Genomic DNA, 57671 nt, shown 5'->3' with positions numbered 1-57671 from the left:
GCCGCGAGGCCCAGATCGTCGCCTGCATCGGCGTCAACGAGCGCGATTGCGGCACAATCTACAACGCGCAGTTGCTGTTTGACGCCGACGGAACTTTGATCCAGCACCGGCGAAAAATCACGCCCGTTAGGGGCCAATCGTCCAAGCGCGCAGGCACTTCGCATGCATTGCCAGACATCAGGATGGACACTGAGCGCTCATGAAACACCGGATACGCAGAAAGCCGAGACGCGGCCTGCGGTACAGCAGATCAATGGTCAGGCAGTATGTGACCGCCAACGGCAGAACCTTAAACAGATGCGGGCCAAACGTGATGAGTCTGCTGTACGCGCTCACCTTCGTGCCCTTGTCGAAGGCACTCGCAATGACCAGACCAACTTACTGGCACTTTGCATTGACGCCATGAGCGCCCGGGCTACCGTAGGTGAATGCATGGCTGCTCTTGCACAGACTTGGCCCCGGCAACAGCACACACCGAAGTTTGTAACCGAAGTCTACGACTCGCTTCGCACTCCTTGCCCCGACTGGCAGGCTTTGTGTGCAAGAGTTGAAACGTTCAGACATTTTCTTGGACGCAGGCCCCACGTGCTGCTGAGCAAGCTGGGACAGGATGGTCATGACCGTGGCATTCGTCTCATTGGATTTATTAGGGTTTCCGAATTCTCACACTCCAAAATGGCCAGTGGTATTAGGAGGAATCATTCCCGAAACGGATATTCCTCGGCTAATGGACTTGGGAGTAGATGCCGTATTTGGGCCAGGAAGCGATGTGCTCGACATGACGGCCAAGCTTCTGCAACTGATAGAACGGCGGCATGCTGCCATTGAGCCCGACTCCCCAAACAAAGAGCCGAGGCCGCAGATAAGCCTGTTGGTATCACCCCCTGATTGAGGTGACATGGTCGGGCGACAAACTCGCCATGGAGGCACAGCCCATGTTCGCAAGTGTGCGATCCATCTCGTCCTTGATAATGCTCAGCACCTGACTAGCCCCGTCCTCGCCAGCTGCAGCCAGACCGTAGAGCAGTGGCCTGCCTAGCAGAACGCCACCGGCACCGAGCGCCATAGCTTTAACAACGTCAGAACCACGTCTGAAACCGCTATCAACAAGCACCTTGCCCGGATGAGCATTGGCAATTTGCTTAAGAACGGACATAGGCGAGCAGCTCGAATCAAGTTGCCGCCCGCCATGGTTTGAGAGGATTACGCCGTCAGCTCCGAGCGCTATACAACGCGCAGCGTCTTCAGGGTGAAGGACTCCTTTGACTAACAGCCGGTGTGGCCAGAGCTCTCGCAATCTTTTAAGTGAATCCCAGTTGAAACTGGCATCCATTTTCCTCGACAGTAGCGCAGCTTGAAGCTCTACGTTGTTGGCGTCCTGGTTGGCGAAATTTGCCATCTGCGGCATCCCACCTGTAAGCAAGCTTATAGACCAGCGCGGATGGAGCATTCCATCGAGCATTACCTTCGGCGTGTACTTGAAAGGCAGGCCAAAACCACTACGTAAATCACGCTCACGCTTGCCGTTCACCGCAACATCAGTGGTCAGCATTAGCGTTCGGTAACCTGCCGCCAGTGCACGAGCTACGAGTTGATCAGCAAGTGATGGGTGCACTACATAGAGCTGGAACCACAATTCCCCTCCCGCTTTTTCCGCGACCTCCTCAATGGACGCATTGGCCGCCGTGGACAATATAAAGGGGATACCGGCTTTCCTAGCCGCCCTTGCCAGAGCGATATCGCCCTTCGGCCAGATTGCCCCATTAAGCCCCGTTGGAGCTACCATGAGCGGCAGTGGCTGAGTAGCACCGAAGACATTGACGCTCAGATCACGCTGGGCGACATCAACCAAGCGCCTTGGGATGAGCTCCCAATGGTCGAACGCGTCCCGATTACGCTGCAGGCATTTTTCATCATCGGCGCCGCCTTCAAGATAGTCGAAGACCATTCTGGGAAGGCGCCGTTGCGCCAGTGAACGAAAACCTTCAACGCTAAAAGCTAAGCTCATGGTGTCCTCACGGCAGTACGAGAATACAACGTAAAGACCCCACTCTATTGAGCGGGGGCTGATTGATCAAATCGATACTATCCAGGCCTTGTATAGATCACGCTTATTCAGAAGTAACCGGGAGTGGTGAGGACGTGACTCGATTGGTAGCAGCACCTGGTGCGGTTTCGATCAGGAACAAACCAGTGACAGCCGCTGCAAGCGATACCGCTCCCACTACCATCATGGGTAGCGCCAAGCCGTATAAATCGGCCAAACCACCTGCAATCACAGGCATCAATACTCCGCCAATTAATTCGCTTACACCCGTTGGCACACCAACTGCTGCTCCGGTCATATTGGAAGGGACGGACTCGCTAGGAATCACGGCCAAGAACAATGGTCCGATGCCAAATCCGAAGATGCCGGCGACAAACAGGATCGAAAACATCACCCAAGGGCCGGCGTGGCTTAGAGCAAATGCGAGCATCAGCAGACCGTAAATAGTGGCGCAAGTCACCAGCACAGGTTTACGCCCCCATCGATCCGACAAGGCGGGTACAGCGATCATTCCTATGAAGCCACCGAACCCCCAGCCCGAGACGATCAATCCCGTCGTGCTCAACGACAGCCCCACCACTTGAGTGAGGTAAAGCGCGACGAAGGTCGAGAATACGAACAAACCCGTCTGAAACAGAGAGCCGATGACTGTGGTCACCCAGATATTACGGAATTTGAGCACGCTGGTGAGAGGAGCGCTTTTGTGTGCATCGCGCTCGACAGACACCTTCCTGGGTTCGCGCATGAGCTTCGCGAGCAACACCGTCAAAATCAACCCAGGAATCCCGAGCAGAAAGAACACCCACTCCCATGGCATATACAAACTTAATTGAGTCGCAATGATCGGGCCCAAACCGATGCCCAACAGCGGAAAGAATGCTTGGTGAATGCCCATATTGAGCCCTCGCCGTTTGGGCGTCGATATCTCTGCGAGCGTCGCGACACTTGCACTGAAAACCCCTCCTTCACCTACGCCAAGAAGGCCTCGAACGACCAGCATTCCAGTGAAGCTTTTTACAGCTCCCGTCATCCATGTCATGAGTGAGAAGAAAATGCCGGAGTAGATCAACACCTTCTTCCGACCGTGGCGATCACTCACGCCACCAAGAACATAAGTAGACAGCGCCCATGTCAGCGCCAATACGGAAGCGATTGCACCGGCTTGGGTATTACTCAACCCCAACTCTGGTATCAAGATTGGAAACAAGTACACCACCACTAACCGATCCAGGCCTACGATGCCAAACAGCACCGCTAGCAGCCACACCATTTTCCACTCGTAAGCTGAATCACCAAGCGATTTATGCTGCATGTTATGCACCCATCAAAAAGGGATATCGATTAATTGGCTTCAAGGTCTTCAACAAGAGCGAGCTTGTCATCCGAACCGATTGATGCGTCCTCTGTAACGGGCCTGCGTGGCTCGCTGTTAAACAGCAGTCTTGTTACATCGCTTCGGGAGTAGTGGCCCACCGGATCTGCTGCAACTTTGGCCATCGTGACGGCGTCAAGGTTGATGTCCCCGTACAGCAGTCCTTCCTGGTCTGGCGGTAATGGAGTGGCCAAATCGGCGCCGTCGGGCCCATAGATGCGCGCGAAGCCTCCCCCGACCTTTAGCAAATTACGTGCTTCATCCGTTTGGCATAGCAACTCAACAACGTCCTCGGAAACCATCCCGCACGGGGCGAGAACGAAACACTGGCCTTCTACGGCATATGTGCGGCTTACGGCGTTGTTAACCTCTCCACCAATTGCCGGGGTGACGTCCGTATAGAGGGAAAAACCTGGCCATGCGGCGACGTGCACTTGCTCATGCTTGCTGTACATCGCGAATTTGGTCAGTGGCTGAATATGCTCCCAGCAGCAAAGTCCCCCGAGACGACCAATGTTGGTTTCATGAACTTGGATATCACTACCGTCGCCCTCCCCAAAGACCATGCGCTCTGCCACGGTTGGTTTGAGCTTGCGTCGGGTTGACAGGGTACGGCCCTGGTCGTCAATGAAAGCCTGCGCCATGTACAAGCTGCCATTGGATCGCTCGGTGAATCCGAGGCACACGAAGATTTCATGATCGGCTGCCGCTTGCTCCAACCGACGATAGTCAGGGCTATCAATCACCAAGGCCTGCGCGTGATATTGCAGCATGTACTGCATTGCCCAAGCTGGTGACCCCAGCCAGAAAAACCATGGGTAACCAGGAATGAAGTTTTCCGGAAACGCGATTGCCCGAGCACCGTTGCCAGCTGCCTCGGCAATCAACTGAATGCACTTATCAACCGTCGCGCTACGATCCATGAAGACGGGTGCTGCCTGTACCACTGCGACTCGATACGAAGTTGAAAAAGACATAGAAACCTCAAAAAAAGATGGCACGCAGCCGTTGCCTGCATCTTTGATGAAAATGCCCGATTGGAATGTGCTGAAAGTCTTGTCAGATTTGCTCTAGCTTCTCCATGCCATGGGTGGAGGGCACCCAGGCATGAAGAAAAATGGCTTAGCGGCTCACGACGGGATCTGCGAAATCCTGCTTGGGCAGATCTACATGCTGCTGGGCAACGAATTCTGTAGCGCTATGGCCTAGGCCCAATGCATACGCTCCTGCCGTTACAGACCAGCGCTGTGCCTTAACGTCAAAGTCGGCGAGGTAGGTGAGTCGGGGCAAGCGCGTCACAGAGCCAACGCCCCACACTTCTTGCGAGAGATTTGGAAGTGAACCCGTGCGAGGGTCGTTCACGCGAGTGTTTGTAAGTAACTCATGGTTGTTTCGATTAGTTACGACGAGGCTGAATTCTCCATCCACACCGAGTTTTTTACTCAAATCGTAGTTAAACAGTGCCGTGGTCTGATCACTTGTTTCCAAAGCTGTCTTTTGGTCATGCCCACCTCGCACGTTCGTAGCCAGTTCATTTACGTGGAACAGCCCAAGGGAAAACCCTTGCTCACTAAGCTCATTGCGTTTCCCCGCCCAATTACCCTTCAGCCATGGCGAGTCTGATGCTAAAGGCTCAGCAGCAAGGGCGGGGATTCTGATTGACTCTACGAGGGCTAAACCGCCAGCTGCTATACGTTTTTCAATGCGAGTGCTCCATTTGTCGAGCACGTTGAGAACTATCGCAGGGCTTTGGAGTAAACCGCCGCCCTCCACTTCCTGAGGAAGTTGCCTCTATTTCTTAAGGTGGAGTGCGTCATCAGACGGGTGCGAAAATCGACGCCACGCTCTGAAATGAGGCGAGTGGCGGTGGCGAGAAAGCGAAATGAAGGCCTTCCTGTACTCCGCTTCCAACATTACTGAACTGTGAATCTCAATTCGATAAACCTCGGTGGGAGAGGCACCTTATTTGCTTGCTTTTTAGGCAAGCAGCCAGCGCAGGACACTCACCATGCACACCACACTCTCAACAAGGGCAATACCCGAAGGTGACCGCCTACCTTTTTGGAGGGAAACAATTGGGAAAATGTTTATGCCTCTGGAGTGCGTTGCCGGCGCGGGGACGTCCTTTAGCGCGGATCTGCAACATGCGTCCGTGGGGCCAGTAGACTTAATGGCCATGACGGCCAGTCCGCATCAGGTGACCCGAAGCGCTCGTTTAGTCCGCAGCTCTGACGCTGACTATTTTATGGTCAGCTATCAAGTTTCCGGACAGGGGTTTCTAAGACAGTGTGATAAAGAATCCCAACAGAGAGCTGGAGATTTCGTTCTCTACGACAGCACTCGGCCATTTGAAATGAGATATTGCGAAAACTTCAGCAAGTATATCCTTAGAATTCCTCGCAGCCTTCTTAGCGCTCACGTGAGCAGCCCTGATCGCCTATGCGGTTTGACAATAGGCGCCCAATCAAGCCCTAGTATCTTGCTGGGCGGCATGCTGCGCTCTCTTGCAGAAAGCAAGGCTGAGATGGCAACAACCGTGCTGGATCCGATAGCCAACGCTTTGATTGAGTTGGTAGTTGGAGGCTTGCAGTCCTTACCTCAGGCTCAACAAGGCGAAGTATCTAAACTTCAGACCTTTCATCTGTCCAGGGTAAAGAGTTACATACTTCAGAACCTGGGAGATCCGAGCCTGAATATCGAGAGGATTGCTTTAGATCTCAAGATGTCGGTGAGTTCTCTATATCGAATTTTTGAGAAAGAAGATCAGCCACTTTCTCAGTGGATCTGGACTCAACGGCTTCAGTTTTGTCAACGCGATCTGAAGAGTCCTGTTTTGAAAGAAAAGAATATTGGTGATATCGCATTTGATTGGGGGTTCAGCAATTGCACGCACTTCAGCCGTGCATTCAAACGCGAAACCGGAATGACTCCCAAGGAGTTCCGTAAGCAGCACCTGATTGGATAGATGATCCAGGGGGCCGCGTAACTCCATCATGCTTCGACAAGGACAAAGCACTTTGCCGCTTTTTCTCGACAGATCTTTCATCCTTATCTGAGCACGGAGGCACTCCGATATGCATGTCTGCCTCTTAGAATTGATAGGTGTAGGTAGTGATCAGGCGATTCTCGTCATAGTCCGCGCCAGATAGTCCTCCACTACCGAATCGAGTCTTGACATCGATGTGACGCCATTCAAACCCGACATTTTTAAATAGGCCACTTTGGATGACATAGCTCAACAACAGGTTGCTTTCGCTCTCGACATTCTTATCCAGTGCATTGCTGCCCCGGTCGATTCCGGTACCGCGCATATACCGGGTCATCACCTTCAGCCCTGGAATTCCCATGGCAGCGAAATCGTAGTCGTACCTGATCTGCCAAGAGCTTTCATTGGGTTTGAAAAATCCAAGCGTTGACCAGTTCACCAAATAAGGCTGTGGAGCATATCCATTAAACAGTGGGAACGCTGACTCGCCGAGCATGCGCTGATAGCCGATCCCAAACGCATGACCAGACTTTTTCAAGGTCGTCATGCCGCCATAGGTTTTATTATCGATTGGTCCATAGAGTGCACTACCGTCTTCATTATTGTGATAATAACGAAGATCGGCCTTCAACGAGTAACCTCCTCCCAGCTCAACAACATCCGTAAGCCCGAGGTAATGCTGTTTGTAGATATCTTCAAGTTGCCCATAAAAATAGGTACCAGAAAGCCCGGGTGTGAATTGATAGGTCGCACCTGCGAAATTCAACCCATCGCTACGGCGTTTGATATCAGGGCCATTCATCAAGTAGATTTTTTCGTGGTTGGAGGAGTTACGGGCTGCAATTTCAGTGATACGCCCTCCGGTAAGCGTCAGACCCTCCCATTCTTTCGACTCCAGTAGTGCGCCCTGATAAGTTGTAATCAGCTGGCGAGAATCGTCGAAATACGCAACGGGCAGCGTCGGGCGTAACTCACCGATTTTAAGCTCTGTTTTGGAGACGCGAATTTTTCCCGTGACACTCGAGCGCCCATATTCTCTGACCTGCTCCCCACGGGTTGCATCGTAAGGGATGATGCTGTCAGGGCCTCGACCACCTCCCCCGTCCAGCCGGTACGCCCATTGGGCGTTACTATCAAAACCGAACTGGATTGGGCCATCGGTATAGCCAGAGATGAAACGCAAATCGAAACCCTGAGTCCAACTGCCAACCCTAGATTTGGGTGCATCGTTTTGTTTAAAGTCACGATCTATGTAAGCGTTACGCAGCCCCAACGTAACTTTACTATCGTCAACCCAGTCCGCCTTAGCTGATAATGGCGGGATCAAGGTCACGCAACTTATTGCGAGTGCACCGCACTTTGACTTTATGAAAGCTTGCATAAGTTTACCATTTTTATTTTTTTGGATGGCGATAGCAAACCGCCCTTTAGAGAACCAAAGGGCAGATATTGCTAAAATTACGTAGACGGGGTCTAACTTTAAGAGCGAATATAAATTACTTAGAATGGATAAGTGCGAGGCGTCATTTGGACACTAATCCAATGGTCGGTAGTAAATTCTTCGATAGCCCATTCACCATTGAATCTTCCGAGCCCGGAGTTCTTCTCTCCGCCAAACGGGGCGTGCGCCTCATCATTAACGGGGATATCGTTGACGTGCGTCATGCCCGCCTTAATCTGCCGAGCGAAGCGTGCTCCGCGCTCCAGATCTTTGGTGAACACAGCACTGGAAAGGCCATACTCGCTGTCGTTAGCCAGCGTCAATGCGTGGGCTTCATCGCGAGCGCGCTGGATGCCTACGAGGGGGCCAAAGATTTCTTCCCGTGCAATCTCCATATCCGCAGTGACATCGGCAAAAACGTGTGGTGGAAGTAGATTCCCTTCGGCCTCTCCTTCGACGACGGCTCTAGCACCTTCTTCCTTGGCTCGAGAAACCTTGATTAACAGCCCTTCAAGCTGTTTGCGATTGATGATAGGGCCGATCACGGTGTCAGCATCCTTGGGATTACCAACCTTCAGCGTCCTGACTTTCGCCGCATAGAGCTCTACGAAACGATCATAGAGGGCGTCTTCGACGATGATCCGGTTAATGGCCATACAAATCTGGCCTTGATGCAGGAATTTTCCCATTACCGCCGCAGCAACGGCCTGATCAAGGTCTGCATCAGCCAGCACTACAAATGGGCTGTTGCCACCGAGTTCCAGCGCCACATGTTTAAGATGCTTGCCACCGCTCGCAATGCGCCCAATGTTCAGCCCTACCGGTGTAGAGCCTGTAAACGAGATAAATTTCGGAATGTGATGCTCTACGAAAGCGTCGCCGATCTGAGCACCGGAACCAACCAAGACGCTGATTACACCTTTGGGTACGCCGGCTTCTTCGAAAATTCTCGCGGTGAGCAATCCACCGGTGACTGGAGTATCACTCGCCGGTTTGATGACAACAGCGTTGCCCAGCGCAAGTGCTGGAGCCACAGATCGTTGGGTCAGGTGCAATGGGAAGTTCCAAGGGCTAATCACTCCGACCACGCCGAGTGGTTCACGATAAACGCGATTTTCCTTACCAGGCACATTGGAGGGCAGGATTCTACCGTGAACACGAGCAGGAAATGAGGCCGACTCTTGGGTGATGGCACGAGCCGCTCCCCATTCGATTTGAGCCTTGATCCGCGTGCTGCCGGACTCGCGAATGATCCAGTCGACGATTTCCTCACGGCGTTCATCAAAGATTTGAACTGCTCTTAGCAATATCGCGGAACGTTGTCCTGGGCCCATGCAGGCCCAGGCTGCCTGAGCCTGTTCAGCAGCGATATAGGCTTGATCAAGATCATCGCGATCAGCCTGAACGATCTCTAACAAGGTCTCGCCAGTGAACGGATCAGTAACTTTAAGCAGGTTGCCGCTGCTGCCCTTACGCCACTCTCCTGCAATCGGCAGCAGTTGCATTTCTTGGTAAGGCATACGGTTGGCTTGGCTCACGTGATGTCTCCTTAGGCTGTGATGCTTAGAATTCAGGAATGCGCATCGATCGGCTTGGACGCCATTTCATTTGAATGCGCGGCTCGCCGCTTAACCATCGCGATAGCAAAAATTGCGATCAATCCTGGTATCGCACAGCAGATGAAATTCAGTTGAAGCGGCAGGTTCAGGCTCAGCATTAGCCCGCCCAAAGCTGGGCCAGCGACGCCCCCAAATCGACCTATGGCCGAACACCAACTGACGGCAGTCGAGCGCATTTCGCTTGGGTATTGCTGAGCAGCAAAGGCATGGATGACCGCAAGAGTGCCGATGGTAGTGGCACCGGCAATCAATAGCATGACGTTAAGTAGTATGGGCCCTGGCTTGATCCCCAGGGTGCACAGCGAAACGACAGCCAATGCGAAGAACAAGATTAACGTAGGCTTACAGCCCCAACGATCTGCCAACCAGCCACCACCCAGGGCACCTATCGTGGCGCCAAGATTCAATGTCACCAGAAACATGAGGCTGGAGCCAAGAGGATATCCCCCAGCAACCATGATCTTCGGCAGCCAGGTATTGAGACCGTAAACCATCAACATGCACATGCCGAAACCGAGCCAAAGAAATACGGTACCAACCCCTCGTCCCTCTTTGAAAAGTCGGGAAAGAGGTGTCGATGATGAGGTCCGTACAGCCGGCTCAAAACGAACAGACGAGATATCGATGCCTGGAACGATGCGCGTCAGGAGGACAATGGCAGCACTCTTGTCCTTCGACAGCAGAAAGGGCAGAGACTCGGGGAGGTAACGATACATCCAGGGAAGGCAAAGCAATGGCAGCCCACCAATGAGGAAGGTCGCCTCCCATCCAAACTTCGGTATAACGAGCATGGAAACCAGTGCCGAGATCATCGCACCAATGGAATAGAAGCTGAGCATGATGGTAGTCAGCGTACTACGTCGCGTCGTGGGCGACAGATCGCTCATCAGCGCTACGATGTTCGGAATAGCGCCACCGAGCCCGACTCCAGTAAGGAATCGTAACGCTGCGAAGCTTTGCACATCCCATGCGAACGCGTTTGCAAATGCGCTCACGCTTGCAAGGGCGATGGCCCCGAGGATGATCTTGCGGCGACCAAAACGGTCTGCGAATGGTCCAATAGCGATTGCACCAAACATCATGCCAAATAAAGCGGCACTTCCCATCCAACCCGCTTGTACTGGAGGGATCGACCATTGCTCCATCAAGCGGGGAACCACAGATCCATAGATGACCAGGTCGTATCCATCAAACAACATGATGAAAGAACACCAGAATAAAAGACCGCAGTGAAACTTGCTCAGCGGTGCTTCGCCCGCTATCTCTATTGCATTTTTTTGAATCATGATTAGGTCTCTTGTTTTTGTTATACGGGGACTTCCAAGAGGCCCATTCGGGCCCCCGCCTTTCATCAATGAGGCTGAATCGTCACAGTTGGAACCTCGATCACGGTAGGTTCAGTTGAGTCCAGAGCAGCTCTGAGTGCGGCTTCGAAGCTCTCACGCGTGTCGGTGTGCATAGCCTTTACCCCGTACCCCTTGGCGATCGCGCAGAAGTCGAGTCCAGGCACATCCAGACCGGGAGCGTTCGCAACGTCCAGCACACCTGCGAACCAGCGCAGAGCACCATAAGTTCCGTTTTTCAGGATGATGAACACCACCGGGATGTGATACTGCGCAGCCGTCCAGAGCGCTGTGATCCCATAGTTGGCAGAGCCATCTCCAATCAACGCGACGACTCTCCGGTCAGGCTGAGCCAACTGCACACCAACAGCTGCTGGCAGACCAAAGCCTAATCCGCCGGCAGCAGGAAAGTAGTAGCTGCCGGGGTGGCGCAAATTCATTCGTTGCCAAAACGCGGTGGTCGTGGAGGTCGATTCCTTAACGTAAATCGCATCTGAGGGTGCGACTGCATCAAGAACATCGAACAGCGTTTCCGGGCGCAGGTGATGAGGTTCGTCCTGCATGCTTGGTAGCAAAGGGAGGGCCGCAGGATAGGGCTTAGCCTTCTCCTGAACGCCCTCTGCCAGTAAGCGTAGAGTCACTGCAATATCGCCGATCAGGGCGTCCCCCATAGGAGCGCGAGCTGCTTCCTGAGGATCGGACGTGATGTGCAAGAGCCGGGCTCCTGCTGGAAGATACTCGCCTGGTGCGAACTGGTGATAGCGGAAAACCGGTGCGCCGATGACGATGATCAGGTCGTGGCCAGCAAGCGTCTTGCTGATCCCTGCGATGGCGGCAGGCAATACTCCACGGAAGCCAGGATGGCGAGTCGGGAACGGGCAACGTGATGCCGATGGAGCAACCCAGACAGGCAGTTTCAGTTTATCGGCCAAGGCGACGGCGTAATCGTTGGAACGGGTAGCATCCACATCAGGGCCGAGAACGAGAACAGGGTTGTTGGCCTCATTCAATTGCTTGGTCAAGGCTGCCAGCTGCCGCGCGTCGGGAGCACCCGCAGTCTGGACTTCTCTCTCAAGAAGATGCTCCACACCGAGCGGAGATGGCTCCTCCCAGTCATCGTATGGGATAGACAGATACACCGGCGCTTTGGGAGAAGTATTAGCAATGTGGATCGCCTGGCTCAGAGCCCGAGGAACATCCTGAGCCGTTGCGGGTTCATAGCTCCACTTGACCAATGGCTTGGGGAGTTGTGGTGCATCCACATTGGCCAGCATTGCTTCGACGCCAATCATCGAACGCACCTGTTGACCTGCCGTGATCACCAACGGGCTGTGTGAATACCAAGAATTGGTGAGAGCCCCCATGCCATTGCCCGTACCCGCTGCTGCATGGAGGTTTACGAAAGCAGGCTTACCGCTGGCGAGAGCATAGCCGTCCGCCATCCCCACCACAGCGCCTTCATGAAGACCGAGGACATACTGGAAGTCCTCCGGGAAGTCCTTCAGAAAAGGAAGCTCGTTGGATCCGGGGTTACCAAAGATGGTGGTCATGCCATGGCGACGCAAAAGCGCATATGCGGCAGAGTGAATTGTTTTCATTGGGTCATCTTCCAGGGTGTGTCCGATTGCTCCTACTGTAAAAATTCGATTAAAATCGATCAAATCAATATTTTATGACTACCACATAGACACCACTTATTTTTATAAAGGTCTACGGATGGCTCATTTCGATCTAAATTTGATCACCACCTTCGTCACGCTTTACGAAACGCAGAGCCTGACGATTACCGCCGAACGGCTGTTTGTCACCCAGCCGTCAATCAGCTACAGCCTGGGGAAACTACGTGAGCAATTCGACGACCCATTGTTCATACGCAATAGCCAGGGAATGCAGCCAACGAGGCTTGCTGCTCAGCTATACGTAGGCTTCAAGCAGGCTGCACGTTGTATTGAGGAGTCAGTGGCTGAGGCAAGAAGGTTTGAGCCTGGCCACTCAAGCAGGCAATTTCGGCTAGCGCTTTCTGACTTGGGGGAGATGGCGTTGCTGCCCAAGCTCATGGGTCAGCTGAATATCCTGGCACCTAATATCGAGCTTGAGATCATTCCGCTAGAGATCGACCAGGTGGGGACATGGTTGAACGACGGGCACATCGACGCGGCCATCTGCAGCCGGGTCATCAGCGGATCTGGGCTTGCATTCAAGAAGCTCCTGAGCGAGCGATACGTTTGCTTGATGGACGCGGATCATCCTCGGATTGGTTCAGAGCTGACGATGGAAAAGTTTCTCGCAGAGCCACATGTCTTGGTCACAAGGACATCGGGGCATGGCATGGCTGAAGACGTGCTTCAGAAACTCAGGGTCAATCGAAGGATCAAGCTCAGGATTCCTCACTTTTCTGTCCTTCCAAAGGTAATACCGGGCACCGAATTGCTGGTGATTCTGCCGTCCCAGATCGCGGACAGCTTTTGTGAAATGCCACTGGCCAAGCCGCTTAAAATGCTTGAACTGCCCTTCGATGTACCGTCCTTTGAAGTGACACTCCACTGGCACTCCCGGAGCACTCAATCAACGGGGCTTAAGTGGTTCTTCGAACAGATTCAGGCCACCCTAGGCGAGCCCGGCGTGGCCTGACGGATCAAGCTGGTGTCTGATATTCCACCCTGAGCGGCTGAGATCTAATTATCGCCCAAGCCAAGGATTTAAAGGCCGAGTTGAGCGCCCAGGTTATAAACTATCTGCAATCCGACGACGGCCCCATCGTTGCTAACCTCGGCCTGTGGATTGTAGAAGTTACTGGGGTTGAACACGTACTGCACGCTTGGCTGAAGTGCTAGATAAGGTGTCGCCTGCCACACCATATTGAGCTCCACTCGCGACTCCCCTTTTGACATTCCTTGGTCAACACCGGTGGCCAGCAACCGCTGGTCATGCTGATATTGAACTTGCTTGTCTCCCAAACGTAGGTAGCTCGCTTTCAAGCTGACTGAATCCTGAGGGCGCCCGAATGGGCCAACGCGAGTTATACCTGCTTCCAAGAAGTGTTCGAAAGGCTGCAGATCATCAGCACTCCAAGTCCACGCGCCGAATACTTGCCACGCTTTGTCTGGATTTCCGGCAGAGGAACCGCCTTCGCGAGATAGCGTTTGCATAAAGCGGTAGATTAAGCCGCTGCTACCACGACGGTTCGAGCCATCCAATACGTCGGTCTGTTCGGAGGTATTGTAAAAACCATTAAGTTCGTAGTGATAGGCCAAAGGAGTCTGCGCGAAGCTTTTTTGAGCGCCAACGCCTGCCAACCAAGTGATACCACTCGCGTCACCAGGATCCCAGTCCCAACCCTTGGTGCGTTTGATGTAATGGGCAGGATTGGACTCGAAAGCGCCAGCATGTATGTACTGACCATTGTCGAATGAGTAACGCGAGTAACCGCCCCAGCTTCCGTATGGGTAAGGTAATATTCCGGTGGTGTTTTCAATGATGGGGTCGTTGCAAGTAACCCAGTTCTCGCAGTTCATCATGTAGAAATGCTGCTTGGCATTGCTACGGCCAACGTCGAGCTCAAGACGGTTGTCCAACAGCATTTGCCGATATTCAAACTTCGACAGATATCCCTTGTCGATGTCGTTATGCATAGGTGCGCCACCTAGTGCGCTACCTGTAGCGCCTTGCCAAGCGCCTGCAGTTGGCTGACCTTCATTGCGCATCCACGGGAAGAATGTGTATTCAAACTGGAACGTGCCGCCTGGCAACCCCATGAGCTTGGACATGTCAAAATCGGCGCCGGCGAAAATGGCGCCAGCGTTGGCGAATGTATGGGGACGAGGGCCAGTGTTGAGGTTCTCCAGCATCAGATCGGTAACGATCAGGTGCGCCTTGACTGGACTACTGTCTGTAGGCACCGAATCGGCCCATGCCGAGCTCGCCATACTACCCAAAGCCACAACAGCGGTTACACAAAATCGGCGCGCAGAAGTACCTGCGACGAGTGGGATCGCGTTCATTCGGTTAATCCGAGAAAGGTTTTTATTCGCGCAGCCAGGGCAGCTGCGCTTAAGGTAAGAACAGCCGATCAGCGTGCGAGGGGCGGAAGTGGGCCCGGCCCCCAAATCGACTCAAGCGTGCGACCGATTGCCAGAAGTTGGTCGTCCGTTCCAGGCAATCCGTCAATCTCCATACCTACAGGAAGTCCGGACTCTTTCCCAACACCGACGGGAATACTGAGACCCGGCATCCTCACGTTGCTGCTCGGATCGGTATTTCGAATAATCCGACCAAATTTTTGAGGCGTTCCGGCGTCAGGGCGGTCTTGATTGCCACCTCTGGAACCGTGGGGAACAGAAGAGCATCGAGCTTGTTGTCCGCGAATGTCTTCTGATACAGAGCTAGCAAGGCTGGGACACCCGTCTTGATCGCTTGCTCATAAGCTGGGCCGCCAGGAATCATCTTTCCATCAGGCCCAGGGACATGACCAGGCACGACCATGGCCGAGAAAATACCTCGGACGTCAGGACTCGAAATTTTGGCGGCCAGGGTTTCGAATGACACTCCGGTGGATTGTGATTTCAGGTAATCCGTCAGGGCCTTGCGCGCTTCCATGATCGCGATTGGCGTTGCCACAGCTGATGCCAATTGACCGATACCCGGCATGCTGACTGAGACGACTTCAACGCCTGAACTGCGTAGCTTCTCGACTGCGGCGCTGGCCTGTGTCAAGACTTCCGGTTCCAAATCTGCCCAGAAGAAATCTGGAATGCCCAGTCGAATTTGGTGGGCCAGTATTGGCTTCAGAGGCGAGACACCGCTAAGAATCGAATCCAGCAGCACGACATCTCCAACAGTATTGGCCATTGGGCCTGCCGTATCGCGACTGGTCGAAATAGGTGTGATGCCTACACCGCTATATCGACCAACCGTTGGGCGGAAACCAACACAGCCATTTAGCGCGCAAGGCTCACGGCTAGAGCCACCTGTATCTGTCCCCATAGCGATTGGAATCAAGCGAGCGCCCAGAGCAGCGGCACTCCCTGATGACGAACCACCGGCAATGCGAGTGTTGTCAAAGGCATTGCGCACACCGACCAACTGTGGAAGATGAAAAGCGGTGTTGTAGCCGGTAGCGCCAAACGCAAGCTCGTGCATATTGGTCTTGCCGACCACAATGGCGCCTGCGGCCTGGAGCCTATCGATAATCGGGGCATTGGCTTTCGGAAAGAAATTACCGAGCGCTGGCGTGCCTGCTGTGTTCGTGAAACCAACGACCTGAATGTTGTCCTTGATCGCTATAGGGACGCCGCCCAATGGAAGGCACTGCTCACCCTCTGCGAGGCGCGCGTCTGCAGCACGAGCTTCGCCCAAGGCTCTCTTTGGGTCTAAAGAAATGAAGGCATTAAGCTCAGGATGCGCTTCAATACGGGCCAGCCAGTAGCCGACAACCGATTCGCTGGAAACCTTCTTTTCGCAGATGGCTTGTGCCGTCTGCTCAGCACTCATCAGGTAGAAGTCTTTCGGTACGTTCGACGCCGATGCGCCAGCGCTTGCTGCCAAAAGGCCAATCGCTAAACAGGAGAGTCTGGTCTTCACGGATATTCCTTGAGAATCAGTCGATCCCCACTGCAGGTCTCGATGATTCATTTACGCACATGGAAATATCCGGCAAACATCCTCATTAATGAGGAGGTTTAGTGTATTCCCACCCGCATGGCGAGCTCGGTTCGATTGCTCGAATTGGTCTTGGCCATGGCGTTTTTCAGATGGGTACGTACCGTTGTGAAGCCAATGGACATGAGGCGTGCGATCTCCTTGTCACTGCGCCCAGCCGCTACGTGCTCGACAACAGCACGCTCTCGCGGACTCAGGGCACCGTTTAGAGGCAGCTCAACCGATAGCGCTTGCTGGAAGTAAGGCGTGAGGGCGTTCAGCAGAGTGAGCTCTCTGGGGCCAAACGCAGGTTGGTCAGCACTGCGCCATATGCGTAGATCCCCCACATCCCGTCCCTGGTTGAAGAAGAAAACGTTCACTCCATGGTGCATCCCACACGGTCGGAGGAAGTCGGCGTAATGCTCACTGCGCTCCAAGGTAGGCCGACTGATAACATCATCCACACAAGCAGCTTGCCGCTGGGCTCTTAACACCGGTGTTACGGTATCGTGCATGTGAATCTGGTCATCGTATTGCCGCAGCATACGTGTATCAATATTGACTGCAGCGCAGCGCGTGGATCGCCCCCTTGAGCTATCCCAAAGGTAAGAGGCTCCGAAGTCAGATCGAAGCAGCTGGGTAACATCACCGAGCACCTGCTGACGAACTTCATCCCCCGCACCACCCGTGCGGAGTCGCCAGACGATCTGAGCAAAAAGGCCAAGCTCAGAATTCGTCATGTCCATTTGATTGATATGCATGGGCCTGCTCCCAGTTTTTCACACGAGTCTCCTAGCAATTTCCGAACCTGAATTAGGTGGCTTGTTCTGTTAAACGCTTCAAAAATACTGGCATCTATCGCTAACAGTCGTGTAGAGGCAGGTGCTAGAGCACTTGAGACAGTGAAACTGTTCCTGGAAAATAGTCCGTCCAAGGTACTCTCTGCCAGGTACCAGATTGGTTGGTAGCTCTGCTAGATAGGTCGAATATTCACGGTGAGTATCGTAAAGACATTAGGAGCCTGACTGAATCTGTAGCCGGGGCATCAGCGGCCCAGGACTAGCCTCCAAGAGACTTGTGAGCGAACGCTATGTTTGCCTGCTAGACGCAGGTCACCCTCGGATTCACGATGATTTGTCGATGGTGCATTTCCTTGCGCAACCGCATGTCCTGGTCACAAGAACATCGGGACATGGAATGGCCGAGGACGTACTCAAAAAACTCGATGACAAGCGTCGAATCAAGCTCAGGCTTACACACTTTTCCGTCCTACCAAAGGTAATCCCTGGTGCTGAGTTGTTGGTCACACTGCGCTCGCAGATCGCGGAGGTTTCTGTGAGATGCCCCTGACCAAGCCGCTTATAACTCTTGAGCTCCCACTCAATGTACCAGCGTTTGAGGGCACCCTTCACTGGCACTCCAGAAGCATTCAATCACCTGGCCTCAGCTGGTTCTTCGAACAAATTCAAGCCACTCCAGGTGAGACCGGAGTGGCCTGATTTGATATGGCGATATTTACAGCGCCACGGCGGGCCAGTGCTTTACCTTCCGATCTTCTCGAGGCAATGATTACCACTGTTCAGAGATACGCGCCCTCAATGAGCTTGACCAAGCTGTGCAGCGATGAAAGCACAGGGGTGTCGATCCCATGCTCGTTGGCTCGCTCAACAACGGCGCCATTGATGAAGTCGATTTCAGTTTTTCGCTTTGCCTCGACATCCTGCAACATCGACGGCTTGTGCTGGTGATGATTGGCAAAGGCGTGATTAACGGCATCCTCTACCCGACTGGCTTTAGCATCCACTCCGAGAGCATTAGCGACCTCTACCGTTTCTCGGATAACACCTGCAGTCAAACTCCTACCATGCTCAGAATCCCCAACGCCTCCCACGGTTTGGCGTGTAATCGCGCAGACCGAGTTCAAAGCAGCGTTGAAAGCTACCTTCTCCCAGATGGCAATTTGAACCTCTGGATCGGCCCGACACGGTAACCCGGCTTGCTGGAAGGTCTCTGCGATATCCCGCGCTACCGATTTATCCTCACCATTCCATGGCCAAAGATTTACATGGCCATCACCATGGCTGTGGACGACACCTGGTTCAACCAGATCAGCGGGCAGATTGGTCATACCCACAATAATGCGCTCTGCAGGGACGACTTTGGAGATCAGCTCGGCGTTGCCCAAGCCATTTTGCACAGATAGCGCCCAGGTCGTAGGCCCGACAAGATGTCGCACCGACTCAATAGCAATGTCCGTGTGAAAGCCCTTAGTAAAAATAACTACCAAATCGAAGGTTCCCGCGAATTCCTTCGCCCGCCCAATAGGAACCATCACGCGCTCCGTTGCCGAAGGCGTCACGAGCTGCAGGCCTTTGCGCTGAATGGCCGCGATGGTGGCTTCAGAGGCTTCAACAAAGGAGACCTCTTGCCCACCCAGCGCTAGGCGCGCACCAAAAAGCCCTCCCATTGCACCTGCGCCGACAATTGCGATTTTCATGACTATATCCCCGCCTAATATCTGGTAACTGTAGAAAAAGGGCCAGCAGTCACACAAATAGATACCAAGCCTACTTAAGATAAATACCTTCTATTTTGGTATCGGCCCCTCCCGCGAACGCAACTCACAATCGTTCAGTGATGATGCACAATCCGCGTTCGACTTCCCGGCGAAACCAATTGAAGCGATTACTCTGGTAATCCCAGTGGGTCTGCCCTCCTCGTTGCATGAGCGCCGCCCTGACATTGCCGCGGCGGGGCGAGTAATGGCAGCCGCCAACTCCCGGATCGGGGTAGCCAAGTCGGCCTACTTCCCCTCACTGACTCTGATGGGTACGGCAGGATTGGGCAGGCAAACTGCACGGCGAAATCATCCCTGTTCCGACCTCGCAACCCAGGGGTGTTGGCAGGTACGAACGACCTTTACTGCGCGCAGGCGGAAATCTTAGGGCCGGTGGCGATTCCGTTCAAAGACGAAGCCGATGCGATCGGCATTGCCAACGATAGTCGCTTCGGCTTGGCCGGGGGTGTCTGGACTCGCGACGTCGGTCGTGCATACCGAGTGGCCAGACAAGTTCGCGCTGTTATAGGCATACAGGACACTACGCATCAATACGTAGGAAAACGTCGTGAATGCACATCGTTTTCTGACAGCACTTTCACGCGATACGAGGTAGATCCCAATACTTCATATGGAGGTCGAGCGCTGTTTCCTTACCATATCAAGGAATGGACGCAGGATGGGCGACGGATTGGGCTCCAAGTAGGCTAAGGCGATACCCATCGACAGCTTTCTGAACTCGGCTTTCAACGTCCGGAAGACGACACCTTGGCGCTTGACGTTTTTTAACGACATCGGGATAAGTGCAAAGCCGTTCCCCTCTGCAACCAGCCCTAAGAGAATGTGATGATCCGGCGGTTCGGGGGTGATATTGGGTTTGAAATTATTTTGTTCAAAAAACGCCTGGCAATGGTCGTAGAACCCTGGATTAAGTCGGCGCTCGAACCAGAACATCGTCTCGTTACATAGATCGTCAAACCCAAGCTGGCGCTTTTTGACCAGCCGATGATCAGCGGGCAAGACAACAACCAGAGACTCTTCATGGACGATTTCCACCGTCAGTCCTTGAGTTTCAGTGTGCAATTCGATGAACGCCGCATCTACTACGCCATTCTTGATGTCTCGAACGAGGCTTATCGAGTGTTTTCCCTTGGTAACTAGCCGCCAGTTTGGGAAGCGTTGACGAAAACCTTCAGACACATCGGGGATCGAACTGCGGTCGAAGACGGTCGTATAGCCAACGACAAACTGTCCACCATCGGCGCTTCTTGTCGCCCTCGCCACGGCAACTGCTTTCTCCGCCTGAGCCAGTGTACGTCTCACTTCCGGTAAAAAAGCTGCTCCGGCTTCCGTCAGGGTTACCCCTGCGTTGTTTCGGTGGAACAACTCTACACCCAGTTGATTCTCTAACTGCCGGATTTGCCTGCTCAGGGGTGGCTGCGAGATGTACAAGCGCGCCGCAGCGCGCCCGAAATTCAGCTCTTCGCTGACGGCCAGGAAATAGCGAAGCTGCCGCAGGTCTATAGGGGTAGTCATACCGAAAAGGTATCACGAAAATGGTATTGGATGCGTTGTCGTGTGGGACATAGGGTTGACCCACCCCATACATCAACACTCCAAAAGGTAATCGGGCATGGACAACGAACGTTATTTGCGCGGCTGGGCGAAGCTCAAGGAAATCGACGGAGAAGCTGGCGAGCAGGTCATCGCGAATTTGAGCGATATTGCGCCTGACTTTGCAACGCTGCTCATTGAGTTTCCCTTCGGCGATATCTATTCAAGGCCTGACCTAGATCTTAAAACGAGAGAACTCGCAGTAGTGGCGGCGCTCACCGCATTGGGCAACGCTGCGCCCCAGCTGAAAGTGCACATCCATGGCGCACTGAACGTAGGGGCCTTAAGGGAAGAAATCGTCGAAGTCATTATGCAAATGGCTGTTTATGCAGGTTTCCCTGCGGCACTCAATGGCTTGTTCGCAGCAAAGGAAGTTTTCGCCAACCGAGTTGAATCGTGTGGCGACTAAAAAGAGGAGAACGCGTTATGAAAACTATTCTTCGCGTGCTTCTTACTGGAAGCATCTTTGCCCTTGGCACGACGCCATTAACCTCTGTAGCGACGTCGCCTGCAACTGTGACCGAACTCGCAGCTACACCTGCAAGACTGTAATCCAAGGCTTTGGCCGTAGCCGAGCCTTCGGGCACAAAATCGCGTTGGGCCAGCATCCGTTCACTTGTTGGGATAGCGGGACAACAACAAATCTAGAAATCATCTTCAGTCGCTCTCCTATATTGTATTGCAGCTTGGTGGTCACCACGGTGATCGGAAGGCATTCCAACATCGATTTGACGTGGAGCAGCAACGCTTGGAATTAAGACAACTGCGTTATTTCGTAAAAATCCTCGAACACGGCAGCCTGGGACGCGCAGCGCTTGAACTGGACGTGGGCGTATCAGCCCTTAGCCAACAGATCGCGAAACTTGAAAGTGAACTGTCAACCCGCCTCCTTAATCGCACCACCACTGGCGTCACACCGACCAGCTCCGGTATGGCGTTCCTGCACCATGCCCAGCTGTGTTTGCGGCAGGCCGACAATGCGATCATGGCGGCTCACCGTGGGCGAATGAGTGGGTATGTCACCGTCGGAATGGCGCCCACGACTGCCACTGTTCTCGCCCTGCCATTGATCAACGCGATGCGAGAGCGCTACCCGGATATTCAATTGCACCTGGTCGAGATGCTGTCCGGGCATTTGGCCACGCAACTCAATGCTCGCCAGATCGACCTGGCCATTCTGTTTCAACTCGAAGGGGGTAAGCGCTGGAGCGTGACGCCGCTGCTCGACGAGAAACTATTTGTCATCAGCTCACCTCACCTGCTCCACGCCCCCCAAGGAACCAGCGTGCAACTGGCGGATCTGGGTCAACTTCCACTGGTGATGCCGAGTGTGCAACACGGTTTGCGTTCTACGCTGATGGTTGCGTTTGAACGTTCGGGATTGGCGCCCAACATCATCATGGAAGTGGATGGTCTTGCCGTATTGATGAACGCCGTACGCGCAGGTCATGCCGCCACCATCCAGCCCGGAGCGGCGGCGGCGCTTAAAGGCGAGTCGGGACTTTCCGTGGTGGAAATTTCCGATGCTCACGTGGGTCGACGAAACCTGTTGGCGACACTGCCTGATGATGAACTGGCTCCCGCAGCCCTGGCGGCGCGGCTGGTCATCACTGATGTCGCGCGACAGTTGGTGATTGATCATCAGTGGCCGGGCGCTTCGTGGATCGAAGACGTCGCGCCATGATCTCTATGCCCCCTACCCCGGCTTTACGGTGAGCGCCAACCGGCAAAGCCTTTACGAAAACTAAACACCCCAACTCATTTCGCGCCTTTCGACAATAAGCTGACAGCTCTACCTTCTCCCCACTCGCGAGGAGCACTTCGTTCATGCCTCCTTGCGATTGAGGAGTGATGATGATCGACGTATTAGTAATTGGCGGTGGCAATGCTGCCTTGTGTGCAGCGTTGATAGCTCGAGAGGCCGGCGCTAGCGTCATGTTGCTGGAAGGTGCACCAAAAATCTGGCGCGGCGGCAACTCGCAACACACCCGAAACCTGCGCTGCATGCACGACGCGCCGCAAGATGTACTGGTCGATGCCTATCCCGAAGAAGAGTATTGGCAGGATCTGCTGAAAGTCACCGGTGGGATTACCAACGAAAAGCTTGCTCGTATTGTCATCCGCGCCTCGTCGAACTGCCGTGACTGGATGCGCTCCCATGGTGTGCATTTTCAGCCGTCGTTGTCTGGAGCCCTACATGTTGCGCGCACCAATGCGTTTTTCATGGGCGGCGGCAAAGCGTTGGTTAATGCCTACTTCCGCAGCGCCGAGCAGCTGGGCGTCAAGATCCGCTACAACGCACAAGTCACTGACATTGAGTTGAAGGGTGGAGAGTTCGTCGCGGCGTACATCGGTGAACGTGAGGTCGATGGTCAGCGTTTTCCCGCCGAGCGTATCCAGGCCAAGGCCTGCGTTCTGGCCGCTGGCGGATTCGAATCCAACCGCGAATGGCTCCGCGAAGCCTGGGGTCAAAACGAGCGCGGAGAATGGCCTTCAGACAACTTTCTGATTCGCGGGACGCGTTTCAATACCGGCGTACTGCTTCGGCGCATGCAGGCCCTGGGCGCCGATTTCATTGGCGACCCGACCCAAGCGCACATGGTGGCCATCGACGCCCGTGCGCCCCTGTATGACGGTGGTATCTGTACCCGTATCGATTGCGTATCGCTGGGCGTGGTGGTTAATCGCGACGGTGAACGCTTCTATGACGAGGGCGAAGACTTCTGGCCCAAGCGGTATGCGATCTGGGGGCGCCTGGTCGCGGGTCAACCCGGTCAACAGGCTTACTCGATCATCGACCAACAAGCCCTCGGCCGGTTCATGCCGCCTGTGTTCCCGGGCACTAAAGCCAACTCGCTGGAAGATCTGGCCCGCCAGTTGAAGCTTCCCGTTACTCAATTCGTCAAAACCATCGAGCAATACAACGCGGCCTGCCGCGTCGGCACGTTCGACCACACCGCCCTGGACGATTGCCACACCGAGGGTTTGACGCCCGCTAAAACCCATTGGGCCCGCCCGCTGGTGAAGCCACCGTTCTGCGCCTACCCACTCAAGCCCGGCGTGACATTCACCTATTTAGGTCTCGCTACCGACGAAACCGCCGCCGTTCACTTCAACGACAAGCCTAGCCCCAACCTGTTTGTTGCAGGAGAAATGATGGCGGGCAACGTATTGGGCAAGGGCTATACCGCCGGCATCGGCATGGCCATCGGTACCGCATTCGGTCGCATCGCCGGTGTGCAAGCCGCGGCTGCGGCCGGCTTCCTTACCCCTTCATTCACGGAGCCCCAACATGCAGCTGTTTGATCCCCAGGCACCGGGTCAATTGATACCGGTACTCAACCTTGAAGAAAGTGAAGTCCAGCGACAAATGACCGTTTGCAATGCCTGTCGTTATTGCGAGGGCTTCTGCGCTGTATTCCCGGCCATGACAAGGCGTCTGGAGTTTTCTCAGGCAGATATCCATTACCTGGCGAACCTTTGCCATAACTGCGGTGCGTGCCTGCATGCCTGTCAGTACGCTGCCCCTCACGAGTTCGAAATCAATGTGCCCAAGGCCATGGCCAAGGTCCGCCTCGACACTTACGCCGAGTACGCCTGGCCACAGGTGATGGGCAAGTTGTACCGGCGCAACGGACTGACTTTGGCGCTGGCATCCGGTGCAGGGCTCGCGCTGTTTCTCTGCCTCACGTTGTTGGCGATGGGCAATCTGTTTACCGCAATGCCCGGGGGAAATTTCTACGGGATCTTCCCGCATAACACCCTGGCACTGATGTTCGGTGCGGTCTTCGGTTTCGCGGTACTTGCTTTGACGATTGGCGTGCGGCGCTTCTGGCGCAACGTTTCACCGGCGGATGCGCCCCGCCAGGAAAAGACAGCCGCTGCGCTGGAGGCCACGGCCAACGTCGCCCAACTCAAATACCTGGACGGGGGTCATGGCGAGGGCTGCAATAACGCCGATGATCAATTCACCCAGTGGCGGCGGCGCTTCCACCACTTCACCTTCTACGGCTTCATGCTGTGCTTCGCCGCCACCGGTGTCGCCACGCTCTACCATTTCCTGTTGGACTGGTCGGCGCCCTACCCCGTCCTGAGCTTGCCGGTAATGCTGGGTATCACCGGTGGACTCGGCCTGCTGATCGGCCCCGCAGGCCTGTTGTGGCTGAACCTGCGTCGCCACCCCGAGCACGGCGACGAGAATCAGAAACCCATGGATCGCGGCTTTATCGCGCTGCTGTTTCTAGTTAGCGCCAGCGGCCTCGCACTTCTCGCGTTTCGCGACACCACTGCCCTGGGCCTGCTGCTGGCGATCCATCTCGGCCTGGTCATGGCGTTTTTCCTGACCATGCCCTACAGCAAATTCGCCCATGGCATTTTCCGCAGCGCCGCGCTGCTCAAATACTCCATCGAAAAACGCCAACCGAACCCGATCAACGCTGGAAGCGACTGATCGTTGAGCCATCCATTCCAAAAACAATATTGATCACCACGGTAGCCATGATGAAAACAACAACTCAAGACACCCGATCCAAGGGGTCGAAACTGGGCGCCATCCTGCGTGTCACCAGCGGCAATTTTCTCGAACAGTTCGACTTCTTTCTGTTCGGGTTCTACGCGACCTACATCTCGCAGACTTTCTTCCCTGCCACCAGCGAGTTTGCTTCGCTGATGATGACCTTCGCCGTATTCGGCTCGGGGTTCCTGATGCGTCCGTTGGGCGCTATCGTGCTGGGGGCGTACATCGACAAGGTGGGACGGCGCAAGGGACTGATCGTGACGCTGTCGATCATGGCTGCCGGAACAGTATTGATCGCCTTGGTGCCCGGCTACGCCAGCATAGGCATCGCAGCGCCGATATTGGTGTTGCTCGGGCGACTGTTGCAGGGATTCTCCGCGGGTGCGGAAATGGGGGGTGTTTCCGTGTACCTGGCTGAAATCGCCACGCCCGGACGCCGGGGTTTCTTTACCAGTTGGCAGTCGGCCAGCCAACAAGTGGCAATCATTCTTGCGGCTTCGTTGGGTTATGCGATTAACGCGTCCATGGACGCTGCGGACGTTGCAGCCTGGGGCTGGCGTATCCCATTCTTCATTGGTTGCCTGATTATCCCGTTCATCTTCATCATTCGCCGCTCGCTTCAGGAAACCGATGCTTTCAAAGCGCGCAGCCATCACCCAAGTGCCAGTGAAGTCTTTCGCTCGATGCGCGACAACTGGCGCACGGTACTGGCTGGTGGTCTGTTAGCGTCGATGACCACCACCACGTTCTATCTCATTACCGTCTACACCCCGACTTTTGGCCGGTCTGTACTGAACCTGAGCACCAGCGACAGTCTGGTGGTCACGCTCTTCGTCGGCCTGAGCAACTTCATCTGGCTGCCCATCGGCGGTACGATTTCTGATCGCATTGGTCGCCGCCCCTTGTTGCTGGCGGTCAGCTTGCTGTGCATCTTCACCGCCTATCCCGCCATGCATTGGCTGGCCGCGGCGGCAAGCTTCGAACGACTGCTCGCCGTGCTGCTGTACTTCTCTTTTTTCTTTGGCATTTACAACGGCGCGATGGTTGCGGCATTGACCGAGGTAATGCCGCAGAACGTACGAGTCGTAGGATTTTCACTGGCATTCAGTTTGGCAACGGCTGTGTTTGGCGGTTTTACACCCGCCATCTCAACAATCCTGGTACAGGCAACAGGAGACAAGGCGTCGCCCGCCTACTGGCTGATGTTTGCTGCGGTGTGTGGGTTCACAGCGACGACGATCCTGTATCGCAGGCAAAAAGCAGTGCCAGTCAACGCTTGATCAAAGATAGGTTTCGGCGGAATTCAGGGCTTTGCGCTGAATAGATATCGCGCCCTGGCCTGCATTGAGTCCTCTTCGTCTCAATGCAGGCCAACAACCTACCTATCCTTTCCAGAGCCCTGCTCCACGGTGCCCAAACCTAAAACCAGAGCAAACAACATCACGGGTGCGCGAGGCCGCGATCAGGGGATCACCAAAGAACGATGTCGTAGGTAAAGTAGACCCGGTTGCTGTCTCGGCCACGGGAATAATCCGAACGGTAAACGTAGTTACGCAACCGCACACCCAGACCTTTGAAGGTGCCTTGCTGTACGACGTAAGCCAGTTCGGCATCACGCTCCCACTCTTTTACCGTGGTGTTGGATTTACCGTCGTTGCCGCTCAAATAGCGGGTGGAGAACGTCAGGCCCGGCACACCAACGGCAGCAAAGTTATAGCCGTAATTGAGCATCCAGGTTTTTTCATCTTCCTCGACGAACTTGCCTATCCCGGCGTTGCTGAACGAGTAAACCGTAGCGCCACTGATAAAGGGCAAACCAGCATCACCACTCAGGGTCTGGTATCCGCCACCGAAGGTATGGCCGGAGATGGCGTAGGACAGTTGCCCGCTCAGCATGTTGTTGTCGATCTTGCCGCTGTAGGCAGAACCAGTATCAACACTGTTGAAGTAGCGCAAATCACTGGTCAGCACGCCGCCGCCCAACGGAAGATCGTGCTGGATACCCGCAAAATTCTGACGGTAAAAATTTTCCAACTCGCCGTAGAAGTAACTCAAGCGAATGGTTTTCCCCAGCTTGTATTCGGCCCCTGCGTAGCTGAAGTCGCCTGATTTATCACCGCCATAACCGTCGGGCACAATCGGCATGCTGTCAGTGGAATCACGCTGTTTGAATCGATCCAGGTAGCCCCCGGTGAGGGTGAGGTTGTCGATGTCGACGCTACTGATCTGTGTGCCCTGGAACGTTTGCGGCAATAGTCGCGCATCGTTGTAGATCAGCACCGGAGTCTTGGGTAACAAGGTGCCGTATTTGACCGTGGTCTTGGCCAGTTGGGCCTTGGCGGTCATGCCCAGGCTTGAAAACTCGTCAGCCGCACGTCCGTCATCATGGACGGGCAACAAGCCAGTGCCGCTGCGGCCCCGGCCGGAGTCAAGCTTGACCCCGAGCAGGCCAAGGGCATCCACACCAAGCCCGATGGTGCCGGGGGTAAACCCTGACTGGTAATCCAACAGGAATCCCTGGGCCCACTCGGTTCGCTCGCTCTTCGCCGTCCTTGCCGATTTGGCACTCAAACCATGCTCGTCGCGGAAATTTTCATTGAAATAGACATTGCGCAGTTGCAGCTTGAGCTTGCTGTCATCGATAAATCCTTGCGCACTGGCACTGGCCAGCGGCATCAAACAAAGAAGTGGAAATAGCGCCCGTTGGGTGTGCAAAGTGGTCATGACAAGCTACTCATTGTTGTTTTTTTGGAGTGCAGGACAGCGCGCGCCTCACTGGCGAGGCGCGTCAGGAAAAAGCAAGTGGTATTGGGGGAATCAGGTGAAGAGACTGATCGCCCCGGTCAACAGCGCTAGCGCGGTAATCACCAGGGAAGTGAGCACCGCCCATTTGACGGTGGCTTTCTGGAAGTCGCCGATATCGCGATCAACCATTCCCACCAGCAACAGGGTTGAAGCTACCAACGGACTCATCAGGTGTACTGGCTGGCCGAGAATCGATGCGCGGGCGATCTCCACCGGATCAATGCCATACGCCGCAGCGGCATTCGCCAGGATGGGCACCACACCGAAGTAGTAAGCATCGTTGGACAGGACGAAGGTCAGCGGCATGCTGGTAATCGCCACTACCAGTGGGAACAGATGCCCCCAAGACGGTGGAATCCAGTCAACCAGGGTTTGCGCCAGCGAGTCGACCATCTTGGTGCCGGAAAAAATCCCGGCAAAGATACCGGCGGCAAACACCAGGAGTACGACTGTCATCGCGTTGCCCGAATGGGCAAGGATGCGTTCCTTCTGAATATCCAGTTGCGGATAGTTGATCATCAGCGCCAGTACGAATCCGATCAGGAACAGGATCGCGGAATGCATTATCCCCATCACCAGCGCTACCATCACCACGATCACCAACAGCAGGTTGACGTAGGCCAGTTTCGGGCGCTTGTGCGGAGTATCTTCAAGAATCGCCTTGATGTAGCAATCACCGCCGCCGCTTTCCAGTTGGATATTACCGATACGCTTGCGCTCGGCACGGCCCAGCAGGAAGGCGGTGAAGACCACCCACATTGCACCGCCGATCATGGTCGGCAGCAACGGCACGAAGTAGGCACCGGCATCCAGGCCCAGCGCCGCGATCGCTCGGGTCGCGGGCCCTCCCCAAGGGGTCATGCCACTCATGATGCTCAGAGAAAGCATGGCAATGGTCGCCAGGATCATTGGATTCATCCCGATACGTTTGTACAGGGGAAGCATTGCCGCACAGGTAATCATGTAGGTGGTGGTGCCATCACCGTCCAGGGCTACCAGCAGCGAAAGCAACGCTGTGCCGACCGCGATTTTCATCGGATCGCCGTTGACGCGCTTGAGGATCTTGCGAATCAGTGGGTCAAACAGGCCGGCGTCGATCATCAAGCCAAAAAACAAGATCGCGAACAGCAGGAGCGCGGCCGAAGGCGCGACCATTTTCAAGCCGTCGAGCATCATCTTGCCGGTAGTGCCTCCAAAACCGCCAATGACGGCAAACACAATCGGCACCACTGTCAGGGCGACAATCGGCGACAACCGTTTGGTCATTATCAGCACGGTGAAGACCACCACCATGGCCAAGCCAAGCAATGCGAGCATAGGTAAGTTCTCTTGTTCTTATGAGTAGCGTGGCCGACGCACAGACGCACGACCCCGTGCCCGCCAGATGGCACGATCAACGGTACCTGGCGGGGGGTGTTAATTGAAGTATTGAAGGGGGCTCAATTCAGCCGTGACCGGTTAGACGTGTTCCGTGACCTTCAGGCCGTCCCAGTCCGGCGTCTGGACTTGGGTAGAGGCCACCGCGGGCAAAGGTGTGCCGTCCAGGGTGCGCATCAAGGTCTCGCGGTCGCAGGCGTTCTCCGAGATGGACATCACCACGGTAGCCACCGCGTTGCTCGCCAGACTGGTCAATGCCCGGGCTTCCGACATGAAGCGGTCGATACCGATCAGCAGGGCGAGGCCGGCCAGGGGAATATCATGGATCACGGTGAGTGTCGAAGCCAGCGCGACAAAACCGGCGCCGGTGACACCTGCGGCCCCCTTGGAGGACAAGAGCATGATCGCCAGCATGGTCACGGTCTGGGTCATGCTCAGTTCGATGTTGCAGGCTTGGGCAATGAACACTGCTGCCAGCGAGAGGTAGATCGCCGTACCGTCGAGGTTGAACGAGTAACCCGTTGGCAGCACCAACCCCACCACACCTTTCTTGCAACCCAGGGCTTGCAGCTTTTCCAGCATCCGCGGCATCACAGGCTCAGTGGAAGAAGTCCCCAACACCACCAGGAATTCTTCACGGAAGTAGCGCAGCAGCTTCCAGAGGCTGAAACCATTGGCCCGGCAAATGCTCCCCAGCACCACAAAGACGAAGAACGCGCAGGCGATGTACAACGTCATGATCAACTTGGCTAACGAGCCCAGCGATGTAATACCGTACTGGCCTACGGTGAACGCCAGGGCTCCGAAGGCACCGATCGGAGCGAAGCGCATCAGGTAGGAGAAGATCTTGAACACCATGTGCGAGGCGGATTCCAGTACATCCAGCACCGGCTTGCCACGCTCGCCGATCGCCGAGAGTGCAAAACCGCAAAGCACTGCGATGAACAACACCGGCAGTACTTCACCTTTATTGAAAGCACCGATGAACGTGTCCGGGATGATGTGCATGAAAAACTCGACCACTCCCAGCTTCGCGGCAGAATCGGTGTACTGCGACAGGCCCTTGGTGCTCAACTGGGTGGGGTCAATGTTCATGCCCACACCGGGCTTGAACAGGTAGACCGACACCAGGCCGATGATCAAACTGATCACGGTCAGCGCCAGGAACAGCAGCATGGTCTTGCTCAACAGGCGGCCGAGGGAGCGTTTGTCGCTCATGCCGGCGATGCCGGTGACGATGGTGCAGAAAACCACCGGAGCGATCATCATCTTGATCAGCTTGATGAAGGCATCACCCAGCGGTTTCAAGGCAATGGCCTGTTGCGACCAAAAATGTCCGACCAGCACGCCCAACAGCACGGCGAGGAGGATCTGGAAGTAGAGCGATTTTACAACTTTCATGGCATCACCCATTTTTAGAATTGTGCTGATGCAACAACGGCAATGACTGGGGGAAATTATCCGGCGAGTCGTTGGGAAGCCGCGGCGTAGACAAAACCGGAGAACAGTCGACGCGATGTACGTACCACCGAGGCGCGAATGGTCTCACCCTGATCGCCGGTGTAAGACAATACGACATCTATTCCACCACTTGGATGTTCAATGCGTACTTGCTTCAAGCGCGGCTCGCTAACCCCGCCAAGCAATTGCGCGACCACACTGCCTGGCGTGACGCAAGCGGTGGCCAGGCCGATGGAACCGGTGATCGCCAAGGCCCGGTGGCAGTTGTGGGGCATGAAGTAGCGCACCTGGATTGTGCCGCCGGCCTTGGCCGGAGATACCAGTACGGGCTTGGGAATCACTTTATCGCTGACATCACCCAGGCCCATTGCCAGGCCCGCTTGCAGTCGCAAGGACTCCAGGCGACGCAGGAACTCTTTATCGGCATCCAGTTCAGCAGGGCTTTCATCACCCTGTTTACCCAGTTGGCCGGCTTCGACGATCATCATCGGCATTGCCATGTCGATGCAGGTCACGGGGATACCGTCGATTAAATCCTGCGTTTGCCCCGTCGGGAAAAGTTTGCCGGTCTTGCTGCCCGCAGCATCCAGGAACGTCAGTTGCACAGGAGCGGCGGTACCCGGCACTCCATCGATGGCGGTGTCGCCTTCATAGCTGACCGTGCCACCGGGGGTCTGTACCTCGGCGTTCACAAAAGTCCCGGTATTGAGGTTGCGAATACGCACACGGGTCAGGTCTTTGCAGGCTTTGACCAGCCCCTGCTCGATGGCGAACGGGCCAACGGCGCAGAGCATGTTTCCGCAATTGGGCGCGGTATCGACTCGACGCTGGGAGACCATGACCTGAACGAACAGATAGTCGACATCCGCATCAGGATGCAGCGACGGGCTGACGATCGCCACCTTGCTGGTTTGTGGGCTACCGCCACCGATACCGTCAATTTCCAGCTCATGCCCAGAACCCATAAGGTTGAGCAACAGTTCATCACGCTCTGCGATCGCAACAGGTAAATCCCAGGCGAGGAATACCGGGCCCTTGGAAGTACCACCGCGCATTAGCACACAGGGAATTCGTTGCATGAATACTGACTCTTGTTGATCAATGGGGGTTATTGATGTCTTGTGAGCAAGAGTCGCAGGCTTTCAAAATTGTTTCCAATGCAAATATCAGCCTGATTATTGCGTTTGACGAATGATAAACCTAGGATGACTGGGCTGACCAACGCTCCTCTGAGGGGATAAAAAAAGTGAATTATGAGCTCAATGACATTCGATCTTTCGTGAAGATCGCAGAACTTGGCAGTTTCCACGAAGCTGCCGATGCATTGCATCTCTCTCAACCTGCGTTGAGTCGCAGAATGAAAAAGCTTGAAGAGGGATTGGGAACAGCGCTCCTCGATCGCACGACAAGAAGGGTAAGCCTCACCAGTGTCGGGCGAGACTTCCTGCCCAAGGCACGACGCTTACTGGATGACTTCGACGACTCGATACTCAACATCCGGGAGCTGGCAGAGCGCCAAAGCGGCCGGGTAACCCTGGCCTGCATCCCCACCGCAGCCTTCTATTTTTTGCCATCGGTCATCCGTCTCTACAACGAGCGCTATCCACAAATTCGCATTCGCTTGCTTGACCTGAGTGCGAACGAAGGGCTGGAGGCTGTCCTGCGTGGCGAAGCCGACTTTGGCATCAACATGATGAGCGGCCAGCACCCGGACATAGAGTTCGTGCCGTTGGTCAACGAGCCTTTTGTACTGGCGTGTCGACGCGATCATGAGTTGGCCAAACGAAGCGCCGTCACCTGGTCTGAACTCAGCAATTACCGCCTGATCGGGGTCGGTCGCCTGAGCGGCAACCGAATGTTGCTTGACCACGCTTTGTCGGGCTTGAGCTGGCGCCCGCAGTGGTTTTATGAGGTGCAACACCTGTCTACATCGCTGGGTCTGGTAGAAGCTGGATTAGGCGTTTCGGCAATGCCGAGCCTGGCAATGCCTGCAGTGGATCATCCAACGTTGGTGAGCATCCCTTTGATCGAGCCTGTTGTGAACCGATCGTTGGGACTGGTTTACCGACGAGGCGCCTCCCTCTCCCCTGCAGCGGAAAAATTCGTCTCCATCCTACTGGAACAGTGGGAGCAATGACCCTTGAGTTCCCGCTAGCCTAAGTTGAGAGAAAGGCCGATCGGCTTGGGCGGCTTATCCAGCAAAACGCGCCGGTGCATCAAATCAATGATCACATTTTGGCGCGTGTCAGCCGTAATCGGGTCGCCTCCTACCTGTGACACTCAGCCGCTTACGAATAACACTCGCAGAAATCTAAGCGACTGGATCGTCCGGCACTGTTTTTATCGTACACCCCTTCGATCCTTGGTCTTTACTGCCAAGCGGACAGGAGCGCTCGATTTCGACCTGTCCTTAGGACTTAGTCAACGCCATCTAGGGAATGATCGATGAAGTGCATCCAGTTGAAAGAAAATCATCCGGGAAAAATGCCTAAAAAACGCGTTGCATTTCAATGGACAGCCATTGGGATGTTGGTATTCAGCTTTCCGCTCAGCGGCCTCAGCGCTGCAAAGGCGGCTACTCAAGTCGCAGACACCGTCTATTTCGGCGGCTCTATCTTGACCATGGAAGGTGATAATCCAACCTATGCTGAGGCGATTTCCGTGAAGGACGGAAAGATTCTGTCTGTCGGAAACAAGACTGATGTCCTGAAGGGTCAGGGAGATCACAGTCGCCTTGTGGATTTGAAAGGTAAGGTACTTCTTCCGGGATTCATTGATGCGCATGGCCATGCCTGGACAACGGGCTTTCAGAAACTGTCCGCTAACCTGCTGCCACCTCCGGATGGCGGGGGCAAATCCATTCCAGCGGTGGTAGCTGCGTTGAAAAGCTGGCAGCAAAAAAACGCTGTCGCTATCGATAAGGTTGGCTGGATTGTCGGATTTGGCTATGACGACTCTCAATTGGTGGAGCAGCGCCATCCCAACGCAGATGATCTTGACCAGGTTTCTACCGAGCTGCCTGTTGTCATTATCCATCAGTCAGCCCACCTGGCAGTGATGAATCATAAAGCACTGGAAATGTCCGGCATTTCGGCGCAGAGCACCGACCCTTCCGGCGGCGTGATTCGTCGTACAAGCGACGGTAAAACCCCTGACGGCGTGCTGGAGGAAATGGCGTTTTTCGCCCCGATCTTCAAACTGCTGGCCACTTTTGACCCTTCGGTGAATGAAAAAATTGCCTTGGCCGGTGCCGATTACTACGCACAATACGGATTTACCACGGCCCAGGAAGGCCGAGCCAGCAAAGCGCAGGTAGAGACCTGGCAAAAACTGGCCAGCCAGAAAAAGATGAAGATTGATGTGGCAGCCTATCCAGACCTTCAGGCTGAGCAGGCTTTCATGAAAACGGTTTCTCCGAGTGTCGAGTACGACAACCACTTCCGGATCGCCGGGGTAAAGCTCAGTTTGGATGGCTCTCCCCAAGGACGCACTGCTTGGCTGACAGAACCGTACAAGGTTCCGCCGCCAGGCCAGGCAGCCGACTACAAAGGCTACCCTGCAGTTCCCAAAGCTGAAGATAGAGAAGCGCTTGTCAATCAGGCATTTGAGAGTAACTGGCAGGTGCTTGCCCATTGCAATGGTGATGCTGCATCCGACGCATTCATTGATGCGGTGACAAAAGCCGAAAAAAGGTACGGCAAAGGTGATCGTCGGACGGTGATGATTCATGCTCAGGCTGTTCGTGAAGATCAGTTGGACAAGATGAAATCGCTGGGCATCATCCCGTCTTTCTTCGGCATGCAGACCTTCTATTGGGGGGACTGGCACCGCGATGTGACCATGGGCAAAGAGCGTGCATTTCGTTGGGATCCTGCCGCCTCTGCCATCAAACGCGGAATGCTTTTCACTGAGCATCACGACGCGCCAGTCGCCACACCTAGCGCAATGATGATCGTCTTTGCCTCAGTCAACCGCACCAGTCGCTCGGGAGAGGTGATTGGACCTGACCAGCGCATCAGCCCATACGTGGCTTTGAAGTCCATTACGGCCTCTGCGGCTTATCAATATTTTGAAGAACGGAGCAAAGGAACCTTGCAGCCAGGCAAACTCGCCGACTTCGTTATCTTGAACAAGGATCCTACCAAGGTTGCCCCTGAAACAATCAAGGACATCCAAGTTCTCGAAACGATCAAAGAGGGCGACACTGTCTATCAGGCAGTAGAAGGATAACTATTTCTAGAAGTCGCGGCTTATCGCGGTGTTGGAAGCCGGTAGGTGTGTTTGGCAAACGCTTACGCATGATGCGCGGACAAGGTGAGGCTGCCGAGAACATACGCGGGGCCCTGGCTCCCAAACAGGTGAAGGGCGATCCAACCGCATGGCCGGATTATCACGCCCTGGAATCCACCATTACGCTGATGCCTCACTCAATGCAGCGCGTTCGGCCACATGCCGTAAAGAGTCGAAATTGATATTGGCACCGGAGTCGATGGCAATCAGTGTCTGATCCCGCACACCCGTTCGTGCAACGTATTTCTTGATGCCAGCAACGGCCAGAGCGCCAGAAGGCTCTGTGATAGAGCGTGTATCGTCGTAGATATTCTTCATCGCGATGCAAAGCTCATCGTTACTGACAGTCAGTACCTCATCGACGCAAAACCTGCACACCTCAAAGCCGTGGGCGCCGATCTGCGCGACCGCCACACCATCGGCAAAGGTGCCCACACTTGGCAGCACCACTCGATCATCGGCCTGGAGGGCTGCATTCAAACAGGCTGAATGTTCCGACTCGACGCCAATGATGCGCACCTCTGGCCGCAAGTATTTAACGTAAGCCGCGATGCCGGCGATCAAACCGCCACCGCCCACCGGAACAAAGATGGCATCCAGCCCCCCTTGATGCTGACGCAGTATTTCCATGGCGACCGTGCCCTGCCCGGCAATGACATCTGGATCATCGAAAGGCGAAACAAAAGTTTTGCCGGTTTGGCTTGCCAGTTCTAGTGCATGAGACAAGGCAAACGGAAAGCTTTCGCCGTGCAGCAGTGCCTGGGCGCCACGACTACGGACTCCTGACACCTTCAACTCTGGCGTCGTGGTGGGCATGACAATCATGGCGTCGATGCCAAGTTGCCGTGCTGCCAATGCCACACCCTGGGCATGATTACCCGCTGAAGCGGTGATCACTCCGCGCTTCTTTTGCGCCGCGCTCAAGTTGACCAGTTTGTTGTAGGCGCCTCGGATCTTGAAGGAAAAGGTCGGTTGAAGATCTTCGCGCTTGAGCAGGATCTGGTTACCCAATGCCAACGATAATGCAGGTGCCGGCTGCAGGGGCGTATGCACGGCCAGTTCGTAAACCGGCGCGGCGAGGATCTTTTTGACGTACTGCTCAAGTAGGGTGTGTTGGGCGAGCGTACTGGGCATGATCGTCTCCTGACATTGATCAGAGCCCCGAGACAGAAAATGAAAACCCGCCTCCAGGGCGGGTTGGGTGCTGCAGTCGTGAGCTAGCCCGCCAAATGAGGAATGGCGGTAATAATGCTTGGCTGGCAGCGCAATACGATGAAAGTCATGCTCGGAAATTAGCCGGGCGCCGACGGCAAGTCAACGGCCAATTTCCAAATTCTTCGGTAGCTGATTGGCAACGCCTCATTTACGTTTGCTTGGCGGCAAAAGCATCGGACTTTGCAGTGTTCCGTAACGCAGTTGCCCCTTTATCTGAAACATTGCAGTGGATTAGACCGCACCAACTCAACAACGGACTGGCTCCAGCTAAGGCCGAGAAAAAACTTAACGTCGTGTCCGGGATTAGTTGCCCACTACAGAGCGTCCATTCTGAGTGACTGAAGAACTCGACCTTTATCGAACCCTTGCCGAAGCGATAGGTCTGCTCTTGTACACGTCCACGGAAATAATCGAATGTCCGCTCAACACACCCTTGTCGTCCTCGCTCGGGGCGGATATGCCGCTCGAGGCGTTCTGTATCTGATCATTGGTATCTTCGCGCTGCTGGCAGCTCAAGACTCAACAAAACCGAAGGACAGCCAAAAAAGCCTTGAAGCGTTGTTGAGCCAGCCATTCGGATATGTCCTGGTTGGGCTAGTGGTGGCCGGTCTACTGGCCTTCGCAGGGTGGCGAGTGCTGCAAGCAATTGGCGACGTCGATCATCACGGTACGAAACTAAAGGGGTTGGTGATTCGTGCGGGTTTGTTGGCAGGAGGTTTACTCAATGGTGCTCTTGCGTTTTTTGCCTTAGGGCTGCTCATTAGCGGCGTCAGAAGCTCAGGTAGTGCCGGAGGTGGGGAGACGAAGGATCTACTGGCGCATCTTTTGTCCTGGGATCACTCAAACGTGGTCGTCTACCTCATGGCGCTCGTTCCATTAGGCGTAGGAATTGCTCACATCATCAAAGGATGGAAAGCGTCGTTCGAGAAGTATTTTGAGGCTGATGAGGACGTGATGCGATACGTCCGTCCGGTGGCTCGTTTCGGGCTCATGGCTCGCGGCGTGGTGTTTCTCGAGATAGCCCTGCTCCTGGCGATCAGCGGCTCCCGTTATCAAGCCACGGATCCACCCGGCATGAAGGAAGCGCTCGATGCTCTTCAGAACCTGCCTGTTGGCGGTTTGATTCTGATGGTGATGGCATTGGGATTGATCGCCTTTTCAGCTTACAGCTTCTCCGAAGCCGCATGGCGCAAAATAAACATGGATGTGCCTGGGGTAACGAAAACATAGACGCGTGGCAGGAGCCATCGCCAAGGCGGAACCCTCAGTATTAAATTAATTTGAACCGCTTTGAGACGTGCCCGCCTAATGATCAGCTTGTGATGAATTGCACAGGCAATGTGCCAATAACGGCATACTCCGAGAGGTGATCGACGTGGCTAAAGACGATAAGAAAAGCAAAGGTGACGCTTCGAAAGCAAGCAAGGATTTGAAAGACAAAAAGGCATCACCGGCGAAGAAATCAGCTGCGGCCTCGGCTCTTTCGAAGTCTTCCGAAAAGAAAGACAAGAAAAAAGATGCCGAACCAAAGAAATCTGCAAAAAAAGCTGATAGCAAGCCAGAAAAGGCTAAGAAATCAGAGAAAGCAGAAAAGTCGACGAACAAGAAAAAGTGACATCCTGGTATTTGCTAGGGCTTTACGCCCTAGCTTACTCAGGCCGAGTTGTTCGCAACCGCGATCAGTACCTTCGCCATGAAGGTGGAGCATTTGGACAATCTTGATTGGGTTCAATGGCCCGCGATGTTCGTCACGGTACTTGCGGCGTGGCTGATCGGATCTCAGCGCCCAAGAAGGCGAATGACCGGGTTCGTATTGTTCAGCTTGAGTAACGTGCTATGGGTGATTTGGGGCATTTATGCGCAAGCTCATGCCCTTATCGTGTTACAGATTTGCCTGTTCCTGATGAATCTCCGTGGGTTCAAAAAGAACTCTAGAGCTCCGTAGCATCAGGATCCTGGGATACCCTCGAACCCTTGAGATTCTTTCTGAAACCCCGGGCGTTCATCCCTAGAAGCACACACTCAAGTACGATCAACGCATAAGCGTGCGAGTGAAGGCCCCAGACAACCCACAAAGCATTACTCGCGATGAAGCCCCAAAAAGCGATCATCCGTCGGCGTGGTCGTTGGGAACCGACGAACCAGGCCGAGATCACCGTGACCACCATAGCGGGCCATTGCACAAAATCGATGTAATCCAAGCCAGCCCCCCCTCGCGCTACAGCCGTATTCAATGTGCAGCACCAGCACTCGCCAGCGAGTTGGGAGTTGGCAGTCCACTCAAACCGTGGATATGGAGAATAGGTGATTCAGGCCATCGGCCCGGTAGATGTAAGGGTCTGGACACCGCTGCACAGCTCAAAGTTCTAAGCGAAGCCTTCGGGTTACGGTTTCGTTCGCTAATCGCACGACATCTCCTGCCAGGACACCCGCCTGCGCCCATTGTTTGGCACCCTATGCACATCGTTGCAGTAACCATGAATTCATGCGGTTTGGCGTCAGAGCATTCTGTTCGGCCAACTTGAAAACAGGAGTAAGCCTTGATCAATAAAACATTTGAATCCGTCGCTGCTGCACTGGACGGTATTGCCGATGGTTCGGTCATCATGGTGGGTGGCTTCGGCACTGCCGGGATGCCGTCGCAGTTGGTAGATGGCGTCATCGCTTCGGGTGCTCGCGATCTGACCATCATCAGCAACAATGCCGGCAATGGTGAAATCGGCCTGGCCGCATTACTCAAGGCCGGACGCGTTGCCAAGGTCATCTGTTCGTTTCCGCGCCAATCCGATTCCTATGTATTCGACGAACTCTACCTGGCGGGAAAGGTGCAGCTTGAGGTAGTGCCGCAAGGCAATCTGGCCGAACGTATTCGTGCGGCAGGCTCTGGAATCGGTGCGTTTTATTCGCCAACCGGATATGGCACGTTGCTGGCCGAAGGCAAGGAAACCCGAGTAATCGACGGTCGCAATTATGTGCTGGAAATGCCGTTGCACGCTGATGTCGCATTGATCAAGGCCGAAAAGGGCGATCGCTGGGGCAACCTCACCTATCGCAAAGCCGCGCGAAATTTTGGACCGATCATGGCGATGGCAGCGAAAACGACAATCGCCCAGGTCAACCGGATCGTCGAGTTGGGAGAGCTGGACCCCGAACACATTGTCACCCCGGGGATCTTCGTTCAGCGCGTGGTAGCAGTGCCGCTCGCCCCTATCTCGAATGCCAACGTCAACTGAGGCCCGCCATGACTGTCATGAAAAAACTATCGCGTAGCGAAATGGCCCAGCGTGTGGCCGACGATATTCTCGAAGGCTATTACGTGAACCTGGGCATTGGCGTGCCCACGCTGGTGGCCAACTACCTGGGTGACAAGGAAGTGTTCCTGCACAGTGAAAACGGTGTACTGGGCATGGGCCCGAGTCCTGCGCCGGGCGAGGAAGACGATGACCTGATCAACGCGGGCAAACAGCATGTGACGCTGCTGCCCGGTGGGGCCTACTTTCACCACGCCGATTCGTTTTCGATGATGCGCGGTGGGCACATCGATATTGCCGTGCTTGGCGCCTTCCAGGTTTCGGTCAACGGCGACCTTGCCAACTGGCACACCGGTGCCGAAGGTTCCATTCCCGCAGTGGGTGGCGCAATGGACCTCGCGACAGGCGCACGCCAGGTATTCGTCATGATGGATCACCTGACCAAGACTGGCGAAAGCAAATTGGTGCCGCAATGCACTTACCCGCTGACCGGCATTGGCTGCGTGACTCGGATTTATACCGACCTGGCTATTCTGGACGTGACTGCGCAAGGCTTGAAGGTGCGGGAGATTGTCGCCGATATCAGCTTTGAAGACTTGCAAGCGCTCAGTGGCGTGCCGCTGATTCGATAACGGATCGAGTTTGCGTGGCCACGCAGCCATGTTGCCGGACGACTTCAAGCGTGTCCGGCAACATGGCTGCGATGGGTTGCTTGTTCGCTGGCGGCCGGACGCAGGCTGAACTGAACGTCATCTCGACGTTGTGGCCCTGGGTCGAACTGGGAAGAAGAGTCAGCCTGTTCAGGCCGCTATCCGGGTTGCCTGCAGTGCCAACTCGTGCAAACTGGCCAAACGCTGCATGACGCGCTCGACCACTTCCAGCCTGGCCACCGCACCACTGCGCAACTCCCCCATCGATTGCAAGGCGACCTCGGCCTTGTCCAGCCCCAGGCGCGTTGAATCGGTAAGCTGTTCAAGCCCCTGACGGGCATCTTGGGCCGACTTTTCCAGGCCTGTGGCGATCTGCCGGATTTGCGCACTGGAGTCCGCTGCCTGGCGCGACAGATTACGGACCTCGTCCGCCACCACTGCAAAACCGCGGCCATGATCACCGGCCCGCGCGGCCTCGATCGCGGCATTGAGTGCCAGCAGGTTGGTCTGTCGGGCGATGTCCTGGATGCTGCCGACAATCGCACCGATGCGTACCGACTGGCTGCCCAGCTCATCGAACACCTGGTCCAGGCGCTGCAGATACTGATCCAGGTCCCCAAGCACCGCAGCCGAAGACTGCATGCTCACCGCACTGGCCTGTACCCGCTCGCCCGCGCCTCGCGCCAACTGGTTGGCGAAGCGCATGTCTTCTTCAGTTTGCAGCACCACTCGGGTCAGGTGTTCAAGTGCCACCTTTACTTGAGCCCCCGGCCAAGCGGGCTCGGCCACAGGCAACGACACAAGCGGGACCGGCGCGTTGCAAATCATCGGTTCCGGCTCCTGCTGTACAAGCACTTCAACCACCCGCACTGGCTGACGGTGATAAAGCACCGCCGCTGCCAGCAGCAACAGGTCGATGATGCCGGCATATATCAGGTGCAGGCCGTTGCCGGCAGCGAGCAGCAACACCGCGCTGCCAGCGGCAACCAAGGCCAATCGCGCCAGAATTTTATTGCTCATACTTGTCTCCAGGTCACTCACAGCAACGTCCAGGTGAAGCTCAGGATCAGTGTGCTCTTATTGTTGTTATGAACGAGGCAAGGCGTGGCGTCAGCATTGTTGCGCGCCATGTAAAGCACCGTCACGCAGGATGCAAGTGGAAGGTATTGAGACGGTGAGCGTGGCAATATCCGCTTTGCGCTTATCGCTATCCGCTTTGTGCAAGGGCACGACATAGATGCTGATCAGCGCGCGTACCGATTCTGCAAAGACCGAAGGCAAAATCAATGACGCCAACGTACCGATCAAGGTGTTCTGAACAGCATGAGCGCGCCCGGTTCAACCGGGTCGTGAAATACCGTGCTGACGCAGTTTGCGATAGAGCGTATTGCGGCTAATCCCCAGGCGTGCGGCAACATGGGCGATATGCCAGTGTTCCGCCTCAATCAACGTCAGCAGCGTCTGCCGTTCGGATACCCCAAGCGGATCTTCAGCCAGCGCGGCGGTCGCTGGCGGTTCCGGCAGCAACTCTGCCAAGTCGTCCAGGGTGACACGTCCCTCCAACGCCAACGCTACCAGTGTGCGCAAACACGTACGCAGCTGCCGGACATTGCCCGGCCACGGTTGTTTCAGCAAGCGTTCCCTGACGCCCGCCTCCAGCCGAATCCTTGCACCTTTCGTCTCTTCGCGTAGCAGCAGGTCGAGCACACTGCCTTTGTCTGATCGTTCGCGCAACGGCGGGAGCTGCACGGCGAATCCGGCGATGCGATAAAACAGATCTTCGCGAAAGCGCCCTTCGGCCACACAGGTCAGCAGATCCTGGTGGCTGGCACTGATAAGGCGTACGTCGAGGGGACGCGCCGTCGCGCTACCTAGCGGCACCACTTCACGCTCCTCCAGCACCCGCAGCAGGCGAGTCTGTAACGCCAGTGGCATATCGGCGATCTCATCGAGAAATAGAATGCCGCCATGGGCCTGTTCCAGCTTACCGATCATCCCGTCCTTGCGTGCACCGGTGAAGCTGCCGCCGCGATAGCCGAACAGTTCGCTCTCGATCAGCGTTTCTGGAATGGCCGCACAATTGATCGCCACAAACGGCTGGCTCGCCCTGGCGCTGGCGCGATGCAGCGCCGCCGCAAAGGCTTCTTTGCCGGTACCGGTTTCGCCCTGCAGGAACACCGGAACGTCACGTTCCAAAACACGCAATGCGCGAGCAAAGCCGCGTTGCAGGCGCGGGTCTTCCAGGCACACGCGCACATCGTTGATCTTGGGGATAGCAGGAGTGACCAAAGGCACCTGGCGCAGGGGTTCTCGCAACTGCCCGTAGAGCAGGCGCCCGTCCACCAGCCGCATTGGCCAACAGACACTCGGCTGGGCGCTGGCCTGACTCATCACCTGATCGATAGGTGTTTCCAGCAGCATCGTCAAAGATTGCCCGATCACTTGATCACGGCTGAGGCCCAGCAGATCCAGCGCCGCTTGATTGACGGAACAGATACGGGCGCCCTCGTCGAAACTGAGCAGTCCTTCACCCAGCAGCCCAACGAAGCCCGCCTCAGGATGGAAGCGCAGCAAGTATCGCTGCGGATCATGCCCCAGGAAAAAACAGTTCTCGATCAACTTGGCTGACAGGTTGGTCAATGCCATGGCCTGGAAGTGTTGCTGAAGACTGTGGTCATCCCTTGCAGAAGAGAGGTTGAGCACGGCAAGCAACTCTCCACCGGCATCGAATATCGGGCTGGCCGAACAGGTCAGGCCGACGTGTTTGCCACGGAAATGCTCATCTCGACGGATGGTTACATGCCGTCGCTCGACCAGACAGGTCCCGACACCGTTGGTGCCCTCACAATCTTCACTCCACACCGAGCCGAGCCACAGCCCGGAGCGCTGGGCATCGGCGCGTTCCGATTCGTTGAACACACTGTCGATCGCCACACCGCGCGCATCGGTGAGTAGCACCACGTGGCCGTCACGACCGAGTTGCTGGTGCAAATTGCCCATCTGCCAATGCGCCACAGCGATGATGTGTTCCAGTGGCCCGCGGTGATCCTGCAAGCGTGCTTGTTCAACCACATTAGGTGCGCGGCGGCTGGCCGGATCGAGCTGATACTGATCCAGGCATCGGCGCCAGGATCGCGTGATGGCCAGGTCAGCAACAGGACTGTGGCTGGCGATAGTGCCCTGCACAGCTTGTAGCACTTGTTGTGCATGGGCGTTGATCAAAGCCGGCTTCATTGTTCTTGTTCTCCGCTACGGTCAGGACACGGGGCTGCTTGCAGCTTATATGAAAAGACGGCAACGAGCGTTTTTTGCACCGAGTGACACTCTGTCACCCCCCATTCCCGGATTCGTGACATAGATCCGCATCAAAGCCTGTCCAATACTGCGCCAGCCGCTCTGCAACGAGGCTTTCATGAAGATGGCCCGGGCCTTGCTCTAGTGCAAGTCGTACAAAAACAACAAGATCGGAGATGCCCCATGAACATCGCTGTTGAAACACCTCTGAACACGCCCACTGCTCAGCTCGCGACCTGGGTCGAAACCCTCGGCGAGCGCCTCGCCCAACGTGATGTGGACGGCGCGTTGGAATTGTTTGCCGAGGAGTGTCACTGGCGGGACCTGCTACTTTTCAGCTGGAACCTGGTGACCTTGGAAGGCAAGCCTGCCATCCGGGATATGCTCGAAACGCGCCTCGACCAGACTCGTCCCGGGCGATGGATACTGGAAGGTGAGGCGACGCTGAACAACGGTGTGCTCGAAGGCTGGATCAGCCTGGAAACCGACGCGGCGCGAGGTAAAGGCTACGTGCGCTTGAAGGAAGGCTTGTGCTGGACGCTGCTGACGACCATGCGTGAGCTCAAGGGTTATGAAGAACCCAGCGGCCGCCGTCGCCCAATGGGGGCCAGTCATGGTCACGCCCATGCCGACAAACGCAACTGGCTGGAGCGCCGTCGTGATGAAGAAGCCGCGCTCGGTATCACCAGCCAACCGTACTGCCTGATCGTGGGCGGCGGCCAGGGCGGGCTGGGGCTCGCAGCACGGCTCAAGCGAATGGGCGTGCCAACCCTGATCGTCGACAAGGCCGAACGGCCTGGCGATCAGTGGCGCGGTCGCTACAAGTCGCTGTGTTTGCACGACCCGGTCTGGTACGACCACATGCCCTACCTGCCCTTCCCCGATCACTGGCCGGTCTTCACCCCGAAAGACCAGATTGGCGACTGGCTGGAAATGTACACCAAAGTCATGGAGCTCAATTATTGGCCGCGCACAGAATGCGTGAGCGCCAGCTTTGACGAACAAAGTGCCACCTGGAAGGTTGAAGTGCAGCGCGATGGCGAGCGTCTGACTTTGCAGCCGACCCAGTTGATCCTCGCCACCGGCATGTCTGGCGTACCCAATGTGCCCAGTTATCCGGGTGCCGAGGCATTCAAAGGCCAGCAGCATCATTCCAGCCGCCATCCCGGCGGAGACGCCTGGCGCGGCAAGCGTGCGGTGGTCATCGGTGCGAACAATTCGGCTCACGACATCTGCGCCGACCTGGTGGAGAACGGCGCCGAGGTGACCATGGTGCAGCGCTCCAGCACCCACATCGTGCGTTCCGACAGTTTGATGGAGCTCGTCTTCGGCGGGCTCTACTCTGAAGACGCCGTGGAATCGGGTTTGACCACGGACAAGGCTGACATGCTGTTCGCCTCGATCCCCTACAAGGTCATGCCAAGCTTTCATCAACCCGTCTTTGACGCGATCAAGGAGCGTGACAAGGACTTCTACGAGCGCTTGGCCAAGGCCGGCTTCATGCTCGATTTCGGTGACGACGAGTCCGGCCTTTTCATGAAGTACGTACGCCGTGGTTCTGGTTACTACATCGACGTCGGCGCCTCTGAACTGATCGCCAACGGCACGATCAAGCTCAAGAGCGCGCCTGGCCTGGGTGTCGAACGCATCGAAGCGGATGCCGTCGTGCTCAACGATGGCAGCCGGCTGCCGGCAGATCTGATCGTCTACGCCACGGGCTATGGCTCAATGAATGGTTGGGCGGCGAAGCTTATTTCCCAGGAAGTCGCTGACAAGGTCGGTCGTTGCTGGGGCTTGGGTTCCGGAACCACGAATGATCCGGGCCCCTACGAGGGCGAACTGCGGAACATGTGGAAGCCAACCCAGCAGGAAAACCTCTGGTTCCACGGCGGCAACCTGCATCAATCAAGGCATTATTCGCTGTATCTGGCGCTGCAGTTGAAGGCGCGCTTCGAAGGGATCAATACATCCGTCTACCGCCTTGCAAAGAGTCACCACACCGGCTGAGTCCAATGGCGCCCAGCCTTGGCTGGGCGCCTCTGCCTTCCCCTCAGTGGGGTCTTCTCCTTCTCCATCCCTCGCCATCGAGTCGTGCGTATAATGCGTTTCCTTTCAATCGCTTAAGCTGTCCAATGAAAAAACTGCTTGCCATCGTAGCGCTGTCGCTCTCGATCATTACCCCCGCCTTTTCCAGTCCTCCATCGACCTTCTCCGAAGCCAAGGTCATCGCAAAGCAGAAGATCTACCTCGACCAGGCGAACAGCGCCATGGGCGAGTTGTATTGCGGCTGCAAATGGACGTGGGTCGGTAAGTCGGGTGGCCGTATCGATGCCGAATCATGCGGCCTGAAGGCCAGGAAACAAGAGAATCGTGCGCAACGGACCGAGTGGGAACACATCGTTCCCGCCTGGACGTTCGGTAACCAACGCCAATGCTGGAAGAACGGCGGGCGCGAGCACTGTGTAGACGATGATCCGGTGTTTCGGGCAATGGAAGCAGACCTGTTCAACCTCTACCCATCTGTTGGAGAGGTGAACGGCGACCGGAGTAATTTCAACTACGGCATGGCCGCCGGGATAGCGCCGCAGTATGGCCAATGCAAGACGCGGGTGGATTTCGACCAACATGCTGCGGAACCGCGTGACGAGGTCAAAGGACTGGTTGCCCGAACGACCTTTTACATGTTCGACAGATACAAACTGAACATGTCACGTCAGCAGCAACAGCTACTGATGGCTTGGGACAAGCAGTACCCGGTTTCGTCCTGGGAGAAAGAGCGGGATCGACGCATTGCAGCGATCATGGGGCACTCCAACCCATTCGTAACGGGCGAGCGTCGATGGTCGCAAGGATACAAGGCAGTGGGTGATGGGGTGGTTAGCGCCATTCCTGTCAATCCTCCGCGAACAGCAGCCCAGCCAACCTTGGCCAGCGCGACCGGCGCAGGCTTGATCATTGGCAACCGAAATAGCCAGGTCTACCACCTCTCCATCGGGTGCCCTGGGTATGCTCAGATGTCCGCGAAAAATCAGATCTCCTTCACGTCAGAATCTGAAGCTCAGGCGGCGGGATATCGAAAGGCAGGCAACTGCAAATAGTGGATTTGCCGCCCCCGGCAACGTCAAGATAACGGCCTTTCCAGCAAAGGCCGTTCCGACCACTGATCATTTATATTCGTATTTTTCCCGTACTTCCGATATGCGGTCATAACTTTCGCGTTCCTCCGAGTCTTAACAAGCTGATCGTCGATGGAATATTGGCGTGCGCTGCGGTTTAGCCTGTTACGGAGATAAGTTAATGATATTCAACGTACAAAATTTTGGCGCTAAAGGCGATGGAAGTACCGACGACACGGCGGCGATACAGAGTGCCATTGATGCGGCAGCTGCTGCAGGTGGCGGTCAGGTGTATATGCCAGCCGGAACCTATATCGTTTCCGCAGGCACGGAACCCTCAGACGGTTGCCTGATGCTCAAGAGCAACGTCTACCTGTACGGAGACGGCATGGGCGTCACCAACGTCAAGGTGGCCGACGGCTCCGACACCAAGATCACGGGCGTTATCCGCTCTGCCTATGGTGAGGAAACCCACGATTTCGGGGTCAGTAATCTCACCATCGACGGCAACCGCGACAACACCACGGGCAAGGTCGACGGTTGGTTCAACGGCTACATTCCCGGCGAAGAAGGCTACGATTCCAACGTCACCCTCGACAGCGTCGAGATCAAGGATTGCTCCGGGTATGGTTTCGATCCCCACGAGCAGACCGTCAACATGGTCATCAAGAACAGCGTGTCCCATGGCAATGGCCTGGACGGCTTCGTCGCTGACTTCCTGAGCGACAGCACCTTTGAAAACAACATCGCCTACGACAACGACCGCCACGGTTTCAACGTCGTTACCAGCACCCACGACTTTACCCTGACCAATAACATTGCCTACGACAACGGCGGCAATGGCATCGTGGTGCAGCGCGGCAGCGAGGACATCCCCTCCCCGAGCAATATCACCATTACCGGTGGCGAGGTGTACGGCAACGGCGCCGAAGGGGTGCTGATCAAGATGTCCAGCGAGGTGACTGTCAGCGGCGTCGATATCCACGACAACGCCAGCGCCGGGGTGCGCATCTACGGCAGCAATCACGTCGAGATCATCGACAACACGCTCAACAACAACTCCCTGGGCAACCCCGTTCCGGAAATCATCATCCAGTCCTACGACGACACCCTGGGCGTGTCCGGCAAGTACTTCAACGGCAGTGACAATACGATCCAGGGCAACATCATCAGCGGCAGCGACCTGTCGACCTATGGCGTTGCAGAGCGCAATGAAGACGGCACCGATCGCAACGCCATCGTCGGCAACACCATCAGCCACACCAGCAAAGGCGCGACGCTGGTCTATGGCGACGGCAGCTACGCCAGTGCCACGGTGCCGATGACCACTGTGCAAGGCACGGCTGGCAACGACACCCTGCTGGGCAGCACCGCCAGCGAGATCTTCTTCGGCGCAGCCGGGAACGACACCATCAACGGCGGAGCCGGTGCCGACATTCTGGTGGGCGGTTTGGGCATCGACAAACTCACGGGCGGTACCGGCGCCGATACCTTCCGTTTCTCCTCGCAGTCCGACAGTTACCGCAACGCCACAGCAAGCTTCGATGACACGATCACCGACTTCGACGTCACCCAGGACAAGATCGACCTCGCCGGCCTTGGTTTCACCGGCCTGGGCAATGGCCGTGGCGGCACGCTGCAGGTCAGCTACAGCGCCAGCAATGACCGTACCTACATCAAGGACTACGATGCCGACGCCAGCGGCAATCGCTTCGAGCTGATTCTTTCGGGCAATCTCGCCAGCACCCTGACCGCCAGCAATTTCATCTTCAATCGAGTAATCACCGGCACCAGCGCCAGTGACGCGTTGTCCGGCAGCGATTCGGCCGACACCTTGCTTGGCCTGGCAGGTAACGACAGCCTGGCTGGTGGCGCGGGCGATGACAAGCTTGACGGCGGCGCCGGCATGGACAGCCTTTCCGGTGGCGCCGGAGCGGACACTTTTGTCTTCTCCAGCCGCATGGACAGTTATCGCAACTACAACACTGGCGGCGCCAACCTCAGCGACGTGATCACCGATTTCGATATCAGCGCCGACAAGATCGACCTCTCGGCCATCGGTTTTACCGGCCTGGGCGATGGCAAGAACAACACCGTGTACCTGGCGCTCAACAGTACCGGCACCAAGACCTACATCAAGTCGCTGGCCGCCGACGCCGATGGTAACCGTTTCGAAGTGACGCTCACTGGCAACTACCTCGACAAGCTGACCAGCGCCAACTTTGTCTTCGCTACGGCGTCTACGACCAACCAGGCGCCGGTGCTGGCTACCCCCCTGCTCGATCAGAACGCCACGGAAAGCACCCCGTTCAGCTACGTGGTGCCGGCCACCAGCTTCACCGATCCGGATAACGACAGCCTCAGCTACATCGCCAAACTGGCCGATGGCAGCGCCCTGCCCGCCTGGCTGACGTTCGATGCAGCGACGCGTACGTTCAGCGGAACACCGAGCGATACCGCATCGGGCACTTACTCTATCCAGGTCACCGCGACGGATGGCAGCAACGCCACGGTCAGCGACAGCTTTACCCTCGCGGTGCAGGATGTGCCGGCCTCTTCCACGCAGATCAACGGCACGCCGAACAATGACACCCTGACCGGCACCGCTGCCAATGAACAACTGTTCGGTGGCGCCGGCAACGACACGCTCAATGGCGGCGCGGGCAACGATATCCTGGTGGGTGGCACGGGGGCGGACAAGCTCACCGGCGGCGCGGGTGCCGATGTGTTCCGCTACACCTCGTCACTCGACAGTTACCGCACCAGTTCCACCAGCGTCAGCGACCAGATCCTCGATTTCGACGTGACCGCCGACAAGATCGATGTGGCGGCGCTTGGCTACACGGCCCTGGGCAACGGTCTGAATGGCACCCTGCAACTGACCTACAGCGCCTCGACCAACCGCACTTACCTCAAGGACCTCACCGTCGACGCCAATGGCAACCGCTTCGAAGTGTCGATGGCGGGCAACCTGGTGAGCAGTCTGACGGCGAGTCATTTTGTCTTCGCCGGCCAGAACACCTCGAGCAATGTCGCGCCGGTGGTGACCATTCCCCTGCTCGACCAGAACGCCACCGAAAGCACGCCATTCAGTTACACGGTGGCCCGTGACAGCTTCACCGACGCCAACCAGGATGCATTGGTCTATACTGCGACCCTGGCCGACGGCAGCGCCCTGCCTGCCTGGCTGAGTTTCAACGCCACCAGCCTTTCGTTCAGCGGCACGCCGCTGAGCACGGCGTCCGGCAATTACAACGTCCTGGTCAAGGCCACCGATCCATCGGGAGCCTCGGTCAGCGACAGCTTCGCCCTGGCGGTGGCCGATGCGCCGGCCACTACCATCGCCGGCACCAACAATGCCGAAACCCTCAACGGCACGACGGGCGCGGACCTGATCCTTGGCCTGGGTGGCAATGACACCATCAAGGCCGGCACCGGCGCGGACATCCTTGACGGTGGCGCTGGGCGCGACTCGCTGTACGGAGGCGATGGCGCCGACACCTTCCGCTACACCGACGTGCTCGACAGCTACCGTGACTACGACACCGGCGGCATCACGGCCACCGACACCCTGTATGACTTCTCCGTGGGCGTCGACAAGATCGATGTGTCGGGCCTTGGCTTTCTCGGTCTCGGCGACGGCAGCAATGGCACGCTGTACATGACCCTTAACGCCGCTGGTGACAAGACCTACGTCAAGTCCGCCACAGCGGATGCCGACGGCAACCGCTTTGAGATTGCCCTCAATGGCAATTACCTCAACACCCTGACCGCCAGCGACTTCGTGTTCGGCGAGCGCGCGCAACAGGACATCCTCTATCTGCCCACCCTCGGTCAATCCAATGCGCGCCTGTTGCGCATGACCGAAGACGACGATCAGTCCGGCACCTCGATGCTGGTCAAGGACCTGGACCGCTACACGCCTTATGACGTGCGCAGCCAGTTCACCGATGCCGATGGCAACGGCATCGACATCGCGGTAGGTGGCAGTACGGTCAACGGCCTGTCGACCTTGGGCGCCGAGGAGCTCAAGTTGTGCTGGTGGTTGACCGACACCGACCAACCCGGGCCCGCGCTGTTGCGTGCCGTCGCGTTGCTGGGGGACCAACTCAGCGAACTGCAATCGATCGATAACGTCACTATGGGCATCATTTGGGGACAGGGCGAAGAAGCCGCCCAGGAGATCGGCCGCGCCACCGACAAAACCGCGGCAGCCGCGGCCTACAAGGCCGCAACCCTGAAGGTGTTTGATTACCTGCATACCCAGTTCGGCAGTTTCAGCGTGTACATGATGGAAACCGGCCACTACCAGGAGGATGCGGCGCGCGCCCGTGGTTATGCGCCAGAGAAGATTGCCGCCATCGTCGAGGGAGTCGGCTACGTTCGCGCAGTCCAGGAACAAATCGCCGCCGAGCGCGCCGACGTCAAGCTGGCGGTGGACTACACCGACCTGCCTTTGCGTTATGAAGTCGATCCGCTGGTGTATCCCGACGACGTCTGGCACCTGCATGAGGAATCGGCGGAAATCGTCGGCCAGCGCCTGGCCGACTACATCGCCAATGACCTTGGCTTCCAAGGCAACCCCAGCGACAACAATAGTGTTCAGGCGATTTTCGACAACGCTCAAAACCAGGGCGGCATGATCTCCGGTACTGACCAGGCCGATACCCTGGTGGGCAGCTCGGGCAATGACACCCTGGATGGCGACCTGGGTGCCGACACCATGACCGGTGGCGACGGCAATGACATCTATGTGGTCGATAACGCATCCGACAGCGTGGTTGAGACCAACACCTCACCCGCGCAGATCGATACGGTACAGGCCTCGGTCAGTTGGACCTTGGGCGCCAATCTGGAAAATCTGGTGCTTACCGGTGTGTCGGAGATCGACGGTAACGGTAATGAGCTGCGTAACTTCATCACCGGCAATGCCGCCGCCAACGTGCTCAATGGTGCCGCAGGGGCCGACAGCATGAGTGGCGGCGACGGTAACGACACCTACTATGTCGACAACGTCGACGACAGCGTGATCGAGGCCCAAAGCAATCCGGTGCCAGGAGGTATCGACAGCGTGCACAGCAGTTTGGCGGCCTACACCCTCAGTGCCAATGTCGAAAACCTGTATATCGATAGCACCGGGGCCGCCAACGGAACGGGCAATGCGTTGGACAACACACTGTTCGCCGCAGCGGGCAACAATGTGCTGGACGGGCGCGAGGGTAATGACACCGTGTCTTTCGAACGCGCCCTGTCCGGTGTCACCGTCACGCTCTCGACGTCAGCGCAACAAAACACCGTGGGTTCAGGGCTCGACACCTTGAAGTTCTTCGAAAACCTGACCGGCAGTGCCTACGCCGACAGTCTGTCGGGCAACAGCGCGGCGAACGTACTCAACGGCGGTGCGGGCAACGATACGCTGGTGGGCGGTTCCGGCGATGACCGCTTGATCGGCGGAGCAGGCACCGACACGCTCACCGGTGGCACGGGTGCGGACACTTACGCATTTGGTGCGCTGTCGGACATGGGTATTGGGGATTTGCGCGATGTGATCAATGGCTTCAAGACCACTGAGGGCGATCACCTGGATTTCACCGGCCTGGACGCCAACCCGTTGACCGCCACTGTCGATACCTTCACCTTCATCGGCAGCAACGCGTTCGACCCTGCCAACGCCACCGGCCAGCTGCGCTTTGCCGATGGCATTCTCTACGGCAGCGTCAACGCCGACGCCACCCCGGAGTTCGAGTTCGCACTGGTGGGGGTCAAGGAGCTGCACGCCAGCGATTTCACCGCATGAGTCAACACCTGTAGGCGCGAGCCCGCTCGTGAAGCGGTGGCAGATCCAGCATGGATGCTGACCGACCCACCGCTTTCGCGGGCAAGCCCGCTCCCACAGGTGGTTTGTCGTGCCCACAAATCCAAGGACAACCACAAATCAAAATGTGGGAGCGGGCTTGCCCGCTACCACAGGGATTTGCACTTTGAGGGGAGGCAGGCGTCAATCTTGCCCTTGCTTCATGTCTCAGAACAGGTTTTGCACTTGCTCCAGGACTGCCCGGTTCATCTGGCCGGTATGGGTGTGCAGGCTTACATAGCTTTGCAGCATGTCTAGCTTGGTATCGAGCAAATCCCGTCGTGCCTGGAACACCCGCTGCTGGGCATCGAGAATATCCACCGTGGACCGCACGCCACCCTGGAAACCTTTTTGAGTGGAGATCAGCGCCCGCTGATTGGACTCCACCGCCCGCTGCATGGCCTTGCTCTTGGCAAATCCGGCCACCACACCCAGGTAGTCGGCCTCGATATCCTCGGCCAATTGTTGGCGCTGTACATCATAATCGGACTGGGCGCCGGCCACCTGGGCCTCGGCCTTGGCCACCGACGCACGCACCGCACCGCCGCTATACAACGGGATATCCAGTTGAACCCCCACGTAATAGGCGTCCTGTCGCGGGTCTTGCTCCTGATACTGACGGTTTTCCCGGCGACTCAGCTGGCTGGTCAGCGACAAGGTCGGATAATGCCCGGCGCGTTGGCTGTCGGCCTGGGCCTCGGCGACTTTCACCGCCGCCAGCCGCGCTGCCAGCTCGGGGTTGGCTTCACGGGCAATGTCCGTCCAGTACGACAGATCCCGTTCCGGCGGAATCGGGGTGCCAGCGGGCAGCTCTTCGTCCATCGCCTGGATGTCATCGATGGCGACACTGGCGCGACCGGACAATGCCCGCAACGCCGCCACCCGACGAGCCTGGGCCTCGGCCTCCTGGGCTTCGACCAGGTCGAGCCGGGCCTGGGCTTCATCAACATCGGTGATCGCGCCCTGCCCGCCCTGGTAGAGTTTTTTGCTCTGCGTCACCAACCCGTTGATGGCGGCCTTTTGCTGGGCGATCAACTTGATCTCGTTCTCGGCCCGGGCGACGTCGAAGTATCCTTTCGCAACCCGGTCGTACAGTGTCTGGCCGGCAACGTCGAACAATTGGGTACCCAATTGCCCACGCGCCTTGCCCTCCTGATACGCCGCCCAGCGCCCCTTGTCGTACAGCGGTTGCTGCGCCGCCAGGGTGACATTGTTCGACTGGTAATCGTTACTGTTGACGTAACTGCTGTCATCGCCGCCATCGGTACGACCGCCGTAGCCGTAGCGCGACGTCAGCGACACTTGCGGATAGAGGCCACCGCGGCCGATCGCCTCTTCATGGGTCGACGCCTCAAAGGCATGGGCGGCCGATTGCACGGTCGGGTCGTTGACGCGCGAAGCATCGTACGCGGCGGTCAGGCTCAGTGCCTCCTGGGACGCCCAGACGGGACTGAATGCTCCCCAACCGGTACACAGACTCAGCAACAGGCGGGCGCTACAACGGAACCGTACGGTCATGCTCATTCCTCTTTGAAGGCTGCGAGCAAGCGTTCGCGCAAGGGTTTCATCAGGTAGTTCATCAAGGTGCGCTCACCCGTGACCACCGTGACGTCGGCCAGCATGCCTGGGCGCACCAGCAGGCCGGCGGTCTGTAGCGACACCACGGTGTCTGCGGGAATTTCCACCTTGGCGGAAAAATACGGCTGGTGGGTCTGTTCATCGATCAACTGGTCGGCCGACACCGTCGTCACCGTGCCGGTGACCGTCGGGGTGTCCACCCGTTGCAGCGCCGTGAAATGCACGTGCACCGGCAGCCCCGGACGCAATTTATTGGCCATCAACGGCTCGAAACGCGCGGTGATCGCCATCGGCGCATCCAGCGGCACCACCTGCATCAGGGTTTGACCGGCCTGCGCAACGCCGCCGACCGTATGAATGCTCACGTCCATTACCTGCCCGGACACCGGTGCCCGGATCGCACCGTTGTCGACTTCAAACTCAAAGGCATGGATCTGATCGGCATAGCCTGACGCCTCGGCCGAGACTTCACTGAGCTGGATTTCAGCATCGCGACGAAATTCCTGCTGCGCCTGCAAGGCCTTGAGCCGACTTTCATTGATCGCCTGGCGTGTCCGGCCGATATCGCCCACCCCGGAAGCGATTTGCCCGGCCATCTGGGCGGCGTTGCGCTCGGCCTCGAACAGCTTGTTGCGTGCCACATAGCCCTCGCGAGCCAGCTCACGCAGGCCTTCGAGCTCCTGCTGCTGGAAGCGCATCTGCGTGTCGTAGTTGCGCTTGACGCCTTCGTAGCCAAGCAATTGCTGCTGCAAGGCCGCGGCTTCGTGTTCGATGATCTGCAAGCGACTGCCCAATTCTGCGCGACGGGTCTCAAACAGCTGGCTCTGCAAGGCCATGGCGGCCTTGACCCGGGGCTCTTCAGCGTGGTCCAGCAGTTCGGCGGGCCATTGGATGCCGGTTGTGCCCAAGCGCTCGGCAATCAACCGCGCCTCGACGCTGCGAGCGTTGAGCAACTTGCCCCGGGTCACGTCGAGTTGTGACCGCGCTTGCACCGTGTTGAGCTGCACCAGCAACTGCCCCTGGTTGACGCGGTCGCCATCGCTGACCAACAGTTTTTCCACAACGCCACCCACCAACGACTGCACCGCTTTGCGTTCGCCCGCCACGACCACCGTGCCGCTGCCCACGACTCCCTGGTCGAGCGGCGCCAAGCAGGCCCATAGCAGGAAGCCGCCAAGCGCCAGGACCAGGAAACCCACGCCATAGCGCGCCACGCTTCCCGCGTCGGTATTGGCACCCGCCGGCGCCGGGTTTGCGCGCAGGATCGGTCGCTGCTCGCTGTACACCTGTGTGCCCGGAGTCAGATCATGCATCTTCGCCAGCCTCCTTGACCGCTGCCGGCCTTGGCGCCGCAATCAATGCCTTGAGCACCCGATCCCGTGGACCGAAGGCTTGTTGGGTGCCGTCCTTGAGCACCAGGATGTGATCGACCACCGCCAGTACATTGGGTCGATGGGTTATCAGTACCACGGTGCTTCCGGCCGCCTTGAGCGCACGAATAGCCTGGACCAGCGCCAACTCTCCGGCTTCATCGAGATTGGAGTTCGGCTCATCTAGCACGATCAGCGACGGAAGCCTGTAAAGTGCGCGGGCCAGCCCCAGGCGCTGCTTTTGTCCGCCGGACAAGCCAAGCCCGCCGGGGCCCAGCGGCGTGTCGTAACCCTTGGGGAACTTCAGGATCATCTCGTGAATGCCGGCATGACGTCCGGCCGCGATGATCTTGTCGGCGTCCTGCTCACCGAAGCGGGCAATATTGTCGGCCACGCTGCCGTCGAACAATTCAATGTCCTGTGGCAGGTATCCGAGGTAGGGGCCCAAGGCGTCGTGAGACCATTGACTGATCTCGGCGTCGTCCAGGCGCACCGATCCGCCCATCGCCGGCCAGATCCCGACCAGCGCCCTGGCCAGCGTTGATTTGCCACTGGCGCTGGGGCCGACGACAGCGAGCACTTCGCCGCTGGCCAGGCTGAAATTGATCCCGCGCAGGATCGGTTGCGAGGCACCGGGCGGGCCAACGTACACCTGCTCCAGACGTACTGCGCCGGTGGGTGGCGGCAAAGGCATACGCAGGCGCTCGCGCGGGTGTTGGGCAAGCAGCAGGCTCAGGCGCTGATAACTCTGACGGCCAGCGGTGAATTGCTTCCACGAGCCGATGGCGATTTCCACGGGTGCCAGGGCGCGCCCCAACAGCAGCGACATGGCGATCATCATGCCCGCCGATAACTGGCCTTCGAGCACCAGCAATGCGCCCAGGCCCAGGGCCAGCGACTGCCCGGAGATGCGCACGAAACGTGTCATCGAAGTGATCCGCGCGCTTCGGTCGCTGGCATGGGCCTGGGCGGCAACGATGCGCTGCTGCAGCAGGCTCCAGCGCTGGCGTAATGGCCCGAGCATGCCCAGGGCCTGGATGACTTCGGCATTCTGGAAGGAGCTGTTCAGGTAAATCGAGGACTGCACGCCGAGCCGATTGGCTTCGCCCAGAGGCGTTCGAGTCGCCAACTCGCCCCACAGGGCCAGACCGATCAGCACCAGGGCCAGCACCACCGTCAGCACGCCGAACCAGGGGTGGATAATGAACGCTACCAGCACAAAAATCGGCAACCAGGGCGCATCGAGCAACGCAATCAGGCCCTGGCCGGTGATCAATTGCCGTAGCGTCGCCAAATCGATGAGCACTTGCGCCGGGTTGGCGTTGTGTTCGCGAAGACTGCGGGCGAAAGCCGCGTCGAAAATCCGCTCACCCAAGGCATCGTCAAGCCCCGCGCCCATGCGAATCATCACCACACCGCGAACCCATTCGATCAGGGCGCTGAACATCAACAGGCCCAGGGCGATGAAGGTGAGCATGAACAACGTGGTTTCGTTGCGACTGGTGAGTACCCGGTCGTACACCTGCATCATGTAGAGCGACGGCACCAGCACCAGCAGGTTGATCACACCACTGAACAGCGCCAACGACCAGAACACCCGGCGGTAGCTTAATAGAGCGGCATCGATGTCGTGCCGTGGATCGAGAAGAGAACCCAATAGAATGTCGCTCGTAAAAGAATGAGTCGGTTCGGGACGCAATCCATCGCGAGCGTAAGCCCAAGGGGCGAAACACTAAATGCAGCCTGACGTGCCGCTATCAGAGACGAATCTCGTCGTTAGAGGCGCCAATAACTGACAACGTGACTTCGGGATAGTGCCGGTCATGGACATCGGGCTTTTAATTGGGTGACGGGCGGGTATGTTGCGCATCGGCACGGGCGCTTGTTGTTGGAGTACAGGTCCATTGCTGCGGTAGCGGCGGCTTAGGGTTTCGCTTCGCCCCACTGCCAGAACGAAGGCATTGCTCCGTGGGTCGCCCGCGATCAACAGCAAAGCGAGGCGGCCTTAAAGCCGACCTGACTTTGACGGGTGCACTTGGATCCCCTGTAGGAGCCAGCCTGCTGGCGATTGATCGTTCCCACGCTCTGCGTGGGAATGCCGCCAGGGACGCTCTGCGTTCCACTGACGACGCATTAATTGAGCCGTGCGCAACGGTGATGCGTAGCGTCACAGGAAGCCCTGTGTGAAATTTGCTGTCGGAGTACATATCCATTGCTGCGGTAACGGCCACTTATGGTTTCGCTTTTACAGCGACTCCCTTTTTCAAACGCCGGAGTG

General features: G+C 56.6%; 41 protein-coding genes and 4 pseudogenes (1 of these 45 running past the window's edge). 21 read left to right on the top strand and 24 right to left on the bottom strand.

All coding sequences use genetic code 11. The annotated features are described in order from the left end of the window. From AC1Q8Q_RS25805 to AC1Q8Q_RS25795, 3 genes and pseudogenes are all read left to right on the top strand, one after another. Window positions 1–125: pseudogene (locus tag AC1Q8Q_RS25805) on the top strand (nitrilase-related carbon-nitrogen hydrolase) (its annotated part extends 238 nt beyond the left edge of the window); the annotation flags it as partial. Window positions 126–162: 37 nt separating this feature from the next. Next, window positions 163–444: pseudogene (locus AC1Q8Q_RS25800) on the top strand (methylmalonyl-CoA mutase family protein); the annotation flags it as partial. 172 nt (window positions 445–616) lie between these two features. Next, window positions 617–892, top strand: coding sequence for a cobalamin B12-binding domain-containing protein (locus tag AC1Q8Q_RS25795; RefSeq protein WP_492615696.1), 276 nt, complete (start codon window positions 617–619; stop codon window positions 890–892). On the opposite strand, the gene AC1Q8Q_RS25790 is transcribed toward AC1Q8Q_RS25795, so the two are convergent. The 4 genes from AC1Q8Q_RS25790 to AC1Q8Q_RS25775 form a co-directional block, all read right to left on the bottom strand. Then, the gene (locus AC1Q8Q_RS25790; RefSeq protein WP_492615687.1) at window positions 878–2008 is read right to left on the bottom strand and encodes an alpha-hydroxy-acid oxidizing protein; all 1131 of its coding nucleotides are present in this window, start codon (window positions 2006–2008) and stop codon (window positions 878–880) included. The two genes, AC1Q8Q_RS25795 and AC1Q8Q_RS25790, sit on opposite strands and share 15 nt — an antisense overlap. A 103-nt stretch (window positions 2009–2111) precedes the next feature. Then, entirely contained in the window at window positions 2112–3359 is a 1248-nt protein-coding gene (locus tag AC1Q8Q_RS25785) for an MFS transporter (RefSeq protein WP_492615686.1), read from the bottom strand. 29 nt (window positions 3360–3388) lie between these two features. Continuing rightward, window positions 3389–4396, bottom strand: a complete 1008-nt coding sequence (locus tag AC1Q8Q_RS25780) for a carbon-nitrogen hydrolase family protein (RefSeq protein ID WP_492615685.1) — start codon at window positions 4394–4396, stop codon at window positions 3389–3391. A gap of 145 nt (window positions 4397–4541) precedes the next feature. After that, window positions 4542–5147, bottom strand: coding sequence for a hypothetical protein (locus AC1Q8Q_RS25775; RefSeq protein ID WP_492615684.1), 606 nt, complete (start codon window positions 5145–5147; stop codon window positions 4542–4544). Between the two features lie 280 nt (window positions 5148–5427). Here AC1Q8Q_RS25775 and AC1Q8Q_RS25770 point away from each other — a divergent pair, with 280 nt between their 5' ends. Further along, window positions 5428–6384 carry an AraC-like ligand-binding domain-containing protein gene (locus AC1Q8Q_RS25770; protein WP_492615683.1) on the top strand — a complete coding sequence of 319 codons (957 nt, stop codon included), beginning with the start codon at window positions 5428–5430 and terminating at the stop codon, window positions 6382–6384. A gap of 124 nt (window positions 6385–6508) precedes the next feature. Here the strand turns inward: AC1Q8Q_RS25770 and AC1Q8Q_RS25765 are convergent, their stop codons facing one another. The 4 genes from AC1Q8Q_RS25765 to mdlC form a co-directional block, all read right to left on the bottom strand. Further along, window positions 6509–7786: an OprD family porin gene (locus AC1Q8Q_RS25765; RefSeq protein ID WP_492615682.1), complete on the bottom strand. Its 1278-nt coding sequence runs from the start codon at window positions 7784–7786 to the stop codon at window positions 6509–6511. Between the two features lie 119 nt (window positions 7787–7905). Then, window positions 7906–9366 (bottom strand): aldehyde dehydrogenase family protein, encoded by a 1461-nt coding sequence (locus AC1Q8Q_RS25760; RefSeq protein ID WP_492615693.1) that lies wholly within the window; start codon window positions 9364–9366, stop codon window positions 7906–7908. Window positions 9367–9416: 50 nt separating this feature from the next. After that, window positions 9417–10751 (bottom strand): MFS transporter, encoded by a 1335-nt coding sequence (locus AC1Q8Q_RS25755; RefSeq protein ID WP_492615681.1) that lies wholly within the window; start codon window positions 10749–10751, stop codon window positions 9417–9419. Window positions 10752–10816: 65 nt separating this feature from the next. Then, window positions 10817–12406 (bottom strand): benzoylformate decarboxylase, encoded by a 1590-nt coding sequence (gene mdlC / locus AC1Q8Q_RS25750; RefSeq protein ID WP_492615680.1) that lies wholly within the window; start codon window positions 12404–12406, stop codon window positions 10817–10819. A 118-nt stretch (window positions 12407–12524) separates the two neighbouring features. Here mdlC and AC1Q8Q_RS25745 point away from each other — a divergent pair, with 118 nt between their 5' ends. Further along, on the top strand, window positions 12525–13439 hold the full coding sequence (locus tag AC1Q8Q_RS25745) for a LysR family transcriptional regulator (RefSeq protein ID WP_492615679.1): 915 nt from the start codon (window positions 12525–12527) through the stop codon (window positions 13437–13439). A 68-nt stretch (window positions 13440–13507) separates the two neighbouring features. Here the strand turns inward: AC1Q8Q_RS25745 and AC1Q8Q_RS25740 are convergent, their stop codons facing one another. The 4 genes from AC1Q8Q_RS25740 to AC1Q8Q_RS25725 all read right to left on the bottom strand — a co-directional run bounded on the left by AC1Q8Q_RS25740 (window position 13508) and on the right by AC1Q8Q_RS25725 (window position 18942). After that, window positions 13508–14809 (bottom strand): carbohydrate porin, encoded by a 1302-nt coding sequence (locus AC1Q8Q_RS25740; protein WP_492615678.1) that lies wholly within the window; start codon window positions 14807–14809, stop codon window positions 13508–13510. Window positions 14810–15041: 232 nt separating this feature from the next. Further along, complete coding sequence (locus AC1Q8Q_RS25735; RefSeq protein WP_492615677.1) at window positions 15042–16439, bottom strand: amidase family protein; 1398 nt, start codon at window positions 16437–16439, stop codon at window positions 15042–15044. A gap of 47 nt (window positions 16440–16486) precedes the next feature. Next, window positions 16487–17206, bottom strand: coding sequence for a helix-turn-helix transcriptional regulator (locus AC1Q8Q_RS25730; protein ID WP_492615676.1), 720 nt, complete (start codon window positions 17204–17206; stop codon window positions 16487–16489). An 818-nt stretch (window positions 17207–18024) separates the two neighbouring features. Further along, complete coding sequence (locus AC1Q8Q_RS25725; RefSeq protein ID WP_492615675.1) at window positions 18025–18942, bottom strand: ketopantoate reductase family protein; 918 nt, start codon at window positions 18940–18942, stop codon at window positions 18025–18027. Between the two features lie 390 nt (window positions 18943–19332). Between AC1Q8Q_RS25725 and AC1Q8Q_RS25720 the strand changes: the two are divergent. Then, window positions 19333–19524 (top strand): annotated as a pseudogene (locus tag AC1Q8Q_RS25720) (aldehyde dehydrogenase family protein); the annotation flags it as partial. A gap of 105 nt (window positions 19525–19629) precedes the next feature. Here the strand turns inward: AC1Q8Q_RS25720 and AC1Q8Q_RS25715 are convergent. Further along, window positions 19630–20538: a LysR family transcriptional regulator gene (locus AC1Q8Q_RS25715; protein ID WP_492615674.1), complete on the bottom strand. Its 909-nt coding sequence runs from the start codon at window positions 20536–20538 to the stop codon at window positions 19630–19632. A gap of 97 nt (window positions 20539–20635) precedes the next feature. Here AC1Q8Q_RS25715 and AC1Q8Q_RS25710 point away from each other — a divergent pair, with 97 nt between their 5' ends. From AC1Q8Q_RS25710 to AC1Q8Q_RS25690, 5 genes are all read left to right on the top strand, one after another. Further along, on the top strand, window positions 20636–21025 hold the full coding sequence (locus AC1Q8Q_RS25710; RefSeq protein WP_492615673.1) for a carboxymuconolactone decarboxylase family protein: 390 nt from the start codon (window positions 20636–20638) through the stop codon (window positions 21023–21025). A gap of 339 nt (window positions 21026–21364) precedes the next feature. Further along, complete coding sequence (locus tag AC1Q8Q_RS25705; RefSeq protein WP_020797489.1) at window positions 21365–22300, top strand: LysR family transcriptional regulator; 936 nt, start codon at window positions 21365–21367, stop codon at window positions 22298–22300. 170 nt (window positions 22301–22470) lie between these two features. Beyond that, window positions 22471–23922: an FAD-dependent tricarballylate dehydrogenase TcuA gene (tcuA, locus tag AC1Q8Q_RS25700; RefSeq protein WP_492615672.1), complete on the top strand. Its 1452-nt coding sequence runs from the start codon at window positions 22471–22473 to the stop codon at window positions 23920–23922. Continuing rightward, window positions 23909–25066, top strand: a complete 1158-nt coding sequence (gene tcuB / locus AC1Q8Q_RS25695) for a tricarballylate utilization 4Fe-4S protein TcuB (protein ID WP_168758085.1) — start codon at window positions 23909–23911, stop codon at window positions 25064–25066. Before tcuA ends, tcuB begins: the two co-directional genes overlap by 14 nt. Before the next feature lie 47 nt (window positions 25067–25113). After that, window positions 25114–26412 carry an MFS transporter gene (locus tag AC1Q8Q_RS25690; RefSeq protein WP_020797486.1) on the top strand — a complete coding sequence of 433 codons (1299 nt, stop codon included), beginning with the start codon at window positions 25114–25116 and terminating at the stop codon, window positions 26410–26412. 190 nt (window positions 26413–26602) lie between these two features. Here AC1Q8Q_RS25690 and AC1Q8Q_RS25685 read toward each other — a convergent pair whose 3' ends face one another. The 4 genes from AC1Q8Q_RS25685 to AC1Q8Q_RS25670 form a co-directional block, all read right to left on the bottom strand. Then, a complete protein-coding gene (locus AC1Q8Q_RS25685) occupies window positions 26603–27856 on the bottom strand; it encodes an OprD family porin (RefSeq protein ID WP_454865867.1) in 1254 nt (417 codons plus the stop codon). Window positions 27857–27949: 93 nt separating this feature from the next. Next, window positions 27950–29254 carry a CitMHS family transporter gene (locus AC1Q8Q_RS25680; protein ID WP_020797484.1) on the bottom strand — a complete coding sequence of 435 codons (1305 nt, stop codon included), beginning with the start codon at window positions 29252–29254 and terminating at the stop codon, window positions 27950–27952. A 141-nt stretch (window positions 29255–29395) separates the two neighbouring features. Next, on the bottom strand, window positions 29396–30727 hold the full coding sequence (dctA, locus tag AC1Q8Q_RS25675; RefSeq protein WP_083349080.1) for a C4-dicarboxylate transporter DctA: 1332 nt from the start codon (window positions 30725–30727) through the stop codon (window positions 29396–29398). A 44-nt stretch (window positions 30728–30771) separates the two neighbouring features. Beyond that, on the bottom strand, window positions 30772–31854 hold the full coding sequence (locus AC1Q8Q_RS25670; RefSeq protein WP_083349079.1) for a 4-oxalomesaconate tautomerase: 1083 nt from the start codon (window positions 31852–31854) through the stop codon (window positions 30772–30774). A 167-nt stretch (window positions 31855–32021) separates the two neighbouring features. On the opposite strand from AC1Q8Q_RS25670, the gene AC1Q8Q_RS25665 reads away from it, so the two are divergent. Together AC1Q8Q_RS25665 and AC1Q8Q_RS25660 are read left to right on the top strand one after the other, a co-directional pair. Further along, window positions 32022–32912 carry a LysR family transcriptional regulator gene (locus AC1Q8Q_RS25665; RefSeq protein WP_020797481.1) on the top strand — a complete coding sequence of 297 codons (891 nt, stop codon included), beginning with the start codon at window positions 32022–32024 and terminating at the stop codon, window positions 32910–32912. A 308-nt stretch (window positions 32913–33220) separates the two neighbouring features. After that, window positions 33221–35005, top strand: a complete 1785-nt coding sequence (locus AC1Q8Q_RS25660; RefSeq protein ID WP_492615671.1) for an amidohydrolase — start codon at window positions 33221–33223, stop codon at window positions 35003–35005. A gap of 180 nt (window positions 35006–35185) precedes the next feature. Here the strand turns inward: AC1Q8Q_RS25660 and ilvA are convergent, their stop codons facing one another. Then, window positions 35186–36199 (bottom strand): threonine ammonia-lyase, biosynthetic, encoded by a 1014-nt coding sequence (ilvA, locus tag AC1Q8Q_RS25655; protein WP_080725354.1) that lies wholly within the window; start codon window positions 36197–36199, stop codon window positions 35186–35188. 495 nt (window positions 36200–36694) lie between these two features. Between ilvA and AC1Q8Q_RS25650 the strand changes: the two genes are divergently transcribed. The 3 genes from AC1Q8Q_RS25650 to AC1Q8Q_RS25640 all read left to right on the top strand — a co-directional run bounded on the left by AC1Q8Q_RS25650 (window position 36695) and on the right by AC1Q8Q_RS25640 (window position 38225). Further along, the gene (locus tag AC1Q8Q_RS25650) at window positions 36695–37510 is read left to right on the top strand and encodes a DUF1206 domain-containing protein (protein WP_492615670.1); all 816 of its coding nucleotides are present in this window, start codon (window positions 36695–36697) and stop codon (window positions 37508–37510) included. 136 nt (window positions 37511–37646) lie between these two features. Further along, window positions 37647–37895: a hypothetical protein gene (locus AC1Q8Q_RS25645; protein WP_168758082.1), complete on the top strand. Its 249-nt coding sequence runs from the start codon at window positions 37647–37649 to the stop codon at window positions 37893–37895. Between the two features lie 78 nt (window positions 37896–37973). Next, window positions 37974–38225 carry a hypothetical protein gene (locus AC1Q8Q_RS25640; protein WP_371106608.1) on the top strand — a complete coding sequence of 84 codons (252 nt, stop codon included), beginning with the start codon at window positions 37974–37976 and terminating at the stop codon, window positions 38223–38225. Here AC1Q8Q_RS25640 and AC1Q8Q_RS25635 read toward each other — a convergent pair. After that, window positions 38212–38481 (bottom strand): hypothetical protein, encoded by a 270-nt coding sequence (locus AC1Q8Q_RS25635; RefSeq protein WP_240963553.1) that lies wholly within the window; start codon window positions 38479–38481, stop codon window positions 38212–38214. The genes AC1Q8Q_RS25640 and AC1Q8Q_RS25635 overlap by 14 nt on opposite strands. A 339-nt stretch (window positions 38482–38820) precedes the next feature. Here AC1Q8Q_RS25635 and AC1Q8Q_RS25630 point away from each other — a divergent pair, with 339 nt between their 5' ends. Further along, a complete protein-coding gene (locus AC1Q8Q_RS25630; RefSeq protein WP_168758081.1) occupies window positions 38821–39513 on the top strand; it encodes a 3-oxoacid CoA-transferase subunit A in 693 nt (230 codons plus the stop codon). 8 nt (window positions 39514–39521) lie between these two features. Further along, window positions 39522–40163, top strand: a complete 642-nt coding sequence (locus AC1Q8Q_RS25625) for a 3-oxoacid CoA-transferase subunit B (protein WP_033043343.1) — start codon at window positions 39522–39524, stop codon at window positions 40161–40163. Window positions 40164–40331: 168 nt separating this feature from the next. Here the strand turns inward: AC1Q8Q_RS25625 and AC1Q8Q_RS25620 are convergent. Beyond that, a pseudogene (locus AC1Q8Q_RS25620) lies at window positions 40332–40733 on the bottom strand (methyl-accepting chemotaxis protein); the annotation flags it as partial. A gap of 786 nt (window positions 40734–41519) precedes the next feature. Next, entirely contained in the window at window positions 41520–43415 is a 1896-nt protein-coding gene (locus tag AC1Q8Q_RS25615; RefSeq protein ID WP_492615669.1) for a sigma-54-dependent Fis family transcriptional regulator, read from the bottom strand. 243 nt (window positions 43416–43658) lie between these two features. Between AC1Q8Q_RS25615 and AC1Q8Q_RS25610 the strand changes: the two genes are divergently transcribed. From AC1Q8Q_RS25610 to AC1Q8Q_RS25600, 3 genes are all read left to right on the top strand, one after another. Beyond that, window positions 43659–45482, top strand: a complete 1824-nt coding sequence (locus AC1Q8Q_RS25610; protein WP_492615668.1) for an NAD(P)-binding domain-containing protein — start codon at window positions 43659–43661, stop codon at window positions 45480–45482. 125 nt (window positions 45483–45607) lie between these two features. Beyond that, complete coding sequence (locus AC1Q8Q_RS25605) at window positions 45608–46573, top strand: endonuclease (protein WP_492615667.1); 966 nt, start codon at window positions 45608–45610, stop codon at window positions 46571–46573. A 199-nt stretch (window positions 46574–46772) separates the two neighbouring features. Then, window positions 46773–52388, top strand: coding sequence for a putative Ig domain-containing protein (locus AC1Q8Q_RS25600; protein ID WP_492615666.1), 5616 nt, complete (start codon window positions 46773–46775; stop codon window positions 52386–52388). A 225-nt stretch (window positions 52389–52613) separates the two neighbouring features. Here AC1Q8Q_RS25600 and AC1Q8Q_RS25595 read toward each other — a convergent pair whose 3' ends face one another. From AC1Q8Q_RS25595 to AC1Q8Q_RS25585, 3 genes are read right to left on the bottom strand one after another with little or no spacing between them, the layout of a single operon-like run. Further along, window positions 52614–53963, bottom strand: a complete 1350-nt coding sequence (locus AC1Q8Q_RS25595) for a TolC family outer membrane protein (RefSeq protein WP_492615665.1) — start codon at window positions 53961–53963, stop codon at window positions 52614–52616. 2 nt (window positions 53964–53965) lie between these two features. After that, entirely contained in the window at window positions 53966–55336 is a 1371-nt protein-coding gene (locus AC1Q8Q_RS25590) for an HlyD family type I secretion periplasmic adaptor subunit (protein WP_492615664.1), read from the bottom strand. Beyond that, entirely contained in the window at window positions 55329–57050 is a 1722-nt protein-coding gene (locus AC1Q8Q_RS25585; protein ID WP_033043595.1) for a type I secretion system permease/ATPase, read from the bottom strand. The genes AC1Q8Q_RS25590 and AC1Q8Q_RS25585 overlap by 8 nt, the downstream gene beginning before the upstream one ends. Between the last annotated feature and the right edge of the window lie 621 nt (window positions 57051–57671).

Source organism: Pseudomonas sp. GW823-FHT06B06 (genome assembly GCF_058795195.1).
This window is presented reverse-complemented; position numbering and strand designations above follow the sequence as displayed.

What these genes read in the sequence shown, in the direction of transcription:
- AC1Q8Q_RS25795 (WP_492615696.1), top strand. Translation starts at nt 617, where the DNA reads ATGACCGTGGCATTCGTCTCATTGGATTTATTAGGGTTTCCGAATTCT.
- AC1Q8Q_RS25790 (WP_492615687.1), bottom strand. Translation starts at nt 2,008, where the DNA reads ATGAGCTTAGCTTTTAGCGTTGAAGGTTTTCGTTCACTGGCGCAACGG.
- AC1Q8Q_RS25785 (WP_492615686.1), bottom strand. Translation starts at nt 3,359, where the DNA reads ATGCAGCATAAATCGCTTGGTGATTCAGCTTACGAGTGGAAAATGGTG.
- AC1Q8Q_RS25780 (WP_492615685.1), bottom strand. Translation starts at nt 4,396, where the DNA reads ATGTCTTTTTCAACTTCGTATCGAGTCGCAGTGGTACAGGCAGCACCC.
- AC1Q8Q_RS25770 (WP_492615683.1), top strand. Translation starts at nt 5,428, where the DNA reads ATGCACACCACACTCTCAACAAGGGCAATACCCGAAGGTGACCGCCTA.
- AC1Q8Q_RS25765 (WP_492615682.1), bottom strand. Translation starts at nt 7,786, where the DNA reads ATGCAAGCTTTCATAAAGTCAAAGTGCGGTGCACTCGCAATAAGTTGC.
- AC1Q8Q_RS25760 (WP_492615693.1), bottom strand. Translation starts at nt 9,366, where the DNA reads ATGCCTTACCAAGAAATGCAACTGCTGCCGATTGCAGGAGAGTGGCGT.
- AC1Q8Q_RS25755 (WP_492615681.1), bottom strand. Translation starts at nt 10,751, where the DNA reads ATGATTCAAAAAAATGCAATAGAGATAGCGGGCGAAGCACCGCTGAGC.
- mdlC (WP_492615680.1), bottom strand. Translation starts at nt 12,406, where the DNA reads ATGAAAACAATTCACTCTGCCGCATATGCGCTTTTGCGTCGCCATGGC.
- AC1Q8Q_RS25745 (WP_492615679.1), top strand. Translation starts at nt 12,525, where the DNA reads ATGGCTCATTTCGATCTAAATTTGATCACCACCTTCGTCACGCTTTAC.
- AC1Q8Q_RS25740 (WP_492615678.1), bottom strand. Translation starts at nt 14,809, where the DNA reads ATGAACGCGATCCCACTCGTCGCAGGTACTTCTGCGCGCCGATTTTGT.
- AC1Q8Q_RS25735 (WP_492615677.1), bottom strand. Translation starts at nt 16,439, where the DNA reads ATGAATCATCGAGACCTGCAGTGGGGATCGACTGATTCTCAAGGAATA.
- AC1Q8Q_RS25730 (WP_492615676.1), bottom strand. Translation starts at nt 17,206, where the DNA reads ATGCATATCAATCAAATGGACATGACGAATTCTGAGCTTGGCCTTTTT.
- AC1Q8Q_RS25725 (WP_492615675.1), bottom strand. Translation starts at nt 18,942, where the DNA reads ATGAAAATCGCAATTGTCGGCGCAGGTGCAATGGGAGGGCTTTTTGGT.
- AC1Q8Q_RS25715 (WP_492615674.1), bottom strand. Translation starts at nt 20,538, where the DNA reads ATGACTACCCCTATAGACCTGCGGCAGCTTCGCTATTTCCTGGCCGTC.
- AC1Q8Q_RS25710 (WP_492615673.1), top strand. Translation starts at nt 20,636, where the DNA reads ATGGACAACGAACGTTATTTGCGCGGCTGGGCGAAGCTCAAGGAAATC.
- tcuA (WP_492615672.1), top strand. Translation starts at nt 22,471, where the DNA reads ATGATCGACGTATTAGTAATTGGCGGTGGCAATGCTGCCTTGTGTGCA.
- tcuB (WP_168758085.1), top strand. Translation starts at nt 23,909, where the DNA reads ATGCAGCTGTTTGATCCCCAGGCACCGGGTCAATTGATACCGGTACTC.
- AC1Q8Q_RS25690 (WP_020797486.1), top strand. Translation starts at nt 25,114, where the DNA reads ATGATGAAAACAACAACTCAAGACACCCGATCCAAGGGGTCGAAACTG.
- AC1Q8Q_RS25685 (WP_454865867.1), bottom strand. Translation starts at nt 27,856, where the DNA reads ATGACCACTTTGCACACCCAACGGGCGCTATTTCCACTTCTTTGTTTG.
- AC1Q8Q_RS25680 (WP_020797484.1), bottom strand. Translation starts at nt 29,254, where the DNA reads ATGCTCGCATTGCTTGGCTTGGCCATGGTGGTGGTCTTCACCGTGCTG.
- dctA (WP_083349080.1), bottom strand. Translation starts at nt 30,727, where the DNA reads ATGGGTGATGCCATGAAAGTTGTAAAATCGCTCTACTTCCAGATCCTC.
- AC1Q8Q_RS25670 (WP_083349079.1), bottom strand. Translation starts at nt 31,854, where the DNA reads ATGCAACGAATTCCCTGTGTGCTAATGCGCGGTGGTACTTCCAAGGGC.
- AC1Q8Q_RS25660 (WP_492615671.1), top strand. Translation starts at nt 33,221, where the DNA reads ATGAAGTGCATCCAGTTGAAAGAAAATCATCCGGGAAAAATGCCTAAA.
- ilvA (WP_080725354.1), bottom strand. Translation starts at nt 36,199, where the DNA reads ATGCCCAGTACGCTCGCCCAACACACCCTACTTGAGCAGTACGTCAAA.
- AC1Q8Q_RS25650 (WP_492615670.1), top strand. Translation starts at nt 36,695, where the DNA reads ATGTCCGCTCAACACACCCTTGTCGTCCTCGCTCGGGGCGGATATGCC.
- AC1Q8Q_RS25640 (WP_371106608.1), top strand. Translation starts at nt 37,974, where the DNA reads ATGAAGGTGGAGCATTTGGACAATCTTGATTGGGTTCAATGGCCCGCG.
- AC1Q8Q_RS25625 (WP_033043343.1), top strand. Translation starts at nt 39,522, where the DNA reads ATGACTGTCATGAAAAAACTATCGCGTAGCGAAATGGCCCAGCGTGTG.
- AC1Q8Q_RS25615 (WP_492615669.1), bottom strand. Translation starts at nt 43,415, where the DNA reads ATGAAGCCGGCTTTGATCAACGCCCATGCACAACAAGTGCTACAAGCT.
- AC1Q8Q_RS25610 (WP_492615668.1), top strand. Translation starts at nt 43,659, where the DNA reads ATGAACATCGCTGTTGAAACACCTCTGAACACGCCCACTGCTCAGCTC.
- AC1Q8Q_RS25605 (WP_492615667.1), top strand. Translation starts at nt 45,608, where the DNA reads ATGAAAAAACTGCTTGCCATCGTAGCGCTGTCGCTCTCGATCATTACC.
- AC1Q8Q_RS25600 (WP_492615666.1), top strand. Translation starts at nt 46,773, where the DNA reads ATGATATTCAACGTACAAAATTTTGGCGCTAAAGGCGATGGAAGTACC.
- AC1Q8Q_RS25595 (WP_492615665.1), bottom strand. Translation starts at nt 53,963, where the DNA reads ATGACCGTACGGTTCCGTTGTAGCGCCCGCCTGTTGCTGAGTCTGTGT.
- AC1Q8Q_RS25590 (WP_492615664.1), bottom strand. Translation starts at nt 55,336, where the DNA reads ATGCATGATCTGACTCCGGGCACACAGGTGTACAGCGAGCAGCGACCG.